The 57,671-nt window shown below is 28.8% G+C and carries 65 protein-coding genes and 1 tRNA gene; 54 read left to right on the top strand and 12 right to left on the bottom strand.

The window, feature by feature from the left end; genetic code table 11:
- The first annotated feature begins 37 nt into the window (after nucleotides 1-37).
- Both rsfS and leuS read left to right on the top strand, forming a co-directional pair.
- Complete coding sequence (gene rsfS / locus BET03_RS06640) at nucleotides 38-394, top strand: ribosome silencing factor (protein ID WP_120168585.1); 357 nt, start codon at nucleotides 38-40, stop codon at nucleotides 392-394.
- Between the two features lie 108 nt (nucleotides 395-502).
- Entirely contained in the window at nucleotides 503-2,977 is a 2,475-nt protein-coding gene (leuS, locus tag BET03_RS06635; protein WP_120168583.1) for a leucine--tRNA ligase, read from the top strand.
- 43 nt (nucleotides 2,978-3,020) lie between these two features.
- Here leuS and BET03_RS06630 read toward each other — a convergent pair whose 3' ends face one another.
- Nucleotides 3,021-4,340: a D-alanyl-D-alanine carboxypeptidase family protein gene (locus BET03_RS06630; protein WP_120168581.1), complete on the bottom strand. Its 1,320-nt coding sequence runs from the start codon at nucleotides 4,338-4,340 to the stop codon at nucleotides 3,021-3,023.
- Nucleotides 4,341-4,551: 211 nt separating this feature from the next.
- On the opposite strand from BET03_RS06630, the gene BET03_RS06625 reads away from it, so the two are divergent.
- From BET03_RS06625 to BET03_RS06515, 23 genes are all read left to right on the top strand, one after another.
- Nucleotides 4,552-5,193, top strand: a complete 642-nt coding sequence (locus BET03_RS06625) for a helix-hairpin-helix domain-containing protein (RefSeq protein ID WP_207666043.1) — start codon at nucleotides 4,552-4,554, stop codon at nucleotides 5,191-5,193.
- Between the two features lie 12 nt (nucleotides 5,194-5,205).
- Nucleotides 5,206-6,249 (top strand): selenide, water dikinase SelD, encoded by a 1,044-nt coding sequence (gene selD, locus BET03_RS06620; protein WP_120168576.1) that lies wholly within the window; start codon nucleotides 5,206-5,208, stop codon nucleotides 6,247-6,249.
- A 19-nt stretch (nucleotides 6,250-6,268) separates the two neighbouring features.
- Nucleotides 6,269-7,684: an L-seryl-tRNA(Sec) selenium transferase gene (gene selA, locus BET03_RS06615; protein WP_120168574.1), complete on the top strand. Its 1,416-nt coding sequence runs from the start codon at nucleotides 6,269-6,271 to the stop codon at nucleotides 7,682-7,684.
- Between the two features lie 11 nt (nucleotides 7,685-7,695).
- Nucleotides 7,696-9,597 (top strand): selenocysteine-specific translation elongation factor, encoded by a 1,902-nt coding sequence (gene selB, locus BET03_RS06610; RefSeq protein ID WP_120168572.1) that lies wholly within the window; start codon nucleotides 7,696-7,698, stop codon nucleotides 9,595-9,597.
- Nucleotides 9,598-9,675: 78 nt separating this feature from the next.
- A complete protein-coding gene (locus tag BET03_RS06605; protein WP_120168570.1) occupies nucleotides 9,676-10,368 on the top strand; it encodes a response regulator transcription factor in 693 nt (230 codons plus the stop codon).
- A gap of 160 nt (nucleotides 10,369-10,528) precedes the next feature.
- Nucleotides 10,529-11,794 carry a sensor histidine kinase gene (locus tag BET03_RS06600; protein WP_243096877.1) on the top strand — a complete coding sequence of 422 codons (1,266 nt, stop codon included), beginning with the start codon at nucleotides 10,529-10,531 and terminating at the stop codon, nucleotides 11,792-11,794.
- A 39-nt stretch (nucleotides 11,795-11,833) separates the two neighbouring features.
- Complete coding sequence (locus tag BET03_RS06595) at nucleotides 11,834-12,673, top strand: GerMN domain-containing protein (protein ID WP_120168568.1); 840 nt, start codon at nucleotides 11,834-11,836, stop codon at nucleotides 12,671-12,673.
- A gap of 522 nt (nucleotides 12,674-13,195) precedes the next feature.
- Entirely contained in the window at nucleotides 13,196-13,825 is a 630-nt protein-coding gene (locus BET03_RS06590; RefSeq protein ID WP_120168566.1) for a hypothetical protein, read from the top strand.
- A 4-nt stretch (nucleotides 13,826-13,829) separates the two neighbouring features.
- Entirely contained in the window at nucleotides 13,830-15,116 is a 1,287-nt protein-coding gene (locus BET03_RS06585; protein WP_120168564.1) for an ABC transporter permease, read from the top strand.
- Between the two features lie 36 nt (nucleotides 15,117-15,152).
- Entirely contained in the window at nucleotides 15,153-15,563 is a 411-nt protein-coding gene (locus BET03_RS06580; RefSeq protein ID WP_120168562.1) for an FtsX-like permease family protein, read from the top strand.
- Nucleotides 15,564-15,605: 42 nt separating this feature from the next.
- Nucleotides 15,606-16,373 (top strand): ABC transporter ATP-binding protein, encoded by a 768-nt coding sequence (locus tag BET03_RS06575; RefSeq protein WP_120168560.1) that lies wholly within the window; start codon nucleotides 15,606-15,608, stop codon nucleotides 16,371-16,373.
- A gap of 192 nt (nucleotides 16,374-16,565) precedes the next feature.
- A tRNA-Sec gene (locus BET03_RS06570) sits at nucleotides 16,566-16,662 on the top strand.
- Between the two features lie 192 nt (nucleotides 16,663-16,854).
- The gene (locus tag BET03_RS06565) at nucleotides 16,855-17,244 is read left to right on the top strand and encodes an adenine nucleotide alpha hydrolase family protein (protein ID WP_120168559.1); all 390 of its coding nucleotides are present in this window, start codon (nucleotides 16,855-16,857) and stop codon (nucleotides 17,242-17,244) included.
- Between the two features lie 63 nt (nucleotides 17,245-17,307).
- On the top strand, nucleotides 17,308-17,784 hold the full coding sequence (locus BET03_RS06560) for a DsrE/DsrF/DrsH-like family protein (RefSeq protein WP_120168557.1): 477 nt from the start codon (nucleotides 17,308-17,310) through the stop codon (nucleotides 17,782-17,784).
- A gap of 80 nt (nucleotides 17,785-17,864) precedes the next feature.
- Nucleotides 17,865-18,182, top strand: a complete 318-nt coding sequence (locus tag BET03_RS06555) for a YkvA family protein (protein WP_120168555.1) — start codon at nucleotides 17,865-17,867, stop codon at nucleotides 18,180-18,182.
- 119 nt (nucleotides 18,183-18,301) lie between these two features.
- Nucleotides 18,302-18,595 (top strand): nSTAND3 domain-containing NTPase, encoded by a 294-nt coding sequence (locus BET03_RS06550; protein WP_120168553.1) that lies wholly within the window; start codon nucleotides 18,302-18,304, stop codon nucleotides 18,593-18,595.
- Nucleotides 18,596-18,798: 203 nt separating this feature from the next.
- On the top strand, nucleotides 18,799-19,023 hold the full coding sequence (locus BET03_RS06545) for a VOC family protein (protein ID WP_120168551.1): 225 nt from the start codon (nucleotides 18,799-18,801) through the stop codon (nucleotides 19,021-19,023).
- Nucleotides 19,024-19,071: 48 nt separating this feature from the next.
- A complete protein-coding gene (locus BET03_RS06540) occupies nucleotides 19,072-19,512 on the top strand; it encodes an NUDIX domain-containing protein (protein ID WP_120168549.1) in 441 nt (146 codons plus the stop codon).
- 185 nt (nucleotides 19,513-19,697) lie between these two features.
- Nucleotides 19,698-20,288, top strand: coding sequence for a nitroreductase family protein (locus BET03_RS06535; protein ID WP_120168547.1), 591 nt, complete (start codon nucleotides 19,698-19,700; stop codon nucleotides 20,286-20,288).
- 54 nt (nucleotides 20,289-20,342) lie between these two features.
- A complete protein-coding gene (locus tag BET03_RS06530) occupies nucleotides 20,343-20,921 on the top strand; it encodes a 2'-5' RNA ligase family protein (protein ID WP_120168545.1) in 579 nt (192 codons plus the stop codon).
- Nucleotides 20,922-21,006: 85 nt separating this feature from the next.
- A complete protein-coding gene (locus BET03_RS06525; RefSeq protein ID WP_120168543.1) occupies nucleotides 21,007-21,615 on the top strand; it encodes a lactate utilization protein in 609 nt (202 codons plus the stop codon).
- Between the two features lie 122 nt (nucleotides 21,616-21,737).
- Entirely contained in the window at nucleotides 21,738-22,736 is a 999-nt protein-coding gene (locus tag BET03_RS06520; RefSeq protein WP_243096876.1) for a S66 family peptidase, read from the top strand.
- Between the two features lie 67 nt (nucleotides 22,737-22,803).
- Nucleotides 22,804-23,358: a histidine phosphatase family protein gene (locus BET03_RS06515; RefSeq protein WP_120168539.1), complete on the top strand. Its 555-nt coding sequence runs from the start codon at nucleotides 22,804-22,806 to the stop codon at nucleotides 23,356-23,358.
- Between the two features lie 29 nt (nucleotides 23,359-23,387).
- Here the strand turns inward: BET03_RS06515 and BET03_RS06510 are convergent, their stop codons facing one another.
- Nucleotides 23,388-24,260 (bottom strand): zinc dependent phospholipase C family protein, encoded by an 873-nt coding sequence (locus BET03_RS06510; RefSeq protein WP_120168537.1) that lies wholly within the window; start codon nucleotides 24,258-24,260, stop codon nucleotides 23,388-23,390.
- Nucleotides 24,261-24,544: 284 nt separating this feature from the next.
- Here BET03_RS06510 and BET03_RS06505 point away from each other — a divergent pair, with 284 nt between their 5' ends.
- A complete protein-coding gene (locus BET03_RS06505) occupies nucleotides 24,545-24,844 on the top strand; it encodes a hypothetical protein (RefSeq protein WP_120168535.1) in 300 nt (99 codons plus the stop codon).
- Between the two features lie 116 nt (nucleotides 24,845-24,960).
- Here the strand turns inward: BET03_RS06505 and BET03_RS06500 are convergent, their stop codons facing one another.
- The gene (locus BET03_RS06500; RefSeq protein ID WP_120168533.1) at nucleotides 24,961-25,791 is read right to left on the bottom strand and encodes an MBL fold metallo-hydrolase; all 831 of its coding nucleotides are present in this window, start codon (nucleotides 25,789-25,791) and stop codon (nucleotides 24,961-24,963) included.
- A gap of 211 nt (nucleotides 25,792-26,002) precedes the next feature.
- Between BET03_RS06500 and BET03_RS06495 the strand changes: the two genes are divergently transcribed.
- The 11 genes from BET03_RS06495 to BET03_RS06450 all read left to right on the top strand — a co-directional run bounded on the left by BET03_RS06495 (nucleotide 26,003) and on the right by BET03_RS06450 (nucleotide 36,156).
- On the top strand, nucleotides 26,003-27,490 hold the full coding sequence (locus BET03_RS06495; RefSeq protein ID WP_183108757.1) for a nitrilase-related carbon-nitrogen hydrolase: 1,488 nt from the start codon (nucleotides 26,003-26,005) through the stop codon (nucleotides 27,488-27,490).
- A gap of 133 nt (nucleotides 27,491-27,623) precedes the next feature.
- Entirely contained in the window at nucleotides 27,624-27,749 is a 126-nt protein-coding gene (locus tag BET03_RS13945) for a hypothetical protein (RefSeq protein ID WP_279230359.1), read from the top strand.
- A gap of 28 nt (nucleotides 27,750-27,777) precedes the next feature.
- Entirely contained in the window at nucleotides 27,778-29,340 is a 1,563-nt protein-coding gene (locus BET03_RS06490; protein WP_120168529.1) for a recombinase family protein, read from the top strand.
- Nucleotides 29,341-29,547: 207 nt separating this feature from the next.
- A complete protein-coding gene (locus tag BET03_RS06485; RefSeq protein WP_120168527.1) occupies nucleotides 29,548-30,042 on the top strand; it encodes a nucleotidyltransferase family protein in 495 nt (164 codons plus the stop codon).
- Between the two features lie 54 nt (nucleotides 30,043-30,096).
- Nucleotides 30,097-30,951, top strand: a complete 855-nt coding sequence (locus BET03_RS06480; protein ID WP_120168525.1) for a DUF6544 family protein — start codon at nucleotides 30,097-30,099, stop codon at nucleotides 30,949-30,951.
- A 22-nt stretch (nucleotides 30,952-30,973) separates the two neighbouring features.
- Nucleotides 30,974-31,534: a hypothetical protein gene (locus tag BET03_RS06475; RefSeq protein ID WP_120168523.1), complete on the top strand. Its 561-nt coding sequence runs from the start codon at nucleotides 30,974-30,976 to the stop codon at nucleotides 31,532-31,534.
- 110 nt (nucleotides 31,535-31,644) lie between these two features.
- Complete coding sequence (locus BET03_RS06470) at nucleotides 31,645-32,199, top strand: sugar O-acetyltransferase (RefSeq protein ID WP_120168521.1); 555 nt, start codon at nucleotides 31,645-31,647, stop codon at nucleotides 32,197-32,199.
- 77 nt (nucleotides 32,200-32,276) lie between these two features.
- Nucleotides 32,277-33,074 (top strand): ATP-binding protein, encoded by a 798-nt coding sequence (locus tag BET03_RS06465; RefSeq protein WP_120168519.1) that lies wholly within the window; start codon nucleotides 32,277-32,279, stop codon nucleotides 33,072-33,074.
- Between the two features lie 117 nt (nucleotides 33,075-33,191).
- On the top strand, nucleotides 33,192-33,455 hold the full coding sequence (locus BET03_RS06460; protein WP_207666042.1) for a hypothetical protein: 264 nt from the start codon (nucleotides 33,192-33,194) through the stop codon (nucleotides 33,453-33,455).
- Nucleotides 33,456-33,460: 5 nt separating this feature from the next.
- The gene (locus BET03_RS06455; protein ID WP_120168517.1) at nucleotides 33,461-34,930 is read left to right on the top strand and encodes a sodium:solute symporter family protein; all 1,470 of its coding nucleotides are present in this window, start codon (nucleotides 33,461-33,463) and stop codon (nucleotides 34,928-34,930) included.
- 44 nt (nucleotides 34,931-34,974) lie between these two features.
- Nucleotides 34,975-36,156, top strand: a complete 1,182-nt coding sequence (locus BET03_RS06450; RefSeq protein ID WP_120168515.1) for a M20 metallopeptidase family protein — start codon at nucleotides 34,975-34,977, stop codon at nucleotides 36,154-36,156.
- 47 nt (nucleotides 36,157-36,203) lie between these two features.
- On the opposite strand, the gene BET03_RS06445 is transcribed toward BET03_RS06450, so the two are convergent.
- From BET03_RS06445 to BET03_RS06435, 3 genes are all read right to left on the bottom strand, one after another.
- Entirely contained in the window at nucleotides 36,204-37,004 is an 801-nt protein-coding gene (locus BET03_RS06445) for an ABC transporter ATP-binding protein (RefSeq protein WP_120168513.1), read from the bottom strand.
- 19 nt (nucleotides 37,005-37,023) lie between these two features.
- The gene (locus BET03_RS06440) at nucleotides 37,024-37,956 is read right to left on the bottom strand and encodes a FecCD family ABC transporter permease (protein WP_243096879.1); all 933 of its coding nucleotides are present in this window, start codon (nucleotides 37,954-37,956) and stop codon (nucleotides 37,024-37,026) included.
- 103 nt (nucleotides 37,957-38,059) lie between these two features.
- Entirely contained in the window at nucleotides 38,060-39,070 is a 1,011-nt protein-coding gene (locus BET03_RS06435) for a FecCD family ABC transporter permease (protein WP_120168509.1), read from the bottom strand.
- Nucleotides 39,071-39,251: 181 nt separating this feature from the next.
- Between BET03_RS06435 and BET03_RS06430 the strand changes: the two genes are divergently transcribed.
- From BET03_RS06430 to BET03_RS14025, 4 genes are all read left to right on the top strand, one after another.
- Nucleotides 39,252-40,229, top strand: coding sequence for an ABC transporter substrate-binding protein (locus BET03_RS06430; RefSeq protein ID WP_120168507.1), 978 nt, complete (start codon nucleotides 39,252-39,254; stop codon nucleotides 40,227-40,229).
- Nucleotides 40,230-40,349: 120 nt separating this feature from the next.
- Complete coding sequence (locus tag BET03_RS06425; protein WP_120168505.1) at nucleotides 40,350-40,994, top strand: HAD family hydrolase; 645 nt, start codon at nucleotides 40,350-40,352, stop codon at nucleotides 40,992-40,994.
- A gap of 23 nt (nucleotides 40,995-41,017) precedes the next feature.
- Nucleotides 41,018-41,659 (top strand): lactate utilization protein, encoded by a 642-nt coding sequence (locus tag BET03_RS06420; protein WP_120168503.1) that lies wholly within the window; start codon nucleotides 41,018-41,020, stop codon nucleotides 41,657-41,659.
- Between the two features lie 128 nt (nucleotides 41,660-41,787).
- Entirely contained in the window at nucleotides 41,788-42,381 is a 594-nt protein-coding gene (locus tag BET03_RS14025) for a cell wall hydrolase (RefSeq protein ID WP_120168501.1), read from the top strand.
- A gap of 31 nt (nucleotides 42,382-42,412) precedes the next feature.
- On the opposite strand, the gene BET03_RS13615 is transcribed toward BET03_RS14025, so the two are convergent.
- The gene (locus BET03_RS13615) at nucleotides 42,413-42,574 is read right to left on the bottom strand and encodes a hypothetical protein (RefSeq protein ID WP_183108756.1); all 162 of its coding nucleotides are present in this window, start codon (nucleotides 42,572-42,574) and stop codon (nucleotides 42,413-42,415) included.
- Between the two features lie 142 nt (nucleotides 42,575-42,716).
- On the opposite strand from BET03_RS13615, the gene BET03_RS06410 reads away from it, so the two are divergent.
- The 5 genes from BET03_RS06410 (at nucleotide 42,717) to BET03_RS06395 (ending at nucleotide 47,412) form a co-directional block, all read left to right on the top strand.
- Nucleotides 42,717-44,153: a Mur ligase family protein gene (locus tag BET03_RS06410; protein WP_120168499.1), complete on the top strand. Its 1,437-nt coding sequence runs from the start codon at nucleotides 42,717-42,719 to the stop codon at nucleotides 44,151-44,153.
- Nucleotides 44,154-44,474: 321 nt separating this feature from the next.
- Complete coding sequence (locus BET03_RS06405; RefSeq protein ID WP_183108755.1) at nucleotides 44,475-45,140, top strand: single-stranded DNA-binding protein; 666 nt, start codon at nucleotides 44,475-44,477, stop codon at nucleotides 45,138-45,140.
- Between the two features lie 71 nt (nucleotides 45,141-45,211).
- The gene (locus tag BET03_RS13610) at nucleotides 45,212-45,370 is read left to right on the top strand and encodes a hypothetical protein (protein WP_183108754.1); all 159 of its coding nucleotides are present in this window, start codon (nucleotides 45,212-45,214) and stop codon (nucleotides 45,368-45,370) included.
- The gene (locus BET03_RS06400) at nucleotides 45,357-46,388 is read left to right on the top strand and encodes an HsdM family class I SAM-dependent methyltransferase (protein WP_120168495.1); all 1,032 of its coding nucleotides are present in this window, start codon (nucleotides 45,357-45,359) and stop codon (nucleotides 46,386-46,388) included. The genes BET03_RS13610 and BET03_RS06400 overlap by 14 nt, the downstream gene beginning before the upstream one ends.
- A gap of 73 nt (nucleotides 46,389-46,461) precedes the next feature.
- A complete protein-coding gene (locus tag BET03_RS06395; RefSeq protein ID WP_183108753.1) occupies nucleotides 46,462-47,412 on the top strand; it encodes a TaqI-like C-terminal specificity domain-containing protein in 951 nt (316 codons plus the stop codon).
- A gap of 1 nt (nucleotide 47,413) precedes the next feature.
- On the opposite strand, the gene BET03_RS13605 is transcribed toward BET03_RS06395, so the two are convergent.
- Nucleotides 47,414-47,578: a hypothetical protein gene (locus BET03_RS13605; RefSeq protein ID WP_183108752.1), complete on the bottom strand. Its 165-nt coding sequence runs from the start codon at nucleotides 47,576-47,578 to the stop codon at nucleotides 47,414-47,416.
- Nucleotides 47,579-47,840: 262 nt separating this feature from the next.
- On the opposite strand from BET03_RS13605, the gene hpt reads away from it, so the two are divergent.
- A complete protein-coding gene (gene hpt, locus BET03_RS06390; protein WP_120168491.1) occupies nucleotides 47,841-48,365 on the top strand; it encodes a hypoxanthine phosphoribosyltransferase in 525 nt (174 codons plus the stop codon).
- A gap of 37 nt (nucleotides 48,366-48,402) precedes the next feature.
- On the opposite strand, the gene dapD is transcribed toward hpt, so the two are convergent.
- The 4 genes from dapD to BET03_RS06370 are packed head-to-tail and all read right to left on the bottom strand — an operon-like array spanning nucleotide 48,403 to nucleotide 51,869.
- Entirely contained in the window at nucleotides 48,403-49,137 is a 735-nt protein-coding gene (gene dapD / locus BET03_RS06385) for a 2,3,4,5-tetrahydropyridine-2,6-dicarboxylate N-acetyltransferase (RefSeq protein WP_120168489.1), read from the bottom strand.
- A gap of 42 nt (nucleotides 49,138-49,179) precedes the next feature.
- Entirely contained in the window at nucleotides 49,180-49,941 is a 762-nt protein-coding gene (dapB, locus tag BET03_RS06380; protein WP_120168487.1) for a 4-hydroxy-tetrahydrodipicolinate reductase, read from the bottom strand.
- A gap of 12 nt (nucleotides 49,942-49,953) precedes the next feature.
- The gene (dapA, locus tag BET03_RS06375; RefSeq protein WP_120168485.1) at nucleotides 49,954-50,832 is read right to left on the bottom strand and encodes a 4-hydroxy-tetrahydrodipicolinate synthase; all 879 of its coding nucleotides are present in this window, start codon (nucleotides 50,830-50,832) and stop codon (nucleotides 49,954-49,956) included.
- A 44-nt stretch (nucleotides 50,833-50,876) separates the two neighbouring features.
- Nucleotides 50,877-51,869 (bottom strand): aspartate-semialdehyde dehydrogenase, encoded by a 993-nt coding sequence (locus BET03_RS06370; RefSeq protein ID WP_120168483.1) that lies wholly within the window; start codon nucleotides 51,867-51,869, stop codon nucleotides 50,877-50,879.
- A gap of 289 nt (nucleotides 51,870-52,158) precedes the next feature.
- On the opposite strand from BET03_RS06370, the gene BET03_RS06365 reads away from it, so the two are divergent.
- The 7 genes from BET03_RS06365 to hslO all read left to right on the top strand — a co-directional run bounded on the left by BET03_RS06365 (nucleotide 52,159) and on the right by hslO (nucleotide 57,649).
- Complete coding sequence (locus BET03_RS06365; protein WP_120168481.1) at nucleotides 52,159-53,304, top strand: M20 metallopeptidase family protein; 1,146 nt, start codon at nucleotides 52,159-52,161, stop codon at nucleotides 53,302-53,304.
- An 11-nt stretch (nucleotides 53,305-53,315) separates the two neighbouring features.
- Nucleotides 53,316-54,254 (top strand): type II CAAX endopeptidase family protein, encoded by a 939-nt coding sequence (locus BET03_RS06360; protein ID WP_120168479.1) that lies wholly within the window; start codon nucleotides 53,316-53,318, stop codon nucleotides 54,252-54,254.
- Between the two features lie 325 nt (nucleotides 54,255-54,579).
- On the top strand, nucleotides 54,580-54,777 hold the full coding sequence (locus tag BET03_RS06355; protein WP_120168477.1) for an alpha/beta-type small acid-soluble spore protein: 198 nt from the start codon (nucleotides 54,580-54,582) through the stop codon (nucleotides 54,775-54,777).
- Between the two features lie 37 nt (nucleotides 54,778-54,814).
- Entirely contained in the window at nucleotides 54,815-55,561 is a 747-nt protein-coding gene (locus BET03_RS06350; RefSeq protein ID WP_243096875.1) for an SIR2 family NAD-dependent protein deacylase, read from the top strand.
- Nucleotide 55,562: 1 nt separating this feature from the next.
- Entirely contained in the window at nucleotides 55,563-56,303 is a 741-nt protein-coding gene (locus BET03_RS06345; RefSeq protein WP_120168475.1) for a class I SAM-dependent DNA methyltransferase, read from the top strand.
- A gap of 105 nt (nucleotides 56,304-56,408) precedes the next feature.
- Nucleotides 56,409-56,609, top strand: coding sequence for a cold-shock protein (locus BET03_RS06340; RefSeq protein ID WP_120168473.1), 201 nt, complete (start codon nucleotides 56,409-56,411; stop codon nucleotides 56,607-56,609).
- 155 nt (nucleotides 56,610-56,764) lie between these two features.
- Nucleotides 56,765-57,649, top strand: a complete 885-nt coding sequence (gene hslO / locus BET03_RS06335) for an Hsp33 family molecular chaperone HslO (protein WP_120168471.1) — start codon at nucleotides 56,765-56,767, stop codon at nucleotides 57,647-57,649.
- The last annotated feature ends 22 nt before the right edge of the window (nucleotides 57,650-57,671 follow it).

Raw genomic sequence — 57,671 nt, 5'->3', positions numbered from 1 at the left:
AAAGCTAACAAAACAAAAATTATAGGAGGTTAATTAAGTGGTAAATGTTACAGATGAAAAAATTTCAGCTATACTAAAGGCAGCTGACGATAAAAAAGCTTTTAATAAAAGAGTATTAGATATAACTAAGTTAACAGCTATAGCTGATTATTTTGTGATTTTAAGTGGGAACAATGAAAGACAAGTTTTAGCAATAGCAGACGGAATAGAAGATAAAATGGAAGAAGAAGGCTATAAGCTTAAAAATAAAGAAGGATATAAAACTAGTAGATGGGTATTATTAGACTATGGTGATATAGTTGTTCATATTTTTCATAAAGAGGATAGGGAATTTTATAACCTAGAAAGACTTTGGATAGATGCCAAAGAACTTAAAATAGAGGATATCACTTAATATAATTTTAAAACTAAGTGTTATTTTATAGAGAATATTAATTCTCGCTCATATGAGACTGGGAATTTTTTATTATTTTAAAGGTATATTTAAAAAGGAGGGTATATAATGGCTTATAATTTTAGTAAAATAGAGAAAAAGTGGGAACAAAAATGGGAACAAGACGATTCCTTTGCTACTTATGAAACAGATAAACAGAAATATTATGTATTAGAAATGTTTCCATATCCATCAGGTAAAATACATATGGGACATGTAAGAAATTATTCAATTGGTGATGTTGTTGCAAGGTTTAAAAAGATGAGAGGGTTTAATGTATTACATCCTATGGGATGGGATGCATTTGGTTTACCAGCTGAGAATGCAGCTATTAAACATGGAATTCATCCTAATAAGTGGACTTTAGAAAATATTGATGATATGCGTAACCAACTTAAAAGATTAGGATTAAGTTATGATTGGAATAGAGAAGTAGCAACTTGTTCAGAAGATTATTATAAATGGACTCAATGGTTTTTCTTAAAGCTATATGAAAAGGGATTAGCTTATAAAAAGAAGTCTTCTGTTAATTGGTGTCCTTCATGTGAAACAGTATTAGCTAATGAACAGGTTGTAAATGGAGCATGTGAAAGATGTGATACTCCAGTAGGGAAAAAAGAATTAGATCAATGGTATTTTAAGATAACGGATTATGCAGATAGATTATTGGATGATATAGAAAAACTTAAAGGTTGGCCGGAAAAAGTTAAGATAATGCAAAAAAATTGGATTGGTAAAAGTAAAGGTGCTGAAATTGATTTCGAGATAAAAGATTTTGATAAAAAGCTTAGGGTATTTACTACAAGACCAGATACTATATATGGTGCAACTTATATGGTGTTAGCTCCAGAACATCCTTATGTTTTAGATCTTGTTAAGGAAACTGAATATGAGGAAGAAATAATTAATTTTAGAAAAGAAATGGAAAGAACCTCTGAAATTGATAGAACTTCAGCTAATGCTGAAAAAGTTGGATTATTTACAGGTAGGTATGCTATAAATCCTTTAACTAAAAAAGAAATACCTATATATATTGCAAATTATGTTCTAATTGATTATGGAACGGGAGCAATAATGGCAGTTCCAGCCCACGATGAAAGAGACTTTGAATTTGCTAAAAAATATGATTTACCAGTTATTCCTGTAATTAAGCCAGAAAATGAGGAAATTGATTTAGAAAATATTAAAAAACCATATACAGATAATGGGGTAATGATTAATTCAGATAAGTTTAATGGACTAAATAATGAAGAAGCAAAATCAAAAATAGTTAAATATTTAGAAGAAGAGAAAATCGGTAAAGAATCTATAAACTATAAACTTAGAGATTGGTTAATTTCAAGACAAAGATATTGGGGAACTCCAATACCTATAATCTATTGTGATGAGTGTGGAATTGTACCAGTACCAGAAGAAGATTTACCAGTTCTTCTACCAAAGGATGTAGAGTTTACAGGAAAAGGTAAATCTCCATTAGATACAAACGAAGAGTTTGTAAATACTACTTGTCCTAAATGTGGAAAAAAAGCTAAAAGAGAAACTGATACTATGGATACATTTGTTGATTCATCATGGTATTTCTTCAGATACACTGATTCCAATAATGATAATATGCCTTTTGATAAGAATAAGGCAAATTATTGGATGAAAGTTGATCAATATATCGGTGGGGTAGAGCATGCTATACTACACCTATTATACTCAAGATTTTTTGTTAAGGTATTACATGATGTTGGGCTTTCACCAGTAGATGAACCATTTGAAAACCTACTAACACAAGGTATGGTATTAAAAGATGGTGCTAAAATGTCAAAATCAAAAGGTAATGTTGTAAGTCCAGAGGAAATAATACAAAATTATGGTGCAGACACAGCTAGATTATTTGTGCTTTTCGCGGCACCACCTGAAAGAGACTTAGAATGGAGCGACCAAGGGGTTGAAGGTTGTTATAGGTTCTTAAATAGAGTTTATAGATTGGTAGAAGATTTAACATTTATTTACGATGATAATAGTGAAATAAAAGTGGATAGTCTTGATAAATCAGATAAAGAATTAAGATATGTACTACACTCAACAATTAAGAAGGTAACAGAAGATATAGAAGAAAGGTTTAATTTCAATACAGCTATAAGTAGTATTATGGAACTAGTTAATGAAATATATAAATATAAAGATAACGAAGAATTAAATAGTGTTAAAAAGGCTGTATTAAGTGAAGCTATAGATAATCTATTAATATTATTGTCACCTTTTTCACCACATATCACTGAGGAATTATGGCATATTACAGGCAAAGATAGTAGCGTTCATGATGAAAGCTGGCCTGAATATGATAAAAATGCTACTGTAAAAGATGAAATTACTGTTGTTGTTCAAGTTAATGGAAAAGTAAGGGATAGAATAGTTGTTGATTCAGGAATTAGTAAGGAAGATATGGAAAAAGAGGCTTTAGCAAGTGAAAAGGTTAAAAACTATATAGATGGTAAAGATATTAAAAAAGTAATTGTTGTACCTAAAAAATTAGTTAATATAGTAGCAAAGTAGGTAAATATAAATTAACCGGCCGTATATACGGCCGGTTAATTTATTAGTAATATTTTTTTGAATTATTATAACTATAGATTAAACCTCTTTTATACCTTCTCTTTTTTCTTTTATATCTTTTATATGCTATACGTGTTCTCCAACCTGCGAATAATAATATTGGCCATATCCACCATTTCTTTAATATTGAATCTTTATTGTCTGTTTTATTGACCACTTGAAAAATTCCTTTTTGATTTACATCTATTGCAGAAATAATATTTACAAATCCTAAGGTTTCACCATTTAAGGAAAATTCAATCCTTCCTAAAACTTGTCCTTTTGTTACAGGAGCTGATATTTTATCAGGGAGAACAATTTTCCTTTTGATTTTGTCTATTTCATCTTCTGAAACTGTTAAGAAAAATGGCTTTTCTACTATAGCCGTAGCAAAAGAAACATTGCCATGTTCCACTTTTATATTTTGAATATATTCATTTTTAAAAGCAAACTGCTTGTTAATAAAATTATTAAAACCATAATTTAATAATTTGTGAGTATCAACATAAACATTTGTACCTATTGCTTTTAAAACTACACTAATTAGCTCTTGGTTTCCACGTTTAGCAGAAGCAACAAGACACTGTTGCGCTTCATAGGTATAGCCTGTTTTTATACCAGTAATACCATCATATTTTATATCTACAATCTTACCATCTACCCTTATTCTATTTCCTGGACCTGTAGCATAAAGTAATCTATTTGAAGTTATTAAATATCTAGTTTTCTCTTTTTTATTTGTTGGACCAATTGTATACCTATATTTTTTTACAATATCCCTGAAAGTATCATTATTCATAGAATATTTGGCTATCATTGCTAAATCATATGCAGTTGTTACATGTTCTTTATTTGTTAGTCCATGAGGATTGACAAAATGTGTATTTTTTGCACCTATTTCCTTAGCCTTTTTATTCATAAGCTTAGAAAATTCCTCTACAGACCCTGAGATATGTTTAGCAATAACAACTGCAGCATCATTAGCAGATTCGATTAAAAGGGCATGTAATAGGTCATTAAATGTTACTACTTCACCAGGTTCTAATGCTATGTGACTTCCCTCTATTTCATATGGGGTTTTATCATCAACTATAACTTGTTCATTAAGAATTCCTTTCTCTATAGCTAGTATTCCAGTCAATATTTTGGTAGTACTAGCTGGATACATTTTTTTATGAGGATTTTTAGAATAAAGTATTTTACCGGTTTTAGCATCTATCAAAATAGCAGCTTCTGCTGATATACTAGGTTTATCTGCAAAGCTTATGTTTGATATGGAGACTAGTAAAACTAATGCTAAGATTAATGATGTAGCTTTTTTCAATATCTATCACCTCATTGCTAAGATATAGTCATAATATAAGTATATCAAAAATTATGTCATTTTTTAATATATTACATTGAACTTTGTACTGTAGACCTAGCTATCTTAAAAAAAACTAAGGAATAAAGGAAAAACATGAAAAAAATAGAATTATTTTAGTAAAACTTTTATTGGGGTGATAACTTTGGTTTCCTTTACAAAAAAAGAACAAATGGTTATACTAGTATTGATTATGGCTATAATTGCTATTATAGGATACAATATAATTAATAATAAGGATATAGAGATAGAAAGCAAACAAGATTTAGAAACAGAGAAATCTAAAGAATTTGTCGAATCAGAAACACAAAAAGAAGATATAAATAGCTCTTTACAAGATAATGAAGTGAATAATGAAAAGGAAAATAATGAAATAATGGTACATGTTTGTGGACAGGTTAAAAATTCTGGAGTAGTAGTTTTAAAAGAAGGAAGTAGGATTATAGATGCTATAAACTTAGCAGGAGGACCAACAAAAGAGGCGGATATTCATAAACTAAATCTTGCAAGAAAACTAAAAGATGAAGAGAGGATATATGTTCCTAAAATAGGAGAAAAAGTAGAGGAAAATTCAATAAATGCTAGTATAGTAAATAACCAGAACAGTGGTAAGAACAATGGAAAAATTAATATTAATTCTGCTACAAAAGAGGAATTAAAGAGTCTTCCTGGAATTGGTGATGTTATTGCAACAAGAATCATTGATTATAGAAATAAAAGGGATTTTAAAAGGATTGAAGAAATAATGAATGTTTCAGGAATTGGTGAAAAGAAATTTAATGATATAAAAGAATTAATAGTGATTGGAAGATAGAGGGGGATAGATATGAGTAAGAAAGAAAAAAGACTTACAGCTTTAACTAAGACATCAGGCTGAGCAGCTAAAATAGGTCCTGAGACCTTGGCACAGGTTCTGTGTCAAATACCTAAAATGGAAGATAAAAATTTGTTAGTAGGAATAGATACTTCAGATGATGCTGCGGTTTATAAAATTAATGATAACACAGCATTAATTCAGACTGTAGATTTTTTTACACCTGTAGTTGATGATCCTTATACTTTTGGGCAAATTGCAGCAGCTAACTCCCTAAGTGATATATATGCTATGGGTGGAGAGCCTAAATTAGCAATGAATATTATTTGTTTTCCAAATTGCCTTTCTCTAAATATAATGGCAGAAATCTTAAAAGGTGGCTATGATAAAGTAAAAGAATCAGGAGCCCTCTTAGTAGGAGGACATACTGTAGAAGATGAAGAGCCAAAATATGGATTATCAGTTAGTGGTTTTATACATCCAGAAAAAATATTAACTAATAATAATGCCCAAGTAGGAGATTTATTAGTATTAACTAAACCAATAGGATTAGGTATAATTAATACAGCAATTAAAGCTGATATGATAGATGATGAGACTTATAATAAAGCTGTAGATGTTATGAGGACATTAAATAAAACTCCGAAGGATGCTATGATAAAAGTAGGAGTAAATGCTTGTACAGATGTTACTGGTTTTGGGCTACTTGGACATACTCTAGAAATGGCAGAAGGTAGTAATGTTACTATAAAACTATATGTAAGTAAAATACCAATGATAAAAAAGGCATTAAAACTAGCTGAAATGGGGTTAGTACCAGCAGGTGCATATTCAAATATGAGTTTTGTAGGAGATAAAGTTTATTTTAGTGATGAAATACCACAAAATAAACAGGATATATTATTCGACCCACAGACTTCAGGGGGATTGCTAATTTCAGTAAGTAATGATAAAGCTGATGAATTATTAAGAGAACTTAAGGATAATCCTTTTGAATATGCAATAATAGGAGAAGTTATTGAAAAGGGAGAACATCCAATAATTGTAAAAAAATAATAGATTGGAAGGATGAAATATGAAAGATAAAGCAAAGCTTTTTAGTAAATTACCAAAAGTAGATCAAGTACTTTCAAATGACAATATAAAGAAACTAATGAAAAGGATTCCAAGGGACATAATTGTTGAATCAATAAGAGAAGAGCTTGATCTTTTAAGAAAAAAAATTAAAGATGGAATAATAATTTCACTTAAAGAATTAGAAAAAGAGATTATAAAACTTCCAAACAATGTAACTAGCAATGCTAATGAAAAAATAAAACCTAAATTTAAAAGGGTGATAAATGCAACAGGTGTAGTTATACATACTAATCTTGGAAGATCACTTATTAGTCCTAAGATTATTGATCATATTAAAGATGTAACTACAAATTACTCTAATCTGGAATTTGATTTAGATGAAGGTAAAAGGGGATCAAGATATAGTCATATAGAAGAGATTATTGCAAAAGTAACTGGTGCAGAAAGTGCTATGGTTGTTAATAATAATGCAGCTGCAGTTTTATTGGTATTAAGCACAATAGCTAAAGAAAAAGAGGTTGTAGTATCTAGAGGAGAATTAGTTGAGATTGGAGGCTCATTTAGAGTACCTGATGTAATGGAACAAAGTGGAGCTAAATTGGTAGATGTTGGTACCACCAATAAAACCCATATTTGGGACTATGAAAGAGCAATAGGAGAAGATACAGCAGCACTATTAAAGGTACATACTAGTAATTATAGAATACTAGGATTTACCTCTAGTGTTAAACTAGAAGATTTAGTTAAATTAGGAGAAAGGTATAACATTCCTGTTGTTGAGGATTTAGGAAGTGGTGTATTAGTTGATCTAAGTAAATATGGGTTACAATATGAACCAACGGTACAAGAATCTATAAAAGCTGGAGTAGATATTGTAACCTTTAGTGGAGATAAACTATTGGGAGGTCCACAAGCTGGTATTATTATAGGAAAAAAGAAATACATAGATGAAATGAAGAAAAATCCATTGACAAGAGCTATAAGAATAGATAAATTTACTATTTCTGCCCTTGAAGCTACTTTAAGATTATATTTAAATGAAGAAGATGCTATTAAAAATATACCAACACTTAAGATGCTTACTACTTCATTAAATGAACTTGAAAAAAAAGCACAAATTTTGTATAGAAAGATAGATGAAAAAGTTGAAGATAATATAAGTATTAAGATCACTGATCAATTCTCTCAAGTTGGTGGAGGGTCAATGCCTTTAGAGGAAATTCCAACAAAGGCTATTATGATTTCTTCTAATAACCATAGTGTTTCAAACATTGAAAGAAAATTAAGGAAATTTCATACCCCAATAGTCGCAAGGATATATAAAGATAATCTATTTATTGATTTGCGAACGGTTAAGGATGAAGAACTAGACATAATAGCAGAAGGATTAAAATTTGCTATTGAAAATGTGTAAGGGGGTTTACCATGAAGAACATAATAATTGGTACTGCTGGACATATAGACCATGGAAAAACTGAACTTATTAGGGCTTTAACTGGAACAGATACAGATAGATTGAAAGAAGAAAAGGAAAGAGGTATATCCATTGAACTTGGATTTACATATTTTGATTTACCTAGTGGAAGAAGAGCCGGAATAATAGATGTTCCAGGCCATGAAAGGTTTATAAAGAACATGTTAGCTGGAGTTGCTGGAATAGATATTGTTATTTTAGTTATTGCTGCAGATGAAGGAGTAATGCCACAAACTAAGGAACATTTAGACATATTAAATATGCTTAATATAAAAAAAGGAATAGTTGCCTTAACCAAGATTGACTTAGTTGATGATGAATGGCTTAACTTGGTTAAGGAAGATATAAAGGAACATTTAAAAGGAACTTTTTTAGAGAGTAGTCCTGTTATTGAAGTATCATCAATTAAGGGAATAGGAATAAATAAATTAATAAATACAATAGATAAACTTACAGAAGAAGTTGAAGAAAGGGATATAAAAGCAACTCCTCGTTTACCAATAGATAGAGTTTTCACAATTTCAGGATTTGGAACAATAGTAACAGGAACTCTAATAGAAGGAAGAATCAAAGTGGGGGATGAAGTTCAAATTTTCCCAGGAAATAAAATAACTCGAATAAGGTCTATTCAAGTACATGGTAATGATACAGATGTTGCATATGGTGGTCAAAGGGTAGCCATAAACCTAGCAGGAGTGAAAAAAAGCGATATAAATAGAGGAGATGTAGTAGCACCCGTTAATTCTATGGAGCCTACTATGATGCTGGATGTTAAATTAAGGCTCCTTGAAGATTCCCAAAGGATTATAGAAAATAGGACAAGATTAAGACTACATATTGGTACTAATGAAATATTTTGTAGAGCAGTACTATTAGATAAAGATATGTTACTTCCGGGAGAAAGCTGTTATGCTCAATTAAGGTTAGAGGAAAAAATAGTAGCAAAAAGAAAAGATAGATTTATAGTAAGATTTTATTCGCCTATGGTCACAATAGGGGGAGGAGAAATACTAGAGCCTAATCCTAATAAGAAAAAAAGATTTGATGAAGAAGCAATAGAAGAGTTAAAAATAAAAGAACAAGGAGATAACAAAGATATTCTAGAGAAAATAGTTAAAGATAACAGTAAGGATTTCCTTAATGTACAAGAACTATCAAAACTAGCTGTAATGCCAGAAAATCAAATACTAGAAATTATAAATAAATTAGAAGATAGAGTAGTTAAGTTTAACCTTTTAAAGGATACACATATAATCCATAAAGAATTTTATGAGCAGTTAAAAGACGAAATAGTAAATGAGCTTAAGAAGTTTCATAAGAATTATCCTTTAAAATCAGGAATGTTAAAAGAGGAAGTTAGAAGTAAATACTTAGGAGATGTAAAGCCTAAACTAGGGGATAATTTTATAAATAATCTGATAGAAGAAAATATAATAAAACAGATAAAGGAGAACATTGCATTAAAGGAATTTGAGCCTACATTTACGAAAAAGCAAAAGGATATTAAAGAGAAAATAGAAGAAGAATATAAAAAAGCAAGATATAAGCCCCCTAAGAAGGATGAAGTAATTAGTAAATTGGATTATGATAAGAAAGAAATAGAACATGTCTATGAGGCATTATTAGATTTAAATATTTTAATTAAAGCTAAAGAAGGTATAATATTTCATAAAGAAGTTTATGAAAAGGGTATAGAAATAGTGAAGAATTTTATAAGTAAAAATGGATCAATTACATTAGCTGAATTTAGGGATTTAATAGGTACTAGTAGGAAATATGCAATGGCATTGTTAGAATCCTATGACCAACAAAAAATTACAAGACGTATAGAAGATAAAAGGATTTTGTATTAAAAGAAGGATTTATATAGAATAATATCGAATTATACTAAATATATGTCTTTGTGTAAATACTACATATGAGGTGATAAAATGGCCAATAAAATATTAATTGTAGATGATGAACCTTTACTAGTTAAAGGACTAAAATATAGTTTAGAACAAGATGGTTATACTGTTGACGCAGCATATGATGGAAAGGAAGCTTTAGATAAGTTTGAGAAGGATGATTTTGATTTAATTATATTAGATTTAATGCTTCCAAGTATTGATGGACTGGAAGTATGCCAAAAGATTAGACAAAAATCTCAAGTACCAATAATTATGTTAACTGCTAAAGGGGAAGATATAAGTAAAATATTAGGTCTTGAGTATGGGGCTGATGATTATTTAACAAAGCCCTTTAATATATTAGAACTTAAAGCTAGAATAAAAGCTATTCTTAGAAGGGTTAATACAAGTGAAACTAAAATAGGTGAGCAAGTAATAAAGATGGATGATTTTACAATAAATACCCTTGGACGTAAAGTAATAGCAAAAGATAAAGAAATAAATCTTACAGCCAAAGAATTTGACCTATTACTTTTATTAGCTTCAAATCCTGGTAAAGTGTTTAGTAGAGAAGAATTATTAAAAATTATATGGGGCTATGAATACTTTGGAGATTTAAGGACAGTTGATGTACATATTAGAAGATTAAGGGAAAAGATAGAGAAAAATTCAAGTCAACCGGAATATATTTTGACTAAATGGGGAGTTGGTTATTATTTTAGGAATAAAACTTAAAAAGAATGATAGGTTTATTAGTGTTAGGTGGAAGTTAGTTTCCACCTATTTATTATTACTAATAATTTCTCAGATTATTATAAATATATTTATTTCTGAGACACTACTAAATTTGTATCTTCAAGAGAGAAAGGGAGAAATATTAACTAAAGCTAATATTGTGTCTAATAGTATAAAATTCTATTTACCAGAAAATAAATTAATAGTATTAGATGATTTTTTAAGAAGTATAATAAAGGATTATAGTCAAGAAATAGATTCAAGGATTTTAGTGGTTGACAATAGATATAGAGTTAGAACAGATTCATTTGAAGAATTTACAGGAAGAACACTAAAACATACAGAGATACAAAAGGCATTACAGGGAACTAGTAATGCAAGTGTTCATAATTATGAAGGAATTGGACATGTGATGTATGTTGCTGTTCCTATAACACTAAATGAAGAAATAAAAGGGGTAACTTTAATTTCAAGCTCATTGAACACAATATATAGTAAAGTTGAAGATATTAAAAGTAGTTTAAGGTTAATAGGTATTTTAACTACTTTCATAATAGGAATAATTAGCTATTTTGTAGCTGATTTTTTATCAAAACCATTAGAAAAGTTTACACAAGCTATAAAAGAGATGGCGCAGGGGAAATTAGGGAAAAAGGTCCGTATAACTACCAATGATGAATTTAAACAGCTTGGTAGTGCTTTTAATATAATGAGTACAAAGCTTGACCAAGTTGACAAGCAGAGAAAGGACTTTGTTGCAAATGTTTCACATGAGTTAAGAACGCCATTAAGCTCAATTAAATTACTCTCTGAATCACTGATACACCAAAATGAAGATGATATTTCAGTTTATAAGGACTTTTTAAAAAATATTGATTCAGAAATAGATAGATTAAATAATATAATTGATGATTTACTAACATTAGTAGACTTAGATAAAGCTAAGCTAAACTTAGAGTACAAAACTACTTATATAAACTATCTTTTAGAAAATATAATTTCAAACTTAATGCCACTTGCTGATAAAAAGGATATTGATTTAAAATTAATAGAGAAAGAAAAAATACAGATAAAAATAGATCAAAATAAGATTCAACAGGCTATAATAAATATAATTCATAATGCTATTAAATATACACCTGAGGGAGGAAAGGTAGAAGTTACACTATATACAAAAAATAGATATACTATAATTAAAGTCAAAGATAATGGTATTGGAATTCCAAAGGAAAGCCTTCCTAACATTTTTGAAAGATTTTATAGAGTAGATAAAGCTAGATCAAGGAATACTGGTGGAACAGGTTTAGGATTATCTATTGCATATCAAATAGTTACCCTTCATCAAGGAGCAATTGAGGTTGAAAGTGAAGTAGGAAAAGGTAGTACCTTTTATATTAAAATTCCTAATGATATTGATTTATCATAAACTGAACAATTTAAGGGAATTAATTTGGAGGAATAAGTAATGAACAAAAAATTCTTTGTTATAATGATATTTACAATTTTACTTATGGGATGTGTTCAACCTAATATACAGCAAGATAGTGAAAAATATCCCCCAATAAGTCCTTTCCCTAAAAAAGGTAAGACAGAAATAACACTTTATTTTCCAGATGAAAATTTAGAGTTTTTAGTTCCAGAGAAAAGAAAAATGGAAAAATTAGAAATTTCAAAAATAGTTCAAGAACTATTAAATGGAACTAAAAGAAAAGACTTAAAAAATATTATACCTAAAGATACTCAACTACTTTCAACAGATATTATAGGAGAGGTAGCATATGTTAATTTTTCAAAAGAATTAGCTAAAGCCACGATAGAAAAAAATGAATCATTAATAATATATTCCATTGTCAATTCTGTTACACAGTTAGAAGATGTGTCGAAAGTTCAAATTTTAATTGAAGGAGAGTTAAAAGAAGTATTATATAAACATTATAGTATTGATGAACCAAAAAGTCCCAGTGAGTTAATTGTTAATAGGGAATATGTTAGTCCAATGGATACTATAATTAGATACTATGAAAACTTAAAAAAGAAAGATTACCATAGGATATTAAAATTAATAGACATTGAAAATAGGGAAGATATTAATTATTTAACTGTTAGGTCATATTATGAAAAATACTATGAAGACATAGCAAATTATGAAATAAAAAGTTATGTAATCAATGAATATGGGGAAAATATAAATGTGAAAATAAGAATTGATATATATTATAACAATGGAATGAAGAAAAAAGAGGTAACAGAAAATTTAAATCTTATATTTAAAGATGGAAATTATAAAATTACAGATATATTATAAATTATATAGGTAACAAATTTTATCTACTTGTAATTAAATATAGATAATGTTAAGAAATAGCCATTTGAAACCTTATTAAGTTTCAGGTGGCTTTATTTGCTTTCTAATAACTTTTTATGTTTCGTTAATAAGACAGTTGCGAAAATATTATTGTTGACACTAGGGAGCTATGATACACTATTGATTAAGAGGTAAATCTTACCATAAATATTGTAGGTTGTTTTGAAGGATACATTTATATATACAAAACATATAGGAATAATTATTACTCTCTTGGAAGTCAGTTTCTTCAATTCTAGGTTGACACTGTAAAAATTCTTCACAAGCCCTTCAAAATAATCATTCCTCTTTTGACCCCCGTTTAATTAAAAAATTGTTTATATCTACTTAATAGTAAACGGGGATTTTAGATTAATTGCTTTTAAGATGATTCAATATTTTGTTTTGATAAGAATAATTTAGATTTAAAAGAACAATAGTGGAAAATTTTGCTATAATAGATATACTTAGGGGGATTTGGGTATGATTCTATCAATTATAAAGAAGGATTTTATGAGGAATAAGGTTATTAATATTACATTATTATTATTTATTGCCTTATCGGCATTTCTAATGTCCACAGGAACTATGATAATCATACAGCTGTTTGAGTCAATTGACGCCATGTACGAAATTGCTAAACCGCCTCATTTCATGCAGATGCATATGGGGGACTTAGACCAAAAGGAAATAAATAGGTTTGCTAAAAAGATTGATTATGTTAAGGATTGGCAAACAGTTGAGATGGTGAATATCTACGGTGGAAACATATGGATAACAAAATCCGATGGCACAACCTTTTCAATGTCAGATAGCCTTTTGGATATTGGTTTGGTAAAACAAAATCAACAATATGATCTTTTGCTTGACATGGAAAACGAACCAATTTATCCCTCTCAAGGAGAAATTGGTGTACCAATCATTCTATTAGATAGTTATGACATAGAGATTGGAGATACCTTGACAGTTAAAGACGGAGAATATTCTAAGGATTTTGTAGTTTCCTCCTATGTTCGTGATTCACAGATGAACTCAACATTAACTTCATCCACGAGATTTTTAATAAATGAAAAAGATTATGATAAGTTGAAAAAAAAATACCGGAAAAATTGAGTATATGATAGAGTTTTATTTTAATGACACATCTCAGGCAACGAAGTTTCAGACTGCATATGAAAATGAAGGAATGCCTGCAAATGGACCGGGGATTACCTATGAAATTATTAGGCTAATAAGTGGTCTTTCAGATATAATCATGGTGGTTGTAATTGTGTTAGTTAGTTTCTTTTTAATTTTTGTGGTATTTCTTTGCTTAAGATTTACAATACTGACTGTAATGGAAGAGGAGATAAAGTCAATAGGAACTATGAGGGCTATTGGGATGTCATATGATAATATTAGTAAGATTTACATGATGAAGTATAAGGTGTTGGCAATTACAGGATGCAGTATAGGATACATAATTTCTATATTTGCTAACAAACTATTTACATCACATATTACCAAAACTTTTGGTGAACCTAAAATGAATTTTATTGCTGTATTTATTCCAATCCTTGTAGTATTCTTTGTGTATTTGATAGAAGTGAATTTCTGTAAGAAAATTATGAGAAAAATAAAAAAGGTTACTGTTGTAGATGCACTTGTAAGTGGTGGGAATAGAGATGTAACTAAAATGTCAAAGTTGATAAAGTATATGCCACTTTACAGATTTAAAAATTTACCTGTTAATTTACTAGTTGGGACTAGACAAGTATTAATAAAGAGTAAGGCATGGTTTGTAATGTTCTTTGTTATGCTTATTGCAACAAGTATCATGTTGGTTCCATTAAACCTGCTTAACACGTTTAAGTCACCACAATTTATAACTTATATGGGCCAGTCAATGAATGACATAATCATATCAGTAACTGTACCTGAAAGGCTTATGGAAAAATACGCTAAAATATCGGCTATTCTCAATGGAGATAGAGATGTCAAGGAGTATAGTGTAGAAGCTGACGTGGTATATGAAGCAATTAATAAAGATGGTGAATGGATAAACTTACATGTTAATTGTAGTGATGTTGCTAACAGGGAACTTCAGTATCTTAAAGGAAATGCACCTATGAATGAAAATGAAATTGCTCTTTCTTTAATGAATGCTAATGAGATGGGGGTAAATGTAGGAGATTTCATAACTATGCGGATAAATGGAGAAGAAATAGGTATTGTTATTTCTGGTATTTATCAGGATGTGACTAGTGGAGGTTATACAGCCAAGATGGTACGTCCTTATGCTACAGAAGATGTGGAAGGATATTCCTTCTTCATTAATGTAAAAGATGGCGTGGACGTTGAAAAGAAGGTAGATTTATATAAAAATACAATGGGAATAGATGTAGAAGTTAAGGCCATGGAATAATTCGTTGACCAGACCTTAGGGGGGGTAACTAGTCAGTTGAGTAAAGCAGTGTATGCTGTTGCAGTTATGGTAGTGTGTCTTGTAGTATTAATTACGGTACTGTTTCTGAAGTTACAGACTGCAAAAGAATATTCACAAATTGCTATTATGAAAGCAATTGGTTTTTCTGTATTAGATATTAGAAAACAGTATCTAGTAAAGGTAAGTTTAGTTTCTTTACTCGGTGTAATAGTTGGTACGTTACTAGCAAATACCCTTGGCGAATTAATAGTAAGTAACATTTTTAGTATTATTGGACTAGGAATTTCAAAAATTTCTTTTATTATTAATCCATTAGAAGCATATTTATTGTGTCCACTTGCTATTTTAGCAATTGTTATGCTAGTAACATGGGTTTGTACCATAGGGTTTAAAAATTATAGTATTATTGATCTTATTAATGAATAATAAAAATTGAAGTTTGTATAGATATAAAGGGGGAAACAAATTGTGAAGACTATTTTGGAAGCAAAAGATGTATGCAAGGTCTTCGGAAAATCAAGAGAAGATGAAACTATGGTATTAAAAAGAATAAATTTACAAATAGAAGAAGGGGAATTTGTTGCAATAATGGGACAATCAGGTTCTGGCAAATCAACACTTCTCTATAATATCAGCGGAATGGATAGGTTGACTAGTGGGCAGGTTGTATTTGATGGTGAGGATATTTCTGATTTATCTGATGAAGAAATAAGTAAAGTTAGACTTTATAGAATGGGATTCATCTTCCAACATTCACATCTTCTAAAGACTTTATCTATTAGAGAGAATATTATGCTTCCAGGAATTAATGCAGGAAAAAAGTCACGAGTCCAAATATTAAATGATGCCAATAGATTAATGGAAATGGTAGGTATAGAATCGATTGGAGGACATGACATTACCAAGGTTTCAGGTGGACAATTACAACGTGCTGCAATATGTAGAGCACTGATTAATAATCCTGACATAATTTATGGAGATGAGCCTACGGGGGCTTTAAACTCAAGAGCATCACAAGAAGTAATGAATATTTTAAATGATATTAATCAAAATGGAACAACACTTTTGATTGTTACACATGATTCAAAAGTGGCAGCACGAGCAGATAGAGTAATTTATTTGTCTGATGGGAAAATTGAGACAGAACACTTACTTGGTAAATATAATAGAGAAGATGATAGCTTAAAAGAACGGGAAAATAATTTGATCAAATGGTTAAAATTGAGAGGATTCTAAATATAGAAGAGACATTAGACATTAAGTAAATTAGTTAGTAGGAAAGCAGAAATCAAGTTTGGTATTGATAGAAATAACTCTGATAAAATATTTTTTCGCCGTCAAAATGACGGCGAAATATATTTCATCGACCCCTTGACAGAAAATATAAATATGCTATAATGTAGTAGTGCCAACAAGTTCAGAAGATATGGGAGTAGATGAGGGCTGGTGTCCTCTCTGGTCTTCAAAACCAGTACGGGGCGTTAGGAGCGTCCTGGGTGGGTTCGATTCCCACATACTCCCGCCAAAATTATATAGTTAATAAAAATAGACCTATCATATGATAGGTCTATTTTTATTTTGCAAAAATTTAGAAAATATAATCTTCTATTAAAAATGTTTAATTTTTACAGATAAATTGCTATAATTATATATGGAGAAAACATTTTTTCAATATATATAGGTTTTAGCTATTACCTGTATTGAAAGGAGTTTTTGTATGAATTCTGCAAGGGACAACATAATGGTTTGTGTTACTCAACAAAAAACTTGTGAAAGATTAATTATGAACGGATATGAGAGAAAAAAAGATAATAAGGATAAATTGTTTGTTATACATGTAGTAAACGAAAATCAAAATTTCTTAAATAATTCAAGTGATGGTGAGGCTTTAGAATATCTTTTTAAAGTTTCTAAAAAAGTCGGTGCAGATTTAACTGTCATTAGGGCTAAAGATACTATTAAAGCATTAGCAGATTTTGCTATTAAAAATAATATTACTCAAATTGTAATGGGAGCTTCTCCAGACGGTGATAAGTTAAGAGATCATAATATAGCATTAAAACTAAAAAAGAAGCTTCCAATGGTTGATTTTATCATAATTCCATAACTTCAGAATTATAAAACACTCCCATGGGAAAAATATATATAAACTAAAAGGGAGTGTTTTTTTATGGATAAAAGATTAAATTTACTAGTCTTCAGTGGTGAATATGATAAAGCCCTAGCTGCCCTAATTATAGCTAACGGAGCTAAGGAAATGGGAATAGATGTAACTATGTTTTTTGCATTTTGGGGATTATTAGTTTTAAGAGATCCAGAGAAATATAACCCTCATGGAAAATCTTTATTTCAAAAGTTATTTACATTATTTACGCCTAAAGGTACAGAAGGTCTTACTCTATCAAAAATGAATATGGGTTGGGTTGGTCAAATGATGCTAAAAAAAATGATGAGAGAAAAAAATAAACCGATGCTTGTAGATTTCTTAAATGGAGCAAGGAAAAAAGGGGTTAAATTTTATGGCTGTAAATTGTCTCAAGAAGTAATGGGATTTGGCAAAGATGAGTTAATACCAGAAGTAGAAATAATAGAGGTATATGAATACTTAAAGGATGCATTAAATTCAGATGTTCAGTTATTTGTTTAAAATTATATGGAGTACTAGAGTTTTAAATTGAAAATATATATAATATATAATAACTGTATCATTAAAAGGGGAGGAGAATAATGGGGGTATTTAAGAATATACCTTTAGCCTTTAAGTTTTTACTTGATAAGAATGTACCATTAAAAAAGAAAATATGGATTATATTAGCTATATTATATTTCGTTAGTCCTTTAGATATTATAGCAGATCCAGTTTTAGGGTTTGGAATTATTGATGATTTTGTACTAATAGCATATGTATTAAGTAAATTATCAGAAGATTTAAAGCTTTATCATAATAGAGAAAATAAGGAAAATGAAACCCAAAATGAAGAAAATATTAAAAAAGATAAAATAATTGAAGATGTTGAATACAAAATAGTTGATGATGATGAATAATCTTATATCCTCCTTTAACCTATTTAGTGTACAGGCACTAAATGTTAATAAATGGAATAGACTATATAATAGATACAACGAAATGACAATGAATTTCAATTGAAAAAAGGAGGATTCATATGAAAGTTAAAATTAAAAGAATGTTTCCAGGTGGAAATACTTCAAAAGGCTTTTATTCTTATTATGATTATATAATTGAAAAGGATGCAAATAGGATTTTTATAATAAAAGGTGGCCCAGGTGTTGGAAAATCAAGTATGATGAAAAAGATAGCAAAAGAAATGATTGATAGAGGATATAATATAGAATATCATCATTGTTCATCTGATAATAATTCAATAGATGGAGTCGTTATCCCTAAATTAAGGGTAGGACTTATAGATGGTACAGCACCCCATGTAGGGGTCTCATAAACACAAAATCAAAAATAATCATGAAAAGGAGAGTTGGTAATTCAACTCTCTTTTTTAGTGTATATTGGTGTAAATGAAAGGAAATATAAGAAAGATATAGAATATAGTTTTAAGTGGATTTTTTTTGAACATAAATAGAGTGAAGGGCTTTAAAAGTTTTATAACTTAAATAAGTTTATAAATAAAATAGTAGAGGAAATTTAATGAAAGCTCAAATTAGCTTAGTTACTATATGGACAGATAATATTGTTAAAATGAAAGAGTTCTATAATAAGATACTTGGATTTAAAATTAAATTAGATCTTGGAGAATATGTTCAACCAATTCAACCACCTAAAAACATGCCATGGAATCAAAGGACAGCTTTGTTTTCTGATCCTGATGGTAATATTCATGAAATTTTTTATGATTTAAGCTCTGAATGTTAAATTATTCTAAACTTTTAGCCATATTACTTAAAGGAGAGGAGTTATCTAATGAGTTATCCTGAACCTACCGTTGGAGCTGTAATTTTTAATCCTGATAATAAAGTACTTCTTTGTAAATCCCATAAATGGGATAATAAGTATGTAATACCAGGTGGCCATATTGAACTGGGTGAAAAAATGGAAGAAGCTTTAAAAAGAGAAATATTAGAGGAAACAGGATTAGAAGTATATGATATAAAACTAATAAGTTTAAAAGAAAGCATTTATAGCGATACCTTCCACGAGAAAAAACACTTTATATTTATCGACTATATATGTAAGACACATTCATATGAAGTAACATTAAATGAAGAAGCTGAAGAATATACATGGGTAGATTTAACTGAAATTGAAAATTATGAATTAGGGGGATTTACTAAAGACCTTTTATTGGAACTGCGAAATAAAAACAAATCGCTAAATAAAGTAGAAATATTTTATAACTATTAAACTTATAGATATGATATTAACATAATTCTTACTTAATCCTTGAAATGTTTTTGGAAAAATAACTTAAATTATTTTAAAACATATTAAATAAAGTTTATAAGTAATGTTATAAAGGAAAATATTTTATGATTAAGTCATATTTCTACTTCCATGTGAGGGTAAGAAATAGGAAGGAAGGTTATGTAATGTTATTAGATTTGTTAAAGAAAAGATGTAGTGTGCGTAAGTTTTTAGAGAAGGATATTCCTAAAGAAACTATTAATTATATACTTGAGGCAGGTAGATTATCCCCGTCAGGAGGTAATGAACAGCCTTGGAAATTTGGGGTAATAACTGATAAAGGTTTAATTAAGGAAATTTCTAAATTAGCGTACAATCAGAAATGGATAGAAACTGCTAATTTATTAATTGTTTTATGTACTACTATAGTAAGTGATGAACGGGGTGGAAGAGATATACAAATGGCAAGATTTCCAAAGTTAAAAAATAAAATTAAGGAAATGGATAAAGAACTTTATAGTAAATTAAATCAAGAGGAACATCAAACTAAGATACCGGGTACTCATATGGTTTTAGCTGCATTAGAACATGGGATTGGTTCTACATGGATTTCTTACTTTAAAGTAGATGAGCTATCTAAACTATTAAACTTACCTAAGAATTATATTCCCTCAGAAATTATAGCATTTGGTTATCCAGCAAAGGAGATGAAACCAGTTAAAAAAAAGAGTATAGATGAAATTTTGTTCTATAATAAAAAGCTCTTCAAGCAATAGTAAATTTCAGAAAATTAAATGAATTCTACTTATTATTAATGGAGGGATTATTAAGTGAAAGTATGCTTAGCTTTACTTGTAGATTATAAGCTACAAAACTATGCAAGGAAAATTGCATTTGATATTAATAGAAAGTATAATACAGGTTTTATAGCTGCAAGGCTTCCTCAGCATGTTACTTTAGGTCCATTATTTGAGGTGCAGGATATTAAATATGTTGAAGAATACTTTGATTTTCTAGCAAAAAGCTTAAAGCCGCTTGAAATAAAATTTACAAGTATTGACTTAAGAATAATAGGGGATGAAAAAGATGGCCTTGGTGTTTTATGGATGGATATAGAAGAAAATGATAATTTAAGAGAATTACACAATCGAATTTACAAAGATATAGGAGAACGTTCATGGAAAGCAGATGAAATATTTGGTGATGGTATATATCATTTTCACTCTACAATAGCATTAGGGAAACAACCACCTTATGTATATAAAGAAATCTATGATAATATTCAAAATAAACAGATTGACTATACCTGTCTTGTAAAGGAGATAGCCTTATTTTGTCCTTCAGATGACGAAAACAGAATGGGTACTTACATTACCTATAAAAAACTACCTTTAGGAGGAGAGGAATAATATTTATAAAGGATAAGACAGGGAATAAGAATAGAATATATTAGGAAATAAATAGATTAATAAAATAAAAGGGGAGCCTCTTGTTATGTATAATATTGAAATAATAAAAAATTTTAAGTCAAGAAACATTGAAGTCACATTCTTTAAAACATTAGAAGATGTGAAAGACAAGATATTAGATTTAATTCCTATTAATTCTACCGTTGGAATTGGAAATTCAAAAACTTTAAAAGAAATGGATATATCTAGACTTTTATGTGAACGGGGGAATACTGTATTTGATAAGACGTTAGCCAAAAGTAAAAAAGAGAGTAAACATATAAAGAAGAAATCATTATTGACAGACTGGTATATTACGGGGACAAATGCTATTTCAAAAGATGGACATATTGTTAACATAGACCATAGTGGAAATAGAGTTGCAGCAATGATTTATGGCCCAGATAATGTCATTGTCGTAGTAGGTAAAAATAAAATATGTAATACATTACAAGATGCAATAGATAGGGTTAGGAATATTGCAGCTCCATTAAACGCAAAGAGAGCCGGATATAAACCACCATGTTTAGAATTAAATAAATGTGTAGACTGTAAAACTGACCAAAGAGTTTGTTTTAATTTAGTTATAATTGAGGGGCAATATGAAAAAGATAGAATGAAGCTTTTTATAGTAGATGAAGAAATTGGTTTTTAATGGGGGAGGAAATATGCCTTCTATTGAGACCTTTTAAAGAATTTAATTTTGCATATACAACTTTATTTTAGGGAAATGGTTTAACAGGCTAGAAAAATACTACTATTTGAAGGGGGATTATAGTGAGATTAAAAAGATTAAAAAAAGGGGATATTATAGCTTTTTATTCTCCTTCTTACCCAGCTACTTATACTGCTCCAAAGAGATTTCACAGAGCTAAAGAATATCTTAAGGCTAAAGGATTTAAGTTGTTAGAAGGTAAGTTGACTGGAAAATATGACTTTTATAGGTCTGGCAGCATAAAAGAGAGAGCGGAAGAATTGAATGAGTTAATTAGAAACCCTGAAGTAAAATGTATTATGTCAGTTATAGGAGGAACAAACTCCAATTCTATATTACCATATATCGATTATGAAGCATTTAAAAAGAATCCTAAAATTATGATAGGTTATTCAGATGTAACTGCTATTTTGTTAGCTATATACGCTAAAACAGGGGTAAAGACATTTTATGGACCAGCTTTAGTCCCTTCATTTGGAGAGTTTCCACCATTTGTACATGAAACATATAAATATTTTAGTGATATTTTAATAAAAGAACAAAATCTTCCATATGTTTATGAACCACCAAAGTATTGGACAGATGAGTATATAAATTGGGAAGATAAAGAAAGAGAAAAAATTAAAAATAAAAATGAGTGGATAACAGTTAATAAAGGTAAGGTGGCGGGAAGAGTAATCGGTGGAAATTTAAATACTATGACTGGTATTTGGTGTAGTGAATATATGCCTGAAATAAAAAAAGGAGACATATTATTTATAGAGGATACTATGAAAACAGCATCACACATGGAAAAACTATTCTCACTACTTAAAGTGAGTGGTGTATTTGATAAAATAGATGGAATTATCTTAGGAAAACATGAGCTGTTTGATGATGAAAAAACTAACAGAAAGCCTTACGAAATACTACAAGAAGTTCTAGAAGAAAAGGATATACCATTTCTTGCTGAATTTGATTGTTCTCATACCCACCCAATGTTTACATTGCCTATTGGTTCGAAAATTGAATTAGATGCAACTAATAAAAAGGTTAGTATATTAGACAAATGGGTAGAGTAGTACTGTAAAAAGAACTTAAGATCAAATATAAATTTAATTGCCATGAATTTTAAAAGGGGGAAATATAATGAAAACAAATATGTATCTAGTAAGACATGCTGAAGTTAAATATATTCCAGATGATTTAATAAGACCACTATCTGAAAAGGGTAAAAAAGATGTTAAAAAGGTGACAAGTTTCTTTAAGGATAAGCCAATTACTAAAATAGTATCTAGTCCCTATCTAAGAGCTGTTGATACAATAAAAGGTGTAGCATTAGATAAAAACATTCAAATTGAAAAAATATACGATTGTAGAGAAAGGAAAGTAGCTAATAAATTTATAGATGATTTTGATTCTTTTATAAATCAGCAATGGGAAGATTTTGATTTTCACTTAGAAGGTGGTGAATCTTTAAACCAAGTCCAAAAAAGAGGTATTAATGTTATATTTGACCTATTAGAAAGATATGAAAGTGAAAATATAGTAATTGGAAGCCATGGTACTTGGATATCAGTTGTATTAAACTATTTTGATAAGAAGTATAATTTTAGTTTTTGGAAGACACTTAAAATGCCAGATATATTTTTGTTAGTTTTTAATAAAAAGGAATTACAATTAATAAAGAGATTTGAAATATAATACGTTAAAAAACTAGGAGTAAGCTACTTCTAGTTTTTTCTTATAACTTCCCCTCCAAAGGAAATATTTTGAAATGATTCATTAATCTTTTGTATCTCTACTTCATCTGATAGATAGGAATTTAATAATTTGATAAGTTTTACTCCTTCAGAAATCCCTTGCTTAAATAGAGCTTCAAATTCTTCCAATTCTTCACAGGTAAGGAATTCATAATCTACTTCAGTAGGATAAATATATATGGAGATATCTAAAGGTAAAAGAGTATTAAGGATATTTAACAATAATCTTTTTAGGGGATTAGGACTGTAAAATATCTTTAAAACCTTTTTCATATCTTTATAGGAGTCATTGACATAATCGATTGATAAAGAAGGCTTTAATACAGTTAGTATTATTTCTTTATAAAAGTGTTCAATTGATTTTGGAAGGTTTTTTCCCATATCTATTGCTTCAAATGGTGACAATTTATAGGCATTTTTATTCCAATATTTATTTACTAAATATACATCTATTTTAGCTTCAAAAACTTTATGTTGACTACTGTTTTCTGTTCTAACATTTATAAATGGATGGCACCATTTATCTACTACGTAATGAGATATGAAACCACAAAAATAGCTAAATAAAAGGGGAAATTCATCATCTTGTTTCTTTTTTACCAAATAATCAATACTGGTTGAGAAAATAGATTTAGTATGGGATGAATGAAGACTTGTTCCTATATGAGGAGCTCTTTTTGATTTAATCCATGGCCAAAAATCATTATAAAAAAGAAAATCAGGACCTTGACATCCGAAATCAAAAATTTTTCTATTGTTATGTATAATTTGGAGAAAATTTTCATTTTTTAATTCATTTAATATCATATTTCCACCAATCATATGGGTCCAAAAATCGGGCATAATATCCACTCCTAAAAAAATTGTTTATACACATATATTATAGGATATTTTTGTTAATGACAAATAAAATAATTTTTATGTAAATTGCTATTTTATCTACTTAATAAAAAATAAAGGTTTTTAACATTTAGGTAGAAATATTAAATATATTTATCTCGGAAGAGAAGTGATAAAAAACACATTAACTAATATAATAATTATATTTTAGGGTATTAATAGAATAGTTATATAATAAATTAAAGGATTATTTTAAATTATACATAAATAAAAGGAGTTGGTTATCTGTGAAATACCAAATAAAAAATATTTCAGGACATCAAACAAGTAAAGTTATAGCTACAATAACTGCTATAATTTCTTCAGTATTTGCTTTAATTGGTTTGTTTATCTCTTTACTTGTTTCCTTTGCGTTACCGGGTGATTTTCCTGTTGGTAGTCTTATAATGTTTATTTTTATACCTTTGATTTATTTTGCCATAGGATATTTAGTTATAAGAATTTTTACTTTTTTATATAACAGGATTGCATCACGTATGGGTGGTATAGAGTTTGAATTATCGGAGGATGATATTAAGGATATATAAGATAAGAGAATAAATTAGTCCTAGAATAGATTTATAAATTTTTTATTTATCTATTCTAGGACTTTGGTTTATAAAAATTTATTTAATAATTAATAAGAAGATTAAATATATCAAATTTACTTGTTTATAAAGCGTCCTTGTTTTGGAATAGCTATCTGGTCAAAATTATTTACTAGATTTTCTAATTGATTTCGCAGTTCTTCTCCCTGCATAGGAAGTCCATGACTAGAAATTACTAAAGATGGATTTAAGTCTTTAATAGTTTCAACTGAAGTCTTTGCTGCCTGCCAATCAGTAGTAAAATATGCCGGAGGACCATTTAATTCCTTTTCTTGGGTAAGGACAGATTCAGCTGATTCTTGTTCAACTGTGGTAATTGCATCACCTGATATGAGTATACGGTCAGAATCTTTAAAAAGAGAAATATGCCCTGGTGTATGGCCAGGAGTGTGTATCCATCGCCATCCGGGCATTCCTGGGACACTACCATCATTAGGCAATGGGTGTATACGACCTCCTAAATCTATGCTTTTATTTGGGAAGGTTGGGGATATTTTTGCTATTAACCCTTCATCTACAGAAGGGTCTGCTGGAGGATAATCCTGTTGTCCTGTTAAATAGGGTATTTCTAACTCATGGGCATAGATAGGAGAAGTCCATTGTGAAACTAACTCGGCAATAGACCCAACATGGTCAAAATGTCCGTGGGTGAGGATAATTGATGTAGGCTGACTGCCTTTACCAAAGCGATTTTCTACAGCTTGAAGTATATCCTTTGCTGTATGTGCCATTCCTGCTCCAACAAGTGCCCATTCACCGTTTTCAGCACTTGGGTCACCAACTAAAAAAGCGTTAACAAAAGGGAATTGTAATAGTAATATATCGTGTGTAACCTCTTGCGTTACCATAGGCTTTTCAGTTATTTTCTGAAGTAAATTATCGTCCATTATAAATATAAACCTCCAATCATTTTATTATTGGTAACATATTTAAAATAATTCACATATTATTATGTTTAAAGTTAAACTAAATTATTAGTTAAGAAACTTAATAAATTGCAAAGTCAAAGACTGTGTTAGGCTTTTGGGTATTAAAGGTATAGTGAAATAATTATTAAAAATTAATAAAAAAGTTTAATTTTTTATGAGGTGTACATTTATGAAAAATAATAAAAATCTGATTAATCTATGGCTTTGTCTAGGGGGATTACTACTTATATTTTTTAATGGAAAGTGGATTATCTCAAGTGTAGCATGGATTTGTTGGGTATTTATAGTTCGATATTATAGAAAAGAAAAAGGCTATAAAGGAGTCTTATTACCTTTACTTTTTATTATATTTTCTCTTTTTATTTCCCATAGAGGTTTTGTTCCTATTGCTGGAATTTTAAAATATATTGTTTTAGTAGGTCTAGGAGTTAGTATATATATTCCCTTTTTAATTGATAGATACTTATACCATAGAGTCCATGGTTTTAAGGCAACGTTTATTCTTCCTCTATCTGGAGTTAGTTTTAAGTTTTTGTTGTTATTTTTTAATCCCTTTGGAACTTGGGATTATTTTGCTTATACTCAGATTAACAATCAACCTCTAATGCAATTAGTATCAGTTACAGGTATTTGGGGAATTAGTTTCTTACTATATTGGTTTTATTCTTTTGTTAACTGGATATGGGAAAATGAATTTAATATAAAAAGAGTAAAGAATGAAGTTATTATTTTTATTTCAATATTTACAATAATAATTTTAAGTGGTGAAATGAGAATTTCACTTTTCCCACCAGAATCAAAAACAGTGAAGGTAGCCTCTATAAGTGTTTCTACTGAAGAACTTATTAATGATAATAATATTAGAAATTTTTTTTTAGGACGAAAAATTAATTTAAAAAATAAAAAGCTTATTAAAGAGAAATTTAATGATATTAATAATAAATTAGTAAGGCTTACAGAAAGGGAAGCAAATACAGGAGCAAAAATTATTTTTTGGCATGAAGGAAATGGAGTTATATTTAAAGAAGATGAAGAGAGATTTATTAAGAAGATAGGTAAAATTGCTCAAAGCAATAATTCATATATAATGGCTTCTCTATTAGTATTTACACCAGATAAAATAAAGTTTGAAAATAAAGTTGTGTTATTAGATGATGATGGTAATAAAGCTTTTACTTATCTAAAATCTAAGCCAGTTCCTGGTGAAGCTAGTCAAAAAGGAAAGGGTGAGCTAAAAGCAGTAGATACTCCTTATGGTAAAATAGGTAGTACTATCTGTTTTGATATGGATTTTCCTTCTTTAATTAGGCAAGCGGGTAAAAAAGATATTGATATAATGCTAATTCCTGCATCAGATTGGAAAGAAATTGATCCAATTCATACACAAATGTCAGTTTTTAGAGCTGTTGAAAATGGATTTAATCTTGTTAGACAGACTAATAGAGGTTTATCATTAGCTACTGATTATCAAGGAAATGTTATATCAGCAATGAGTTTTTATAGTACTGAGGACAAAGTATTAATATCTCATGTTCCAGTTAAAGGTGTCAGAACTATTTATTCTAAAATAGGTAATTTGTTTCCTTGGATATGTGTAATAATGTTTATTTTACTTACAATTTTAGCATTAAAAAGTAATAAGGAAGGTATTAAATAGAAATATATGTATTGCATATCAGAGGATAAAAGAACCTCTGATTTTTTTATAGCTATAAAAAAAGTTTAAAAACTATTAACTTATATACATAGGACAAAATATGATTTTCATATGAATTACCAGGGGGATTAGTTTGTCTAAGGAGACTAAAATCAAAGTTGAGGAGGTTTTTATAAATGAAAAGGAACATGAAAGGATAAAAAAGTTAGAAAAAATTATAATATCAATAATAAAAAAAAATGAAAAAATTATTATTTAAGGCCTTATTAAAAAGGGGATAGTCATATATGGATACTGTTGCTATATACTGTAGACTTAGTGATGAAGATAAAGATAAAAATAGGAAACTTGATGAAAGTGAAAGTATTAAAAATCAGAAAATTTTACTTACAAGATATGCTATTGAAAAGGGATGGAGTATTTATAAAATATACAGTGATGATGACTATTCAGGGTTAGATATAAATAGGCCAAGTTTTAATAGGATGATACAAGATGCTAAAGAGGGAAAGTTTAATATAGTATTATGTAAGCACCAATCAAGGTTTTCTAGAGATATTGAAATTGTAGAAAGATATTTACATAGGAAATTTCCCGAATGGGGTATTAGATTTGTTAGCTTAACGGACCATGTAGATACCTTAGATGATACTAATAAAAAGTCAAGACAAATTAATAGTCTAGTAAATGAGTGGTATTGTGAAGATATTAGTAAATCAGTTAGAGCTACATTTAAAGTAAAACGAGAAGAGGGAAAGTTTATAGGTTCATTTGCACCCTATGGATATAAAAAAGACCCAAAGGATAAGAACAGGCTTATTATTGATGAAGATGCTGCAAGGGTTATTAAAAAGATATTTAATTGGTATTTAGAGGGATATGGTACCCAGCATATTGCTTATAAGTTAAATAAAATGGATATTCCAAATCCTACAAAGTATAAGCAAAACAAAGGGCTTAAATATAAGAATTCATCTCAAACTGATTCATATGGATTATGGAATAAAACAACTATTAGAAGAATACTTAGGAATGAGGTCTACATAGGTAATATGGTTCAAGGTAAAAGGGAAAAGGTTAATTATAAATCTAAAAAAGTTAATTCAAAAAAAAGGAAAGATTGGATAGTAGTTAAAAATACCCATGAACCTATTATTAAACCAGAGACTTTTAAATTAGTTCAAAGAAGGTTAAATGAAAAAATTAGAAGTACAGTCAAAGGTAAACCACATATATTTGCTGGTAAAGTAAGATGTATGGATTGTAAAAGTACTATGTATAAAGTAAAAACTGATAAATATGAATATCTCAGGTGCAAGTTATATGCTAGAGATCCCAGAAAAAGACTTTGTACTAGCCATAGTATTAGATTAGATAGGTTAGAGGATGTAGTAATAAAAAAAATTAAGGAGCAATTTAAAAAGGTTAATGATGACAATTTAGTCCATAGTTTGTATAATCAAATTCAATTTAATAAAGAAGTTCAATTAATACAAAAAGAAATTAATAATATAGATAAACAGATAAAAGAAAAGGATTATTTAATCCAAAATCTTTATATTGATAAAGTGAATGGTATTATTAGTGATGAACTTTTTTTAAGTTTAAATAATAAATTCAAATATGAAAAAGAGAATTTATTAAAAAATAAAGAAACAAAACTAAAGGAAATTAAAAATATTAAGGAATATTTTGAAGACTTAGAAAAGTGGAGAGAGATTGTACTAAAATATAAAAAAGTTAATAAATTAACCTATAATATGGTAAATCAACTGATTAATTATATAGAAGTAGGAGAAAAGGATAAAGATAAAAGAGAGCAAAAAGTAAAGATTTACTGGAGATTTTAATAATTAATATATAACTATTTAAAGTGAGTAGGTTATAAGTAAATAAGATCAATATAAAAGGATAATTAAGGTAAAATATAGAATAATTATATATTATAGGAAATTATCTTTATGCTTTTTATTTTAAAGAGTTTGTCCTATTCCTATCTTATATCAAATAGACTAAATCTTTATTTAAAGTTGTTTTATATAAAAGGGGGAGCAAAATTGAAAGGAGAAATTATAAAAATAAATGAAGAGATAAAGGATAGATTACCTAAAACATATGAAATCCTCAAAAACTCAAATTTGACAGTTCATCCTTATGTATATAAGGTTATTTTAACAGGCTCAAGGGGGTTAAGAGGAAATTATAGAGATAATTCAGATATAGACCTATCACTTTTAGTTGATATTAATAACATCAAGCCTAACGAAAATGAAGAAGATATTCTAAAAGATGTTATAAATATTACTATTTCAAATTGGAAGGGGAAAGTTGAATTAGATACAGCAGCAGTCTTTGATATAAACGGATGTAATTTGAAATGTTTTAACTACGAAATATTTGATGAAAAAAATATCTGTGGTGATGGAATTGACTGTATAGGTCTTTATAAAACTCAAAAAGGTTTTTCTGGTTATGTTCCAAAGATAGGTATTGATATAAAGCGTGTTTACCCAATGATAACAGTTTGGGAAAGAAGTGATAAATATAGCTGATAAATTAAAAATAGTAAAGAGATATTTAATTAACTTAAGGGAAGGTAGTGAAAAATGAAAATTATTGTGTGGATTTTAAATATATTGATATTTATAGTAATTGTAGGTTTTGTAATAGTCAGTATTGGTAAAATGATGTTTAATAATAAAGTAAAGAGTGAAATTAGACAGTTATTTGCTAAGGTTTATGATAAAGAAACTAAAATTATTACAGAAAAAGACTTGAAAGGATTACCTGAATCTGTTCAAAGGTGGTTAAAAAACTCAAATGTAGTTGGAAAAGAAAGAATTAGAACAGTTCGCTTAAAACAAAAAGGTATAATGAGGCTTAAAAAGGAACAACCTTGGATTAAATATAGGGTGGAGCAGTATTATAGGGTAGATGAACCTAGCTTTATTTGGAAAGCTAAAGTAAAAATGAATCCATTATTATATTTCAATGGAAGAGACATATATTACAAAGGTAAAGGAAATATGCTTATTAAACTCCTTTCATTAATTCCTGTTGTAAACGCTAAAGGTAAAGAAATAGACCAAGGTACATTATTACGATACCTTGGTGAAATAGTTTGGTTTCCAACAGCAGCTTTAAGTGATTATATAAAATGGGAAGAGGTCGATTCAAACTCTGCTAAGGCCACTATGAGTTATGGAGAAATAACAGCTTCAGGAATATTTACATTTAATGATAAAGGTGATGTTATAAGTTTTACAGCTAAAAGATATATGGAAACAAATGGTCAATTTAAATTAGAAACATGGACAATTCCGTTGGATGAGTATAAAAAATTTAATGGAATAAGAATTCCTTACAAAGGTAGAGTTGTGTGGCTATTAGATTCTGGAGATTTTGAATGGTATTATTTCGAAATTACAGATATTGAATATAATAAACCAAAGATTTATTAAATCTTTTAAAAGGGGAGTTTAAATGAAAAAACTGATAATTATAATTATGTCTTTAAGTATTATTGGTTTAACTGGATGCTACCAATCTAATAATATTAATAAAGAGAGTAGTAAAGCATATAAAATATTATCAGAGGAAATGGAAAAATATAAAGAAGAAAATAAAGTAAAAGAAATATCAACATATTATTATAAAGACCATTCAGCACTAATGTTCCGGAAAGAAAACAAGCTAGGAATTGCCCAGTTTTTTATTAATGATAAATATAAAGTTTTTAAAAAAGATGTGCAAACAATACTGATTAATAATGAAGATTTATTATATTTTAATTTCAGCAATAAAACAGGTAGTTATATAGCTGTTTTTATAACAGACCCTATTCTTCAGAAAAAAACTGAAGATATATATGTTGAATTTGAAAAAAGTGATGATAAATTAAAAGCTATTCAAGAAAGTATTGTAAATAAAAAAGGAATAGTTATTAAATATAGTGATGGTGAAAAATTAAGAAAGATAAATAGCATAAGTTTAATGAAAGATGGAAAAGTAATCTATTCAAAGAGAATAAATAAAAAAATTTAAGAGGTAGGTCAAGGGACTGTTAAGTGTCCCTTGATTTATATTATATGTAGAAATTGTCTTGTAAAAATAAATTTATGTAAAATACTATTTTTATAGGGGGAAGGTTAAATATGACTGAAAAAGAAAAAATGCTTGCTGGAAAGTTATATAATCCAGCTGATGAAGAGCTAACTAAGGATAGAGAAAGGGCAAAAAAATTATGCAAAAAGTTTAATGATTTAGAACCAGATGAATATGAAGAACGTGTATCTTTATTAAAGGAGCTCTTTCAAACAGAAAAAGAATGTAATATAGAACCTAATTTCTATTGTGATTATGGATATAACATAAAATTTGGAGATAATTTTTATGCAAATCATAACTGTGTAATATTAGATGTAAATAAAGTTACAATTGGTAACAATGTAATGTTTGGTCCTAATGTACAAGTTTATACAGCAACACATCCAATTAACCCTCAAGAAAGAAATTCAGGAAAAGAGATGGGATATCCAATAAAGATTGGAAATAATGTTTGGATAGGTGGGGGAGCGATTATTTGTCCAGGAGTAACTATAGGTGATAATGTTGTAATTGGGGCTGGTAGTGTTGTAACTAAGGATATTCCAGATAATGTTGTAGTAGCTGGTAATCCTGCTAAAGTCATAAAAAAAATACTTCTTTAGTCTAATGGGGTCTAGGAGTCTCTTCTTAGCCTTATATAACTTTAGGTTTTTGTGTTTACAGAACCCCTACCCATATTGTGGACCCTAAAAATCCAGGTGCTGTTGATGAAATTATACATCTTGGAGATTATTGGGATGTAGAAAAAATGGAAGAAAACAAAGAAAAAATTTTAAAGACAAATGCTGAAGTTGGAAAGCTTTTTAAAAGAGCGTATAAATACTTAAGGGCAGCTAGACCGATATTAGAAGATATAATTGAAAAAAATAGTGAGGCTATGGATTTTGGAAAAGTAAATCTAGAAACTGAAAATCTAGCAAATGAAATATTTAAGGATAAACCAGTAAGTAAAAAAGAAGGAAAGGATAGACATTTATTCGGTAGTGCTTATACTCCTAATGGTTGGATTGAACATACTGATACATTACTTTCAGATTTAAATAAAATTTACTACATTAAGGGTGATTTTGGAGCAGGTAAAACTACTTTATTAGAGAAAATATATATGGATGCTATTAAAAGGGGATTAAATGTAGAGGTTTATCATACACCTTTAATACCTGAAAAGATAGAAACTGTAGTAATAGAAGAAATAGGCGTAGGTCTTACTATAAGTAAAATGTTTAAAGATAATAATTATAAAACTGTAAATTTAGATAAATATATAGATAAAAAAGTATTAGAAAAATACGAAAATGATATTAATGAAGATAAGGAAATATTCGAAGAATTAATTAATTTAGCAATATCAAATCTTTCTAGAGCAAAGAAAACCCATGACTTATTAGAGGAATATTTTATACCTAATATGAATTTTGGTGAAATTGAAAAACTAAAAGATAGAATTATTAAGAGAATATTAAAATATGAAAAGTAATGTAGAAGTCGAGAATGCTTGTTCTCGACTTTTTTTATGTAAAAAAGGAATTTTTCAATACTTACAAACATATATAATTTAAAAAAGTTATAAAAAATTCATAAAGGGGGTGTTATTTTGATGAAATCAAACGAAAAAGTAAAGAAAGGATTAGTGTTTTTTAGACAAGATATGGATGAAAAGACTAAAAAAAGGAGTATTTTTTGGTTTTTTTATTTTCTAATATGTGCTTTAGCAACAATTTGGCCTATATACCTTATTGCTAATAGAATTAAACCTTTTGTGTTAGGAATGCCTTTTAGTATGTTTTGGGTAGCCCTTTGGATAGTTATTATTTTTATTGGTACATTAACTAAATATAATCAAGAATACAGGAGGTGATTAGCTTGAGTAGTGGAATTATTGTTTTGCTTGTAGTATTAATTTATCTTGGAATCGTAATGTTTATGGGTATTCGCGCAGGGTTAAACAAGGAAAAGAGTGTTGAGGAATTTGTTGCTGCTGGAAGAAGTTTAAATGTATTTACAATGTATTTTTTAATGGGAGGAGCAATCTTTAGCGCCTTTGCATTTTTAGGTGGTCCTGGTTGGGCATATTCAAAAGGAGCTGCATCTTTTTACATTTTAGGCTATTGTGCTATGGGCTTAATACCTTGGTTATTATGGGGTCCTAAAGCCTATAGAATGGGAAGAAGATATAATTATGTAACTCAAGCTCAACTAGTGTCTGATAGATTCCAATCAAAAGGTTTATCAGCATTAATGGCAATAATTAGTATCCTTGCTTTCATTCAATATATAGCACTTCAAATTAAAGGTATGGCATATGTACTAAATGTAACAACAGATGGGTTAATTCCATTTTGGTTAGGAGCTTTATTAGCATATGGAGTAGTACTTATTTATGTATTTTCTAGTGGAGTTAGAGGAGTTGCATGGACTAATGTTCTTCAAGGGTTGCTTATGCTTGTAATGGCTTGGGTATTAGGTTTATGGCTTCCAAATAAATTTCACGGTGGAGTAGGTGCAATGTTTAACAAAATAGCCCAAATGGACCCAGAACATTTAGTTGTAGGGACTAAAATGTCTTGGCCAGCCTTTTCTTCAGCTTTAATTGTTTCAATATTAGGATTTACTATGTGGCCTCACCTTTTTATGAAATCATTTACTACTAATTCTGAAAAAACTTTAAAAAGAACCGTAGCACTGTATCCAACATTTGCAATATTTATGGTTCCAGTATTGTTTATTGGATTCTCTGGTATAGGTGTTGTACCTAAAGGAACTTTAGATGCTGCGGATCAAATATTACCATATATGTTGACAAAACTAAATTTACCAGCAGGTGTTTTGGGTTTAGTGGCAGCTGCAACACTGGCTGCAGCAATGTCTTCCTCTGATACTATAACCCATGGTGCAGCTTCAGTATATACATTTGACTTTCATAAGAAAGTGATTAATCCTAATATGGATGATAGAAAGTCATTAATTGTAACTAGAATTGCAGTTGTTATATTTTGCAGTGTAGCTTATTATATAGCTGTTTTTGGAGCAAAGTCATTAGTAGCTCTTTTACTTGGTGCTTATGGCTCGATAGTTCAATTCTTCCCAATAATGTTTGCTGTATTCTTCTGGCCTAGAGCTACAAAACAAGGGGCTATACTAGGTTTACTTACAGGTACGATTATTAATTTTTACTTAACAATATCTGGTTTTTCTATTTATGATATACATTCAGGAATTTGGGGATTACTAGGAAATACCTTTGTATTAATAATTGTAAGTCTTCTAACTAAACCTCAAGATAAAGAACATGTATATAAGTTTGTTGAAGAATCACAAATACCAGTTGATTAAAATCAAATAGAAGATATGAACTATCTAGTAAAGAGGTGTTTAAAGTGAAAAAAATTATAAAAGAAAAGATAAATAAATATAATAAAGAGTTTATAAACCTTAGAAGATACTTTCATCAATATCCTGAGATAGGTTATAAGGAGCATAAGACCTCTAAAAAAATAGCAGAACTACTTTACAAATGGGGATTAGAAGTAAAAAAAGGAGTAGCAGATACAGGAGTTGTAGGTTTATTAAAGGGAAAAAAATCAGGAAAAACAATTGCAGTAAGGGCAGATATTGATGCTTTACCTATAGAGGAAAAAACTAATCTTGAATTTGCTTCTAAAAATAAAGGAGTTATGCATGCCTGTGGTCATGATGGACACATAACAATTGGTTTATGGACTGCTAAGGTTCTCTCGGAATTAAAAGATAAAATAGAAGGGAACATTAAGTTTATTTTTCAGCCAGCAGAGGAAGGACCTGGAGGAGCAGAAAGAATGATTAAAGAAGGAGTACTAGAAAAGCCAAAGGTAGACGCTATTATTGGACTCCATATATGGCCAGAAATAAAATCTGGTTATGTTGGTATTAGTAAAGGACCTATTATGGCAGCAGCCGATAGGTTTGATATAAAGGTTATTGGGTCAGGGGGACATGGAGCTGTTCCACATATGTCAGTAGACCCAATAGTGGTAGGTTCAAAAATAGTTTCTGCTCTGCAGACATTGGTAAGTAGAGAAACAGACCCGCTTGACTGCTTAGTTATATCAAACTGTGTGTTTAAGTCAGGAGATGTATTTAATGTGATACCAAATGAAGCAAACTTATCTGGTACTGTAAGAACATTTAACCCTGAAATTAGAAAATCAATTCCCAAAAGAATCGGAGAAATAGTAGAGGGAATTACTAGGGCAATGAGATGTAAATATGAATACAAATATAATTTTTACTATCCTCCAACAATTAATAATAAAAAATTTACAACTTTCTTTGAAGAAGTTGCTAAAGATACAATTGGACATGATAAAGTTTTTGAACTAGAAAGACCTTCAATGGGTGGAGAAGACTTCAGTTACTATTTAAAAAAGATACCAGGCACTTTCTTTTTCCTTGGAACTAAAAATGAAGAAAAGGGAATTAATAAACCAATACACCATCCTGAATATACTTTTGATGAAGATATATTACAAAAGGGTACTGAACTTTTTGTTAACACTGTAATTAAATATTTAAATAATTAAAAATAACAAAACGTCCCTGCCATTTCTAGGGACGTTTTGTTAAAAATTTAAGCTATATTTAAATCTTTTCCTTTACTATAAGGAACACACATAGGAGTACCGTATAAAGGATCCTCTACTATTTTACACTTTATACCAAAAACTGTTTTAATTGTTTGTTCATTAATAATTTCTTCAGGTTTTCCTTGAGCATATATTTTTTTATTATGAACAATAATTATATTATCAGCATATCTACAAGCTAGATTTAAGTCATGGAGAACCATGATAATTGTATATTTTTTCTTTTTATTTAGTTCATAAAGCAAGTCCAATATCTCAATTTGATATGTCAAATCTAGATAAGTTGTAGGTTCATCTAAAAGAATAGTTTCAGTATTTTGCGCTAAAACCATTGCAATCCAAGCTCTTTGTCTTTGACCGCCAGATAGAGAATCTACTGGTCTGTCTATTAAATCCTCCATTCTTGTAGCTTTTAAAGCCTTCCTTACTACAATTTCATCCTTTTCAGACCAATTTTGTAACCATTTTTGATGTGGATAACGTCCTTGTTTAACTAATTGAAGCACTGTCAACCCTTCAGGTGTTATCGGATTTTGAGGTAGAATTGAGAGTTTTTTGGCAACTTCCTTTGTGGGTATTTTATTAATGTCATGACCATTTAATATTATTGATCCTTCTTTAGGTTTTAATAATCTGGCTAAAGAACGAAGCAAGGTAGATTTACCACAACCGTTTCCACCTATAATAACTGTAATTTTTTCTTTAGGAATCTTAAGATTGAGTTTATTAATAACAGTTTTATCAGTATATGATAAAGTTAAATTTTTAGTTTCAAGACTTACCATTAATCTCATCTCCTTAAAACTATTTTCTGCTTTTGCTATACAATAAGTAAATGAAAAAAGGTCCTCCAATTGCTGAAGTAAATATGCCAGCTGGGATGTCTAAAGGTAAAAAAGCTGTTCTGGCTACAGTATCTGCTATTAATAGTATTAATCCCCCAATAAAAGCCGATGTTGGTATTAAACTTTCATAAGATGTACCTACTAATCTTCTACTAATATGTGGACCTATTAATCCTATAAAACTAATTTTACCTCCAATAGATACGGCAGAACCAGCTAAAGCTATACTTATAAATAGCAAAATAAATCTGTGCAATTGAACTTTGTTACCTAATCCTATTGCCACTTCATCTCCTAAAGACTGTAAGTTAATATGCTTTGAGTATAGTAGAGACAAAGCTGTAAAAAATAATGTCCAAGGTAAGAGTAAAGAAAAATCATCCCAATTTGTACCATAAATACTGCCTGTTAACCAAATATAAGCTTGACTGGCTGAGTAAATAGGACTAAGTATAATAAGGACTGTTGTAATTGCATGCATAGCGGCAGAAACTCCAACGCCTATTAAAATTAATCGTATGGGTTTAACTCCATTTTTCCATGAAAATAAGCAAACTAGAGTAGTTACAGTTAAAGCGCCTATTATAGAAAATAAAGGGAGATATTTTATACTCAAAACCCCAGAAAAGAAAGTAATAAAAATTACTGATCCCAGAGAAGCGCCACCAGTAATACCTACAATATTGGGTGCAGCTAATGGATTTCTAGATATACCTTGTAGAATAGTACCGGAAACGGCTAGTGATGCTCCAATGAGAAAAGCAGTAAAAATTCTTGGAAGTCTCAAATACTTAATAATAAAACTTTCACTACTTTTTATATCTTGGAATAGTATTTTTAATAGATTAATTATATTTAGTTTTGTACTTCCCAATAGAGTACTTAATAACATTAAATAAATTGAAATTAGAATTAATATTAATATTCTAATAATATTCCTTTTATATGTTAAAAAGGAGACAGGAAATATTTTGCTTCTAAATGAGATGTATTTTTTATTCATTTTTAAGCCCCTTTCTAGCAATAAAAATAAAAAATGGAGTACCTATTATAGCAGTCATAGCTCCAACGGGTACCTCCATAGGAGCAATAATATATCTTGAGATAATATCAGCTAATAATAACAATATAGAGCCTAGAAAAGCTGAATATAATAGGTTCCAACGATAATCAAATCCTACAAAAAAACGTGCTATATGTGGAACAATAATACCAATAAAACCTATGGGACCGGAAATTGCTACTGAACTACCAGCTAGAAGGATTACAACAATTAAAGTACTAATCTTAACTGCAAAAACATTTAAGCCTAAACCCTTTGCCATATTTTCTCCTAGACTAAGGATGTTTAAAGGTTTAGATAAAATAAAAGCTAAAATAATACCTATTAATGTATATGGGAGAATTGAAGCTAACATTTCTAGATTGCGACCTTGAACTGACCCCGTCAGCCAGAATAAAACTTCATCTAATTCTTTTTCATTTAGAGCCAAAATAGATTGGGTAAAGGAAGAAAATAAAGCAGTTATTGCAGCACCTGATAAAACAATTTTTAAAGATGATAAATCCTCATTACCTATCGTACTGATTAAATAAACAGATAAACTGCCTATACCAGCACCTATGAATGCGATCCAAATATATTGAGATAATGAAGAAACCGATAAGAAAGCGCTGGAAAATACTACCGCAAAAGCTGCACCTGCATTAATACCTAAAATACTTGGTGAAGACAAAGGATTTCTAGTAATTGCTTGAATAAGAACCCCTGATATAGCTAGGGAAGCACCAACTACTGTTGCGATAAGGGCTCTTGGTACTCTTAAATTCTTAATAATTATGTGTTCATTAGAGCCGTTAAAATTAGTGTATGCATCAATAAGGGTATGCCAAGATGTATCTGTAATACCTAGAATAATGCTAGAAAAAATACATCCAATTAATATAAAAAAAATTAAAAACAAACCATAAGTTCTATGTGCTTTTTTAGTTAAAATAAAGTTCATTGCAAAACCTCCTGATATGATACATAATATCTAAATCCTAATAAAAAAGTATATATAATTGAAAAGTATTTGTCAATAAAAATGAAAATCATTATCAAAAAAATCTTGACAAAACATTCAAGCAAAAGTATAATTAACCTTGAATGCAAATGATAATCATTATCATAAGGAGGCGACAAGAATGTTAAACAGGATTAAAATTTCAAAAATTGCAATTTTTATGTTAATAGGTATATTATTTTTAACAGGTTGCAGTACACAGGGAACAGTAAGTAATGATGAAACATCCTCTAATAAATCTGAAGAAGAATCTTTACAAACACGTATAATTGAACATGCAATGGGTAAGACGGAAATTAATGGGACTCCAAAAAGAGTAGTAGTATTAGTTAATGGTATGGTTGATATTTCTTTAGCATTAGGGGTTAAACCAATAGGAGCAGTGGAATCTTGGATAGGTGATCCTTGGTATAAATACATAGAGGATGATATGGAAGGAGTGAAGCCCCTTGGAAAAGAAACTCAACCAAATCTTGAACTTATTGCGTCACTAAAACCAGATATTATTTTAGGAAGTAAAATGAGACATGAAAAAATATATGAACAATTATCTTCTATTGCGCCAACTATTATGTCTGAAAATGTATTTGATTGGAAAGCAAATTTGAAGCTTGTATCTAAAGCATTAAACAAAGAAGAAAAAGGAGAAAAAATTGTAGAAGATTGGAATAAACGTGTTAAAGATTTTAAGAATAAACTTGGAGATAAGGCTTCTTTAGAAATTTCACTGATAAGATTTAATCCAGACCATGCCAGAATATATTATACTGGATTCCCAGGGATGATTATTGAAGAAGTAGGATTATCTCGTCCAGAGTCTCAAAGAGTTAAAGATAAAGTGGTAGGAAAGTTAACTAAGGAGAGAATACCTGAAATGGATGGAGATATTATTTTTGATTTTACAGCTGATTGGAAAGGTGATGGACAAGTAGAAAAGCTTAGAGAAGAATGGATGAATGATCCTTTATGGAAAAATTTAAAGGCTGTAAAGGAAGGAAAAGTATACAGAGTAAATGAAGTACATTGGAATATGGCTGGTGGTGTTATAGCAGCAAATAAGATGTTAGATGACTTATATGAATACATTTTGAATGAATAAATTAAAATTCAGCATTAAAATCTGAGGGTTTACCCTCAGATTTTTTTATTTGACTATTAGGAATTTTACAATTAGAATATAGTAAATAGTAAATTAATATAATTTAAAGGGGGAAACGCTTTGTTTAATAAGCTAGAGGCTGTAATTTTTGATTTAGATGGTACAATAGTAGATTCTATGTGGATTTGGGAACAAATAGATATAGAATTTTTAGAAAAAAGAGGTATTGAATTGCCAGATGATTTACAAAAAGCTGTAGAGGGAATGAGTTTTACAGAGACAGCCATATATTTTAAAAATAGATTTAAATTAAAGGAAACTGTAGAAGAAATTAAAGAAGAATGGCATAAAATGGCTTATGACTTTTATAAAAATAGAGTACCTTTAAAGGATGGGGCAAAAGAGTTTATTCAGTATCTAAAAAGCCAGAATATAAGATTAGGTATAGGAACAAGTAATTCTAAAGAATTAGCTACAGAAGTTTTAAGAAGTCATAATATACTTCATTATTTTAATACAATTAGGACATCATGTGAGGTAAAAAAAGGTAAACCACATCCAGATGTCTTTCTTAAGGTTGCAGATGATTTAAAGGTAGTACCTAAAAATTGTTTGGTATTTGAAGATACTTATGCTGGAGTATTAGCCGCTAAAAGGGCAGGTATGAAAGTGTTTGCTGTTGCAGATAAGTTATCTTTCCCTTATAAAGATGAGATTTGTAGTTTAGCAGACAAATATATAAAAACCTTTAAAGATATTGCCTAAAATGATAAGAGGAAGGTGGTTTTATGGATAAAAATGTTTCCTTTGTTATTGAGAAAAGTGTAGAGAGAACAATAAAAAATTTAGAAAAAAATAATATGAAGGGTTACTTTGTTCAAAACAGTAAAGAAGCTATTGAGATAATTAAGGGGCTATTAAATAAAGGAGATATAGTGTCAGTAGGTGGGTCCATGACATTATTTGAAGCAGGTATAATAGATTTTTTAAGGAAGGGTGAATATAACTTTTTAGATAGATATGAAGGTGGGTTATCTCCTGAGGATATTAAGAAAATATATAGAGAATCATTTAATGCCGATGTATATTTTACTAGTAGTAATGCTATTACAGAAGAGGGAGAACTTTATAATGTAGATGGCAGAGGTAATAGAGTTGCAGCAATGATTTATGGGCCAGATAAAGTTATTGTAGTAGCTGGTGTAAATAAAATAGTTAGAAATATAGATGAAGCTGTTGAAAGAAATAAAAAAATAGCTGCTCCTGCTAATGTTAAAAGATTAAATAGAAATACACCATGTTCTAAAGTTGGTTATTGTATGGATTGTGAAAGTGAAGATAGAATTTGCAATCAATATGTAGTTATAAAAAAACAGCTAGAAAAGGATAGAATTCATGTAATAATAGTTAATGAAAATCTAGGATATTAAAAGCGGCCACATTTGTGGACGCTTTTAATATGTAAAAATAACATAAGTATACAAAAATTACCTGACCAAATATAGGTTAACATAATGTATAATATGTATAGTAAATTAAAAAGGGAGGTTATACTTCAATGAAGAAAAGTAAAAGTTTGATAATTACTTTTCTTATTATGGTATTTATTATAATTATATCAGTTCCTACTAATGCTTATGCTTCTGGCTTTTTTTATACTGTAAAAAAGGGAGATTCCCTATGGGAAATATCTCAGGAATACGGGATAACCGTTTATAGAATAAAAAAGGAGAATAATTACTGGAGTGATATTATTTATCCAGGCCAAAAACTATATATTAGTGGTAAGAAAAAGTTTAGTAAATATGAAAAATATCTTGTAGCTAAAGCAGTTCATGCAGAAGCAAGGGGGGAACCCTTTAAGGGGCAAGTTGCTGTTGCATCTGTTATTCTTAATAGAGTAGAATCTAACAAGTTTCCAAATACAGTTTATGGAGTAATATATCAGCCATATGCATTTACAGCTGTAATAGATGGACAAATTAAATTAGAGCCGAATAGAGAGGCATATAGAGCAACAGAACTAGCCATAAAAGGTTGGGATCCGAGTAAAGGAGCTTTATTCTATTTTAATCCTAAAATAGCTACTTCAAAATGGATATGGAGTAGACCACAAATAACGAAAATAGGGGATCATATATTTGCTAAATAGGTAAAAAAGCAGCCTTTAAAGGCTGCTTTTTTTAGGACCTGCCAAGATTTGTGAATTTTTCTTTTGCTTTTTCTACAATCTTTTTAGTCATTTCTTTACCGTCTATTGCTTCTATGTCCATATCTTTTGCTAATTCTTCTTTAAAGTTTTCAAAAGCTTTTCGTGCATTTGAAGATATTTTGTTTCCTTTCACTATATCACCCCTAATATTATTAAAATTTGGATTGTATTTATTATTATTTCCCAAAATACAGTTTAAAATAACGATACATAAATAATCATATATAAGAAATTATAATTATATAAGAAAAACTCTTAAAGGAGAGTTGAAAAATATGGAAGTTGATGGTGTACAAATAACTGGTATAACAGCTGATTCAAGGAAAGTAAAAGAAGGATATGCATTTGTTGCAATAGAAGGCATTAAAGATGATGGTAATGAATATATTGATGAAGCAATAAAAAATGGTGCCAAAATAATATATACTGAAAAGGATATTGAGTTGAAAAAAGTACCTGTAAAAAAAGTTCCTAATTCTAGGATTAAGCTAGCTGAACTATTAAATTTGTTTTATGATTTTCCATCAGAAGATATGTTTCTTATAGGAGTTACGGGAACTAATGGAAAGACGACTACTACCCATCTAATTGATTGGATTTTTAGGAAAGCAGGATATAAGACAGGATTAATAGGAACAGCAGGCATAAAAATCAAAGAAGAAGTTGTAAAATCTTTTATGACAACACCTGAACCAGAAACTTTATTTTCTACTCTTGCTAACATGAAAAAAGAAAAAGTAGAAGTTGCAATTTTAGAGGTATCATCACATGCATTAAAGCTTTATAGAACCTATGGATTAGAATTTGACGTAGCAATACATACAAATATAAAAATGGATCATATAAACTTCCACAAGACATTAGAAGATTATATTAAAACTAAAAAAATGTTATTTGATTCATTAAAACGGGGAAGGGTAGCTATTTTAAATATTGATGACAAAAATGCTATTAAACTAGTAAAAGATAATGATAGAGTGCTAACTGTAACATATGGTTTTGATAAAAAAGCAACATTGACTGCTTCAAGTTTAAATATGGAAAATGGGATAAAGTTTAATCTATGTCTTCAAAGAGGAATAATAAACTTAAACGGTATTGAAATAGAACCCTTTGAGATGTCTATATTTACAAAACTTATAGGCAAACATAATGTTTATAATATACTTGCGTCAGCCGCAGTATCACTTTACTTTGGAATAAGTCCTGATATATTAAAGGATTCAATTAAGAAATTTAGAGGTGTAAGCAGGAGACTAGAAAGGATTCATGATAAAGATTTTCTAATTATAGATGACTATAGCCATAATCCAGCTAGTTATGAAGCTGTTTTTGAGGCAATACAAAACTTAAAATATAATAAAATCATTATTGTAAATGCTATTAGAGGTAACAGAGGTATACAAATAAATAAAGAAAATGCAGAAGTTGTTGCTTCATGGCTTCCAATATTAGGACGTTATGAATTAATCTTGTCTTTAAGTGAAGATATTGTGTCAGAAAAAGATAGAGTTGATGAATTAGAAAAAAATGAATTTAAGCAAATTTTAGATAGAAATAATGTAAAATATAAACTATATGGTAAACTTGAAGAGTCAATAAAGAAGGCTCTTAGTCTAACAGACAATGGTGATATAGTGCTGTTATTAGGTGCACAGGGTATGGATAAGGGAAGAGAAATAATTAAAAATAATTTAAAACAAAAGAATTAAAAGTTAAAGCATCCTAATGGATGCTTTTTTTATTGTTTAACAAAGTATTTTTTAAGGAATTATTGAAACAAAGATAAATACTGTATTTAAGGTTCCCTTAGTGGAAGCGAGCTTTGCTTGCATTTTTTATTATATTAAGGAGGATTTTTGAATTAAATGTTTAATTTTTTATTAAATGGAAAAATTTAATGAAATTACTAATGATAAAAATTAAGCGAAAATCATTACAAAAACAATCATAATATTAAGTTAAAGTGAATAGATATAATTGTAGATTATTCTATAAAAAAACATAAGAATATGAAAGGGAGTGGGGATAAAATGGTTGATAAGGTAATTCAAACGAACACTGTTAAGATTGTAGGAAAAATGGCTACTGATTTAGAATTTAGCCATGAGATGTTTGGTGAAGGTTTTTATAATTTTTATATGGATATTCCTAGATTAAGTGAACATACAGATACTTTACCAATTACAATATCAGAAAGATTATTTGTAGATATTGATTTAAAGCCAGGAGAAGATTTAGTAATAGAAGGTCAGCTAAGATCTTATAACAGATATGTTGATGGTAAAAATAAATTAATACTAACAATTTTTGCAAGGGATTTATATGTTCCAGAGGATGAAGAAGAGCTAGAGTCTTTAAAGAAAACACCAAATGAAATCTTTTTAGATGGTTATGTATGTAAAGCACCTATATATAGAACTACTCCACTTGGAAGAGAAATCACTGATTTATTAATTGCTGTAAATAGACCATATAATAAATCAGATTACATACCATGCATTGCATGGGGTAGAAATGCAAGATTCTCTCAAACATTAAAGGTTGGAGACCATATCAAATTATGGGGTAGAGTACAAAGTAGAGAATATCAAAAGAAAAAGCCTGATGGAAGGGTTGAAAATAAGGTAGCTTATGAAGTATCAATTTCTAAAATGGAGCATCTTGAAGAAAATAATAGAGATAATTGTGAAGAATAAAAAGCAAGACCCCTATAGGTGGTCTTGTTTTTTGGTATAATAAAGAAAAGGAGGTTAAAGGGAGTGATTATATGAATTATGAAATAATATTAATTTTTATATTTTTTACTATATTTATTAGTATTCAATATTCACTTAATAGAATATTATCTGAATTAAGAGAAATAAAAAAGATTCTAATTCAATTAAGGATTAAAGATTGGGAAGATAAGCAGCATGAAAAATATTAATCTACTTTACAATACCATATATGATATTTTCAAAGAGTTTAATAATCAATATGATTCTAATACTATTGAGGAGCTTATAATAGATACGATAATAGTTTTGATATGGAAAAAATTAGAATTACCCTTTGAATATTTTACTAGCTTTAGTGGTAGGAAACATAAGGGGATTATCAGAAGTGATATTTATGAAATAATAAAACAAGAAATTCCTATAGATTTAATAGATGAGGAATATACTTTACCAAATGTTTATGAGTTCTTAGTAAAAAGAAGAGACAAAAAAGAAAAATATGGCATATATTACACTTCAAAATGGATTGTTAAATATTTAGTAGATAATACTTTAGGAGAATATTTAAATTCTTTTGATGATATTGAAACTATAAAGATTTTAGAACCAGGTTGTGGCTGTGGAGTTTTTTTATTTTATATATTTGATATTTTGTATGAAAATTATTGCACTAATAAAGATATGCCAAAGGAAAAAATAGTTAAATCTATTTTACAAAATAACATTTATGCAATAGATATAGATAATAATGCTTTGAAAATATGTAATATAATTATTAAGATGAAAGTATTAAAGAAACTAGGAAAATTTATTGATGTAAATCCAAATGTTTTCTTATCAAATTACTTAACAGATGATATTTTAGATGAGATTAAATTTGATTTTATCATAGGTAACCCTCCATATCTAGAAAATAGGAAAATCAACAAATATTTTAACAAGGAATTTTTAAAGAAAAAGTATGAATCAGCAATTGGAAGATTTGATATTTATAGTCTTTTTATTGAGAAGTCTTTAAATTTACTTGATTTTAAAGGGAAATTAGCTTTTATTTTACCAGGTAACCTCCTTACAAATAATAATTTTACTTGTATTAGAAAGTTAATATTAAATACATCAAAAATATGTGAAATTATAAAGTTAGGTCATAATATATTTAAACATGTAGATATGAATATGGCTATAATTATTCTTCAAAAAAATAGTAGTAGATTAAAAAAAAAATAGAATAAAATGCAAGAATATTTTTAAAAGTTTAAAAAAAGAAAAGGAATTATTTGATGGAAACTATAAATATGTATTGCAAAAGTACTATTATAATAATCTAAATTATGTATTTGATATAGATTCATCAGAAACTACTTTTAAGTTAAGGGAAAGACTATTTAATAATAAATATAAAAGTAATAAATATAAAAGGTTAGATGATGTATGTGAAGTTGTAGCAGGAATTGCAACGGGGAATGTAAGAAAAAAGCTACTTACCTTTGATAAAAATGTTAAGAACTCTAAAAAAGTCTTAAGGGGAAAAGATGTAAAAAAATATTATCACAGTTGGTCTGGCCTTTATGTTATAGACGATAAATCGATTATTGATAGACAAAAAGGTGAATATGCTACTTTTATGAGAAGAAAATTTATTTATAATGAAAAACTTTTAATCAGGCAGACAGCAGATAGGTTCATATGCTCTTATGATAATGAAGAATATTATTTGCTGAATACACTGTATTCATTAATAATAAGGGAAAATTATAAAAAAGATGTGCACTTAAAATATATACTAGCACTTTTAAATTCAAAATTTTACAATTTTTTATATAGAAGTATTGCAAGAGAAGAAGGAAAAATTTTTCCACAAATTAAAATATTCCATATTCAGAATAGTCCGATAGTAATCCCTTCAAAGAAAACACAAAAACAGTTTGTTAAGATGGTAAATGAAATAATTGATAAAAAAAATAAAATACATAAGACTTTCAGTGATAAAATAAGATATAGACAACAAATAGATGTGGAACGCCTATATAACTCTATAGATAAATTAGTTTATGATTTATTTAACCTTCTTCCAAAAGAAATTAAAGAGATAGAAAGAGAAATGGGAAAATCACCAATTGACTATGATTCAAATAACGAAGTTAGTTGTGAGGAAATATCTAAAAAATTAAATAAATATAAAGATATTATTAGGGTTTCAGAAATTTATAAAATTAATCCTATTGACATATATAAAAATGTTTTTAATTAATCTATTTATTACTCGAAGTATTTTTAATAAAATCTTTTTTTAGCCTTGTATGTTTTTCATACTCATCTTGGTCTATTATCCCTTTTTCTTTGTAATGGCTAAATATATTAATCATTTTTAAACATAATTCTTTTAATTCTGATTCTAATTCTTTACTTTTATTCATAGGAGCTCCTCCAATGAAAAGTTTAAATGTTATTTTAATATGTAAATGAGAAAAGATTTTTATACTTACCAATATATTATATTCTACAGATATTAATAGAATCCTTCAATTATATAATTATTTCTTTATAAGATTTTTATGACGGATTTTTTAATTTAATATTGACAAATTTCGACCTTTGAATTAGAATAGGAAAAAATGCCAGGTATAGCATTAGTAAATCAATATAGACCAATATAGAAGTGATAAAGGAGTTGAGGATATGGAAGAGAAGAAAAAAGTATTAATATCAAAAGAAGAGATACAGCAAAAAGTTCGAGAATTAGGACAAAAGATATCTGAAGATTATAAAGATAAAAAACTTATGGTGGTTTCCCTTTTAAAAGGGAGTTTTATTTTCACTGCAGATTTAGTTAGAGAAATAGATATACCAACAAGAATTGAATTTATGACTACTTCTAGTTATGGACATAGTCAAGAAACATCAGGAAAAGTAGATATTGTTAATGATCTTAAAGTAGATATTAAAGGGTATGATGTACTTATAGTTGATGATATTATGGATTCTGGGTTAACTATGAAACGTATTATTGAACATTTAAAAACTCAAGGGCCTAATTCAATTAAATCATGTGTACTGTTAGATAAACCAGATAGGAGAAAAGTAGAACTTACACCAGATTATGTAGGATTTACTATTCCAGATTTATTTATTGTAGGTTATGGACTTAATTATGGTGATTATTATAGAAATGTACCTTATGTTTTTACATTTGATAATAAATAAGAGGGTAGAAGTTTTATTTATTCTACCCTCTTATTTATTATCCTCTTAATTCATCTAATATTTTAACTTTATCAATAGTTTTTTCATCTTTTTCTTTTATTACCTTTGCGGGTACTCCAGCTACAACAGTATTAGATGGTACATCTTTAGTTACTACAGAACCTGCAGCTACAACAGCACCTTTTCCAATTTTAACTCCTTCTAATATTACAGCATTTGCTCCTATAAGTACATCATCTTCAATTATTACAGGTGTTTTACTAGGTGGTTCTAAAACTCCAGCTATAACAGTTCCTGCACCGACATGTACATTATTTCCTATAATACCTCTTGCTCCAACCACTGCATTCATATCTATCATTGTATTTTCACCAATTTCTGCACCAATATTAATAACTGCCCCCATCATTATTACAGCATTTTTGCCTATTGAAACTCTATCCCTAATAATTGCTCCAGGTTCAATTCTTGCTTCAATATTCTTTATATCTAGAAGAGGTATAGCTGAATTTCTTCTGTCATATTCAATATGATAATCATCAATATTATCATTGTTGGTAGATATTATTGATTTAATATCTTCGTATTCACCTATAAGTATTCTAAATGTATCATTTCCAAAATCCTTAATATTATTAAATTTAATATTTTGAAGATTACCCTTTATGTAGGCCTTTACTGGTGTAGATTTTTTAGCATTTTTTATAAATTTAGCTATTTCATATGGGTCAGTAAGCTTATCATTAGTTGTGTTCACATTATTTTTATTCATTTGTTTTTCAACCCTTTCTATTTAGTTTTTTAATTTAACAAATTATTCAATATTCATTAAATCTTCCATATCAAATAATCCCTTATTTTTATCAATAATAAATCTAGCAGCTTTTATTGAACCATTTGCAAATATCTTTTTTGATTGGGCACTATGCTTAATTTCTATTACTTCATTTGAACCTGCAAATATTATCGAATGTTCACCAACTATAGTTCCACCTCTTACAGCATGGATGCCTATTTCATTTTTTCTTCTTCTATCTTTTTTGGTGTATCTACCAAAAACATATTCTTTTGAATTGTCTAATTCTTCATTTATTTTATTAGCTATCATATAAGCTGTTCCACTTGGTGCATCAATTTTTTTATTATGGTGTTTTTCGATAATTTCTATATCGAAGCTATCTGCTAGTACATTTGCAGCTTTTTTTACTAGATTAACAAGTACATTTATTCCTAAGGACATATTGGCTGAATAAAAAATGGGTATTTTTTCAGATGCAGCTTCCATATCTTTAATGTCTTTACTGCTAAAGCCTGTGGTGGCTATAACAAGTGGTATTTTTTTCTCAATTCCATAATCTAATAGTCCGGGTAGGTAATAAGGATTTGAAAAATCTATAATAACATCTGCTTCTTCTCTAAATTCAAAAATATCTTTATATACAGGATAATTATTTTTAAATTTATCTGGGCTTCTATCTATACCAGCAACTACTTTCATATCTTCACATTGTTCAATTTGTTCAGAAAGAACTTGACCCATTTTGCCATTACAGCCATTTATTATTACTTTAATCATTAAATTACCTCCTTACTGAAGTCCATATTTTTTTAGCTCATCTTTTAATACCTCTAGATTTTCTTCAACCATATCAGTTAGAGGTAATCTTAATTTTCCAACATTCATACCTAAAAGATTCATAGCTGTTTTAATTGGTATTGGATTAGTTTCAATAAATAATGCATCAATTAGACCTTTCATGTTAAGTTGTAACTCTTTAGCTTTATTTATGTTACCATTTAAGTAACTTACAACCATATCGTGTGTATCTTTAGGTAAGATATTTGCAACTACAGAAATTACACCTACACCACCTAATGATAATAGAGGAACTACCATATCATCATTACCAGAGTAGATATAAAAATCATCAGGACATAATCGTGCAATTTCAGCCACTTGACTAATATCACCACTTGCTTCTTTTACAGCTTTTATATTTGGATGCTTAGAAAGTTTTGCTAAAGTTTTAGGTTGAACATTTACACCAGTTCTGCCTGGTACATTATAAACTATTACAGGTATATTTACGCTATCTGCTATTGCTGTGTAGTGTTCAATTAATCCCTTTTGAGTAGTCTTATTATAATATGGCGTTACTACTAAAAGTCCATCAGCTCCAACTTCTTCTGCGAACTTACTTAATTCAATAGCATGGTGAGTGTCATTACTTCCAGTACCTGCTATTACAGGGATTCGTTTATTTACCTTTTCTACAGCAAATTTTATAGTTTCTTTTTGTTCTTCATCAGTCATCGTAGAAGCTTCTCCTGTTGTTCCACATATGATTATAGCATCAGTTCCTTCTTCAATATGCCATTCAATTAATTCTCCAAGTTTATCATAGTCAATCCCTTTTTCCTTAAATGGAGTTACAATAGCTACACCTGAGCCTTTAAATAATGTCATAAAAATCCCCCCAATATTTTATTATTTATTAAATAAAACTTAACTTACATCTTTTTAAGTAGTAATTCTGCTATTTGAACTGTATTTGTTGCAGCTCCCTTTCTGATATTATCCGCAACTACCCACATATTAATTCCATTTTCTATACTAAAATCTCTTCTTATTCTTCCAACATATACCTCATCAGTACCTTCAGCATTAATTTGTAATGGATACAAGTTACTATTAACATCATCTTCAACAACAACACCTTCTGCATTTTCAAGAACTTTATATACTTCTTCAAGTTCAAATGGCTTTTCAAATTCAATATTAACTGAAACGCTATGACCATACTTTACAGGTACCCTTACAGTTGTTGCAGTAATTTTTAGTTCATAATCATTTAGTATTTTTTTTGTTTCTTCTATCATTTTCATTTCCTCTTTCGTATATCCATTTTCCATAAATACATCAATATGAGGAAGACAGTTAAATGCTATTGGGTGTGGATAGTTTTCTGAGTCCATCCCCTTTAGTCCATTTTCTAAATCTTTCATTCCAGCCATTCCTGAACCAGATACAGCCTGATAAGTAGAATAAACTATTCTTTTAATTTTAAAAGTATCATGTAAAGGTTTAAGTGGAACAACACATTGAATAGTAGAGCAATTTGGATTTGCAATAATACCATTATGCCAATTTATATCTTGCGGATTAACTTCTGGTACAACAAGAGGAATATCTTTTTCCATTCTCCAGGCACTACTATTATCTACAACTATAACATCATTTTCTTTTGCAATCGGAGCAAATTTTTTGCTTACACTACCCCCAGCTGAAAATAATGCAATATCTATATCCTTTTTAAATGATTCTTCAGTTAATTCCTCAACAGTATACTCTTTACCCCTAAATTCTACTTTTTTACCTTTAGATTTTGCTGAAGCAAAGAGGTATAATTGATTTATTGGGAAATTTCTTTCTTCTAAAATTTTTAGGAAAGTTCTTCCTACCATCCCAGTTGCCCCAACAATAGCCAGATTGACTTTCTTCATAGAAATCACCCCTTTAATATACTTTTGATAAATATATATTAATTAAAATTAGAAAAAATACAGAGAAAAGCTTATTATATTATTATATAATAGTTTACTCATCTTTTAAATAGTTTGCTACATATTTATGTTTTGATGGACAAATTTTATTTGGCTTATAAAAAATATTTATTTAAATATATTTAATAAAATAGTATAATTATAATTAATATGACTATCTTCCAAAAACATACAACTATAATAAAGATAAAAGTTTTATAAAATTTTTATTGTACAAGGAGGTTAAAATTTGAATTGTTTAGATGAATTAAAAAAAGATATTATAGATATAAGAAGAAGTCTTCATCAGATTCCAGAAGAAGGATTTAAAGAAGTAAAAACTTCAAGTTTTATTAAAGAAAAATTAAAGAATTTAGGATTTACAATAGAAAATGTAGCCCAAACAGGGATTCTTGCCTTTAGGAAGGGAGATTCTGAAAAAGGAACTATAGCCTTTCGTGCAGATATGGATGGTTTAAATGTTGAAGAAAAAACTGGAGTAGATTATGCCTCAAAAGAGAAGGGCATGATGCATGCTTGTGGTCATGATGGACATATGGCAATATTATTAGGATTAGCTTTATATTTATCAAAGATCGAAAAACTTAAAAGGAATATACTTTTAGTTTTTCAACCTGCTGAGGAAGGTCCAGGTGGTGCAAAAGTCATTGTTGAAAATAAGATACTAGAAAAATATAATGTAGAAGCAATTTTTGGATTGCATATTTATCCTAATTTGCCCGAAGGTAAGATAGGTGTAAAACCAGGTCCTATGATGGCTCAAACAGGGGAACTTGATATAAAGATAAAGGCAAAAAGTGGCCATGGTGCTATGCCTCACACAACAATAGATGGTATATATGTTGCTACACAATTAGTTAATAGCTATCAAAGTATTGTAAGTCGTAATATCGAACCTATAGAAGGTGCTGTTTTGTCAATAGGTAAAATTCAAGGTGGTAAAGCTAGGAATGTTATTGCTGAAGAAATTGAGTTAGAGGGAATTATAAGAGCTTTTGATGAGAGCGTTTATAAAAAAATTAAAAAAAGAATCTATGAAATAAATTCAGGATTAGAAAAAATGTATGGAGTAAATATTGATGTGGAAATAAGAGATATGTACCCATCTGTTGTTAATGATATAGAATTATACAAAGCGTTAAAAGGAACTGTAGAAGACAGTAAACTAGTAGAAATAAAGCCAATGATGATAGCTGAAGATTTTGCATATTATCAAAAAGAAGTACCTGGTCTTTTTTTTATGTTAGGTTCAAGAAATGAAAAACTAGGTTTTACTTATCCACTTCATAGTAACAAATTTAATTTTAATGAAGATATTTTAATAAGTGGGGTTGAAATATATATAAATATATGTAAAAAATTTAAGGTATTTTAAGGAGGTTAAATATGAATGAGGTGAAAAGTAAACCTTTAATATTAGAATCAAATATTTTTTACTTAACTATTGGTATACTTTTGTTAACTTTAGGTGCTTTTTTTCAAATGAAAAACTTATATTCAGGATTTATAATTACAGAATATCTTATTATTTTCCTACCCACAGTATTATACTTAAAATTTAGAGGATATAGTTTAAAAAAGGTACTTAGACTAAATAGATTAACTTTTAAGGAAACTATTATTATTCCTCTAATTACTTTATGTGCATATCCTGTAGGTGCTTTTTTAAATACGTTAATGATGATTTTCATTAGTTTATTTGGAGAGATTAGGCCACTCCCAATACCACCAGCAAATAATGGAAAAGAGTTTTTAATTAATTTTTTAATTATTGCATTATCAGCAGGTATATGTGAGGAAGTAATGTTTAGAGGAATGATTATGAATTCATATGAAAGATTAGGGAACAAAAAAGCTATTATTTTTTCTGGTATGCTATTTGGCTTTTTTCATTTTAATATCCAGAATCTTTTAGGACCTATCTTCTTGGGGCTTTTATTTGGATATATTGTTTATAAGACTAATTCTATTTATTCATCAGTTTTAGCACATACGACAAACAACACCATAGCTTTATTTCTCAGTTTTATAGTCAATAAAATGGGAATAGCTCCAAATCCTGAAATATCAAGTGAAATTACTCAAAATTTTTCAAATACTATGCTTTTAATAGGAAGTGCATTTTCCATAGGCATAATAGCAGTCATTTCAGGTGTTTTTGGTTATCTTCTTCTTAAAATTTTATCTAAAGATAAAAATGATATTAACGCCACCTTTGAAACTTCGGAATTTGTCGAAAAAGAAAAATTAAATTTTGTAGAGATATTACCATTGGCAATTGTATTTATAGGATTTTTAATAATAACTATAATTAGATTCATGTAAATAAAAATGGTCGTGATTATCACGACCATTTTTTATACTGTGCTTTTGACAAAATAATATATAAAGTTATCCAATTAAGATTGGCAAATTAAAAAGGGACCTACTTGGGGGGAGTAGGTCCCTTAAAAGATGTATGAAATATCTATATAAAAGGGGGAGTGGGAAAGTAGCTTTTTGTTTTTGCAAAAGGAAGTATATCATGAAATTCGATATAAATCAAGAGGATACGACAAAGTTTTAATTTTCAAAAAATTCCACACATTACATTTGGCAAAAGCATATTTTTTTTCCAGAGTCACATAATAATGGTGAAGGAGGTATGTTTATGGGGAAAAAGAAGAAAAAAATAACGCCTAATGACAAAATGAAATATGAAATAGCTAAAGAATTAGGATTACTTGATAAAATAAAAAAGGTAGGATGGGGAGGACTAAGTGCTAAGGAAACTGGGAAAATAGGCGGTATGATAACTGTGAGAAAAAAAGAAAAGAAAAAGTCTAAGAAAGTAGAAAAAGCTGAGTAATTTTATTAAAATATCTTATAAAGGGGGAAGTGACAAATTGAATATTTATCAAATAAAAAAAGCTAGTGAATTAATAAAAAAATCAAATAGGACTGTATTATTAACAGGAGCAGGAATTTCAACAGAAAGTGGTATTCCTGACTTTAGAACTCCAGGGAAAGGACTTTGGGAAAAAGTTGATCCCATGGAGGTTTTATCAAAAAATACTTTATATAATAATCCAGAAAAATTTTATAAAGAAGGTTTCAAAATTTTAATGGGGATAATTGAAGCAGAACCTAATAAAGGACATTTAGCTATAGCAGAAATGGAAAAGCTGGGGTTTTTAGACTGCATAATTACGCAGAATATAGATAATTTACATCAAAAAGCCGGTTCTAAAAATTTATTAGAAGTACATGGACATATTCGTACAGGTAGTTGTATTGAATGTGGAGAGAAAGTATCATTTAATATTATAAAAAATAAAATTAATAAAAATCAAATTCCACCTAAATGTAATAAATGTAATGGTAATATTAGACCTGATGTAGTATTATTTGGAGATGGATTACCTGAAGATTTTAATACTGCATGGGATAAAGTACGAGAAAGTGATTTGTTGGTAGTTGTTGGTTCAAGTTTAACAGTTGCTCCAGTTAGTTATTTGCCAGGATTAGCTTCTAGGCTTATAATAATAAATTTAGGGGATACTCCATATGATGATATGGCAGATGTTGTAATAAGAGAGAAGACAGGAATTGTTTTACCTAAAATACTAAAATATTTAAAAAGTGGGGGATGATATGGAAATATATAATGAATTTGCCCATATATATGATACTTTAATGGAGGATGTAGATTATGGAAAATGGTATGATTATATAAAAAGAATATTTGAAAATAATAATATCAGCCCTAAAAACATACTAGAAATAGCATGTGGTACAGGGAATTTTACAAAATTTCTCTGTAAAGATGGTTATAATGTCACTTGTTTTGATATATCTGAAGATATGTTATCAGTTGCCTATGATAAACTAAAAGATTATAAAAATGTAACTATTTTAAAACAAGATATGATAGATTTTAATATAAACATTAGATATGATGCAATTCTTTCCATTTGTGATAGTATTAACTATATAACAGATTTAAAAAATCTAAAAAATAGTTTTGAGAATGTCTACTCACATCTAAAGGATGGTGGGATTTTTATATTTGACATAAATTCTTATCACAAATTAAGTAAGATATTAGGTGATAACACATATGTAGATGAACAAAATGATATTTTTTATGTTTGGGAAAACTTTTTTGATGATACTAATAAAATATGTGAATTTTATTTGAATTTTTTTATTAAAAAAGGGAATAATAAATATAAAAGAATACAGGAGACTCATATACAAAAGGCATATACTGTTGAAGAAATAGTTTCAACACTAAATCAAGTAGGATTCAATACTATTGAAGTTTATGAGTCATTTACATTTAAACCACCTAGAAAAAGCAGTGAAAGGATAAATTTCATTGCTAAAAAATAGTAAAAAAGTTTTGACACAGTAATTGTTTTGTGTTATACTGAATTCGACGCAGATAATACATAAGTATGTCTGCTAAATTAAGAAGTATTGGAGGAATGTTTTAAGATGCAAAGAGGTACTGTAAAATGGTTTAATGCTGCTAAAGGTTATGGATTTATTTCAAGAGAGGATGGCGATGATGTATTTGTACATTACTCAGCTATCCAAGAGGACGGCTTCAAATCATTAGAAGAAGGCCAAAAAGTTGAATTTGAGATTGTTGAAGGAGAAAAAGGTCCTCAAGCAACAAATGTTGTTAAATTATAAATGAAAGTGTAGCAGCAAGCAAAGCCCCAATTTTGGGGCTTTAAATATTTTTTTGACAAAATTATATTTTTAAGATGAAATTTATATATAGAATGTGTATAATTAATAAATGTTAGGTAAGAAACTATAGATAAAGTTAGAAAGGAGTATAAGCCTTGAAGGATTATGTACTAAGAGCAATAGACAAAGAAAAGAATATTAGAATATTTATAGCATCTACAACTAATTTAGTTGAAGATGCAAGAAAAATACATAATACAACATCAACTGCTACTGCAGCTTTAGGGAGAACATTAACTGCAGCAGCTATTATGGGTTTAATGCTAAAAGGGGAAAAAGATAAGGTTTCAATAAATATTAAAGGTGATGGTCCAGCAAAATCTATATTAGCAGTTGCTAATAGTAAAGGAAAAGTAAAAGGTTATATAGCAAATCCTTATGTTGATTTGCCCCTAAGAAAAGATGGAAAGCTTAATGTTGGAATGGCTGTAGGTAAAAACGGAAAAATATCTGTAATTAGAGATTTTGGATTAAAAGAACCATATATTGGTCAATCTAATCTAGTTACAGGAGAAATTGCAGAAGATTTAGCTCAATACTTTGTATATTCAGAACAGCAGCCATCAGCTGTAGCTTTGGGTGTTTTAATTGATAAGGATTTAAGTGTTAAAGCTGCAGGTGGTTTTATTCTACAAGTATTACCAAATATTCCAGAGGAATCATTAACTAAATTGGAAGAGAAAATTAATAATTTTAAATCAATTTCAGAATTAATTAATAAGGGCTATAAACCAGAAGATATATTAGATGACTTGCTTGGAGATTTTGATATGGAAATTAAAGAAAAAAAGGAAATAAAGTTAGAATGTGATTGTTCTAGAGAGAGACTAGAAGAAGCATTAATAAGTGTTGGGGAAGAAGAGCTAACTAAAATACTTGAGGAAGATGGAAAAGCAGAGGTTGTATGTCATTTCTGTAATACTAAATATCAGTTTGATAAACAGGATTTAATTAAATTGATTGAATCTGTAAAAAAATAAACAATAAAATATAAAAAAGTGT

It is taken from the genome of Thermohalobacter berrensis (assembly GCF_003609645.1).
GTDB classification, from domain to species: domain Bacteria; phylum Bacillota; class Clostridia; order Tissierellales; family Thermohalobacteraceae; genus Thermohalobacter; species Thermohalobacter berrensis.
This window is presented reverse-complemented; position numbering and strand designations above follow the sequence as displayed.

Excerpts from the sequence above, each read along its gene's own strand:
- leuS (WP_120168583.1), top strand. The coding sequence starts at position 503 with ATGGCTTATAATTTTAGTAAAATAGAGAAAAAGTGGGAACAAAAATGG.
- BET03_RS06500 (WP_120168533.1), bottom strand. The coding sequence starts at position 25,791 with ATGGACGATAATTTACTTCAGAAAATAACTGAAAAGCCTATGGTAACG.
- BET03_RS06595 (WP_120168568.1), top strand. The coding sequence starts at position 11,834 with ATGAACAAAAAATTCTTTGTTATAATGATATTTACAATTTTACTTATG.
- dapA (WP_120168485.1), bottom strand. The coding sequence starts at position 50,832 with ATGACATTATTTAAAGGCTCAGGTGTAGCTATTGTAACTCCATTTAAG.
- BET03_RS06605 (WP_120168570.1), top strand. The coding sequence starts at position 9,676 with ATGGCCAATAAAATATTAATTGTAGATGATGAACCTTTACTAGTTAAA.
- BET03_RS06435 (WP_120168509.1), bottom strand. The coding sequence starts at position 39,070 with ATGAACTTTATTTTAACTAAAAAAGCACATAGAACTTATGGTTTGTTT.
- BET03_RS06565 (WP_120168559.1), top strand. The coding sequence starts at position 16,855 with ATGAATTCTGCAAGGGACAACATAATGGTTTGTGTTACTCAACAAAAA.
- BET03_RS14025 (WP_120168501.1), top strand. The coding sequence starts at position 41,788 with ATGAAGAAAAGTAAAAGTTTGATAATTACTTTTCTTATTATGGTATTT.
- BET03_RS06545 (WP_120168551.1), top strand. The coding sequence starts at position 18,799 with ATGAAAGCTCAAATTAGCTTAGTTACTATATGGACAGATAATATTGTT.
- BET03_RS06420 (WP_120168503.1), top strand. The coding sequence starts at position 41,018 with ATGGATAAAAATGTTTCCTTTGTTATTGAGAAAAGTGTAGAGAGAACA.
- BET03_RS06495 (WP_183108757.1), top strand. The coding sequence starts at position 26,003 with ATGAAAAATAATAAAAATCTGATTAATCTATGGCTTTGTCTAGGGGGA.
- BET03_RS06400 (WP_120168495.1), top strand. The coding sequence starts at position 45,357 with ATGAAAAATATTAATCTACTTTACAATACCATATATGATATTTTCAAA.
- dapD (WP_120168489.1), bottom strand. The coding sequence starts at position 49,137 with ATGAATAAAAATAATGTGAACACAACTAATGATAAGCTTACTGACCCA.
- dapB (WP_120168487.1), bottom strand. The coding sequence starts at position 49,941 with ATGATTAAAGTAATAATAAATGGCTGTAATGGCAAAATGGGTCAAGTT.
- selA (WP_120168574.1), top strand. The coding sequence starts at position 6,269 with ATGAAAGATAAAGCAAAGCTTTTTAGTAAATTACCAAAAGTAGATCAA.
- BET03_RS06445 (WP_120168513.1), bottom strand. The coding sequence starts at position 37,004 with ATGGTAAGTCTTGAAACTAAAAATTTAACTTTATCATATACTGATAAA.
- hpt (WP_120168491.1), top strand. The coding sequence starts at position 47,841 with ATGGAAGAGAAGAAAAAAGTATTAATATCAAAAGAAGAGATACAGCAA.
- BET03_RS06585 (WP_120168564.1), top strand. The coding sequence starts at position 13,830 with ATGATAGAGTTTTATTTTAATGACACATCTCAGGCAACGAAGTTTCAG.
- BET03_RS06405 (WP_183108755.1), top strand. The coding sequence starts at position 44,475 with ATGGTTGATAAGGTAATTCAAACGAACACTGTTAAGATTGTAGGAAAA.
- BET03_RS06510 (WP_120168537.1), bottom strand. The coding sequence starts at position 24,260 with ATGCCCGATTTTTGGACCCATATGATTGGTGGAAATATGATATTAAAT.
- BET03_RS13610 (WP_183108754.1), top strand. The coding sequence starts at position 45,212 with ATGAATTATGAAATAATATTAATTTTTATATTTTTTACTATATTTATT.
- BET03_RS06515 (WP_120168539.1), top strand. The coding sequence starts at position 22,804 with ATGAAAACAAATATGTATCTAGTAAGACATGCTGAAGTTAAATATATT.
- BET03_RS06470 (WP_120168521.1), top strand. The coding sequence starts at position 31,645 with ATGACTGAAAAAGAAAAAATGCTTGCTGGAAAGTTATATAATCCAGCT.
- selB (WP_120168572.1), top strand. The coding sequence starts at position 7,696 with ATGAAGAACATAATAATTGGTACTGCTGGACATATAGACCATGGAAAA.
- BET03_RS06525 (WP_120168543.1), top strand. The coding sequence starts at position 21,007 with ATGTATAATATTGAAATAATAAAAAATTTTAAGTCAAGAAACATTGAA.
- BET03_RS06340 (WP_120168473.1), top strand. The coding sequence starts at position 56,409 with ATGCAAAGAGGTACTGTAAAATGGTTTAATGCTGCTAAAGGTTATGGA.
- BET03_RS06560 (WP_120168557.1), top strand. The coding sequence starts at position 17,308 with ATGGATAAAAGATTAAATTTACTAGTCTTCAGTGGTGAATATGATAAA.
- BET03_RS06590 (WP_120168566.1), top strand. The coding sequence starts at position 13,196 with ATGATTCTATCAATTATAAAGAAGGATTTTATGAGGAATAAGGTTATT.
- BET03_RS06430 (WP_120168507.1), top strand. The coding sequence starts at position 39,252 with ATGTTAAACAGGATTAAAATTTCAAAAATTGCAATTTTTATGTTAATA.
- BET03_RS06440 (WP_243096879.1), bottom strand. The coding sequence starts at position 37,956 with ATGTTATTAAGTACTCTATTGGGAAGTACAAAACTAAATATAATTAAT.
- BET03_RS06475 (WP_120168523.1), top strand. The coding sequence starts at position 30,974 with ATGAAAAAACTGATAATTATAATTATGTCTTTAAGTATTATTGGTTTA.
- BET03_RS06540 (WP_120168549.1), top strand. The coding sequence starts at position 19,072 with ATGAGTTATCCTGAACCTACCGTTGGAGCTGTAATTTTTAATCCTGAT.
- BET03_RS06535 (WP_120168547.1), top strand. The coding sequence starts at position 19,698 with ATGTTATTAGATTTGTTAAAGAAAAGATGTAGTGTGCGTAAGTTTTTA.
- BET03_RS06480 (WP_120168525.1), top strand. The coding sequence starts at position 30,097 with ATGAAAATTATTGTGTGGATTTTAAATATATTGATATTTATAGTAATT.
- BET03_RS06490 (WP_120168529.1), top strand. The coding sequence starts at position 27,778 with ATGGATACTGTTGCTATATACTGTAGACTTAGTGATGAAGATAAAGAT.
- BET03_RS06410 (WP_120168499.1), top strand. The coding sequence starts at position 42,717 with ATGGAAGTTGATGGTGTACAAATAACTGGTATAACAGCTGATTCAAGG.
- BET03_RS06370 (WP_120168483.1), bottom strand. The coding sequence starts at position 51,869 with ATGAAGAAAGTCAATCTGGCTATTGTTGGGGCAACTGGGATGGTAGGA.
- BET03_RS06625 (WP_207666043.1), top strand. The coding sequence starts at position 4,552 with ATGGTTATACTAGTATTGATTATGGCTATAATTGCTATTATAGGATAC.
- BET03_RS13605 (WP_183108752.1), bottom strand. The coding sequence starts at position 47,578 with ATGAATAAAAGTAAAGAATTAGAATCAGAATTAAAAGAATTATGTTTA.
- BET03_RS06550 (WP_120168553.1), top strand. The coding sequence starts at position 18,302 with ATGAAAGTTAAAATTAAAAGAATGTTTCCAGGTGGAAATACTTCAAAA.
- BET03_RS06355 (WP_120168477.1), top strand. The coding sequence starts at position 54,580 with ATGGGGAAAAAGAAGAAAAAAATAACGCCTAATGACAAAATGAAATAT.
- BET03_RS06345 (WP_120168475.1), top strand. The coding sequence starts at position 55,563 with ATGGAAATATATAATGAATTTGCCCATATATATGATACTTTAATGGAG.
- BET03_RS06360 (WP_120168479.1), top strand. The coding sequence starts at position 53,316 with ATGAATGAGGTGAAAAGTAAACCTTTAATATTAGAATCAAATATTTTT.
- BET03_RS06555 (WP_120168555.1), top strand. The coding sequence starts at position 17,865 with ATGGGGGTATTTAAGAATATACCTTTAGCCTTTAAGTTTTTACTTGAT.